Source organism: Sphingomonas sp. TF3 (assembly GCF_003985085.1).
Lineage (GTDB): Bacteria > Pseudomonadota > Alphaproteobacteria > Sphingomonadales > Sphingomonadaceae > Sphingomonas.
Map to the genome: position 1 here is coordinate 112,247 of NZ_RWKS01000006.1, position 55,719 is coordinate 167,965.

Here is a 55,719-nt window from a genome sequence, read left to right on the forward strand (position 1 = left end):
CCGAGCCGAAGGGTCGGATCAAGGCGTGGCTCGAGGGTGCGCTGGGCTGAGACTGCCGGGTTGTGCCGCGTGGGGTGGGTGAGGGAACTATACCTTGCGCGGCATGACGCGGGGGGCGCTTCGGACGGGTAGAAATGGTGGGAAGCGGTCGTTCAAACACCGAACGACGCAGCGGCATGTTGAGCCTTTAGCAAGTTGCTGCCTGTAACAAACACTCGCAGCTCACCCTCGTAAGGCACATCATTCCGCTCAAATGGAATATCAGCCGCTTCGAGCACAGCTTCGAACTTTGCGATCCTTTCGGCGTCTTTGAACGTTTTTAGGTGGTAAATCCGCGTTGACGCGATCTGAAGGAAAGCCCGCGATGCCTCGCCTTGGTCCAACGTCTTGGCATATGTTGCGACCTCTTGGCCCCGCTCGGTTTCGAAAACCCGCCAATCACTTCCAGATTTTTCCAAACGTAGATCATATACACCAACACAAGTTGGTTTGTCGCAGGTTAGAAACTGCGAGTATCCGTTATTTCTGAGATAATGCCTTAGCTGATCGATGGTTTCCATAGCTCGTGATACCGTTGGCGCGGATGTCTGCAAATGGGCGATTGCAGTCCCTCACATACAAGTAGTTCACGGCCTGCTTTCCCTCTCCCAGCGGGAGAGGGAAGGGGCCCGCCGCGTAAGCGGTGGGAAGGGTGAGGGTGATGGGCATCATCCGTGGGATCGCCCTCACCCTTCCGCGGCTTTGCCGCTCCCTCCCTCTCCCGCTGGGAGAGGGATTTTCGTTTGGCGTGGGCGTGCCGTTTCACGATACGGAGAGCGACCCACCCCCAGTCCCTCCCTTTCAGGGGTGGGAGCACGCGATGTGTTGCTGGCGGCGACCTTCAGTGTGAATTGGAAGACATAGCCGTCAACGCCCGGCCAAGGTGGCTTCCTCCACCTGCCTGTCCATGAGGTGCGCGATGCTTTGGCGGAATGCGTCCAGATCGGGATAGTTGGTCATGAAGCAGCCGCGTGCCCGGTGACGAGGCTCAGCATAATCGGCCACTTCAAACCGGACGGCGAGATCGCCGCGCGTATTGGCGGGTGCAATCTCAAGGCGCAGGATCAGATCATCGCCTTCCTGCATATCAAAGCCCCATTGCACCACGATCGGATGATCTGTCGTAATGGGAAAGGCGCTTAGAGCTTTTCCAAACTCTTTCACGTCCTGCCATTGAACCCAACAACCGCCGTCGCCCGAGAAGCGATCCGTCTCCACCTTGACCTCAAGCCAGCCAAAATCATCGGTTTGCTGGTCGGGATCGAAGACGCTGGAATCGTATTGATAGCGAAGGGTGAGCTTGCTCATTGCTTGGTGTTCGCATCTGAAAGCAGTGTCTGCAATCGAGAAGCGGGGCGGCGAGGCTAAAGGGCGCAGCTTGCGCGCCCGCGCCCTTTGGGCGGGTCGTTGCTTTCTTCTGGCGGTCGTCCAGGCTGCCGTTTTACGATACGGAGAACGACCCACCCCCGGCCCCTCCCTTTCAGGGAGGGGCGGTTGGCGGTTAGCGCCCTTTCTCCCCTCCCTGAAAGGGAGGGGTTGGGGTGGGTTGGCCTGCTGCGGTGCGGGACTGTGATTTTCCGAGGTGTACAGCGTCCCCGTACCCGATCAGGTCAGCGGAATCATCACCTGCGCGGCAAAAGCCGGGCGTTCGGTCAGCCGGGCATACCATGCCTCGACATGCGGGACCGATGGGCGCGCGATATCGAGGGTGAACCAGCTATGGGCGTAGGTGCCCATCGGGATATCGGCCATGCCGAACTCCGCACCCGACAGCCATGGCGTCTGCGCCAGTGCATGGTCGAGGATCTGCATCTTGGCGGCACAGGCTGCCGCTGACGCCGCGATCACGGCGGGATCGCGCTCGGCCAGCGGGCGGCGGATGAGGTGGAGGAAGGCCCCGCGCTGGGCGTCGGCATAGTCGAATTGCCAGTCCATCCAGCGATCGGCCTGCGCGCGCTGCACCGGGTCTTCGGGCCACCAGCTTTTGCCGCCGTGACGCGCCGCCAGATAGCGCAGGATCGCATTTGATTCCCACAGGATGAAGCCGTCGTCTTCGATCGTCGGGACCAGCGCGTTGGGGTTGAGCGCGAGATAGGCGTCGCTCATGCCGAACTGGCCGCCGACATCGTGGCGGACATAGGGGAGCGCCAGTTCTTCCGCGAACCACGCGACCTTTTTCACATTGTGCGAATTGAGGCGACCCCAGATGGTGAGCATTGGCGTTCAGCTCCGATAATCGGCGTTGATCGAGATGTAGCCATGCGTGAGGTCGCAGGTCCAAACTGTCGCCGTGCCCTCGCCCAGGCCGAGATCGACGCCGATCTCGATCTCCTGCCCCTTCAAATGCGCGGCGACCGGGGCTTCGTCATAGCCGGTGACCGCAAGGCCGCCGGTCGCCACCTGCGTGTCGCCGAAGCGGATGCTGAGGAGGTCGCGCTCGGCGGGTTCGCCGGCCTTGCCGACCGCCATCACCACGCGGCCCCAATTGGCGTCCTCGCCTGCGATTGCGGTTTTCACCAGCGGCGAGTTGGCGATGCTGAGCGCGACTTTGTGGGCGCTGGCGTCGCTATCGGCACCGGTGACGGCGATTTCGATGAACTTGGAGGCACCTTCGCCGTCACGCACCACCAGATGCGCGAGTTGCAGGCAGAGGTCGGCGAGGGCGGCGCGGAAGGCGTCGGCACCGGCGTCTTCATCGCTGGTCAGCGGTGCGTTGCCCGCTTTGCCGGTGGCGAAGGCGAGCACGCTGTCGCTGGTCGAGGTGTCGCTGTCGACGGTGATGCAGGAGAAGCTCGCGCGGTTGGCGTCGCTGAGCGCGCGTTGCAGGAAGGCGGGGGAGACGGCGGCATCGGTGAACAGGAAGCCGAGCATCGTCGCCATGTCGGGCGCGATCATGCCCGAGCCCTTGATGATGCCGACCAAAGTAACGGTGCGGCCATCGACCACCGCCGTGGTCACCGCGCCCTTGGCGAAGGTATCGGTGGTGCCGATCGTATTGGCGGCGTCTTCCCAACCGCACGGCGCAGCGGCGAAGGCGGCGTCGAGCCCGGCCTCGGCCTTGTCGATCGGCAGCGGCACGCCGATCACCCCGGTCGAGGCGACGAAGATGTCGGAGGGCTGGCAACCGAGATGCGCGGCGGCGCGGGCGGCGATCGCTTCTACCGCCGCGCGGCCTCGCTGGCCGGTAAAAGCGTTGGCGTTACCGGCATTGACTACCATCGCGCGGGCGTGCCCAAGCGGGAGCGCGGCGCGGCACCATTCGACCTCGGGGGAGGGGCATTTGCTCTGGGTCAGCACGCCCGCCACCACCGTGCCGGGATCGAGCGTAATGAAGGTCAGGTCGCAGCGATCCCACGTCTTATACTGCGCCCGCGCGACATGCGGGGTGACCCCGGCAATTGACGGCAGAACGGGGAAGGGGCGGGCGAGCGGGGAGCGGGTCATGCCGCCGTCATACCCGGCGATGCGGGTGAGACAAGCTGCTGAATCAGCGCATCAGCCCAGCCGCGCGCAGCGCATCGCTGATCGCCTTTGCCACTCCGCCGGGCGCGATCGGGCGCGCTGTGGCGCGCAGCGGTGGCGGTGGTGTCGAGCGGCGCGAAGGGACCTCGATATCGGCGGCGTCGGCAATGCCCCAGGAGGCGGCAATGTGGCGGGTCGAGCAGATCCCGGCCGGGAGCATGAAGGGCATAACGGTGCCACACGCTGCATCCCCGACGGGATCGATCGGCGTGCCGTGACCAAGTCCGGCAATGCTATAGGCTTCGATCCGCACGGCGCCGCGCGAACTCAGCCAGCGCCGGCGCGCCTGCCCATCGACCTGGTCGCGTTTGGCGGCATCGAGCGGGATGCCCTGAAGCAGCGCCCATTGTGCGACGATCGCTTCCATATTGTCGTTCGCGACGGTCTGGTCGTCCGTGCCGTGCCACACCGACAGGCGCGGCCAGCGTAGCGGGGTTGGTGCCGCCTCGCGCACCAGTTCGGCGAGGGCTGGGCCATCGGGCAGGCCGCTGCCCCGCATCCGTTGCAACGCCGCGCCGACCGAGGTCGCGGTACCATAAGGGAGACCGGCGATCACCGCGCCACCGGCGAACACCTCGGGATAGGTGGCGAGCATGACCATCGTCATCGCGCCACCGGCCGACAGCCCGTTCACGAAAACGCGCGTCGCATCGATATGATAGGCGCCGATCATATGCGCGATCATCTGGCGGATCGACAGGGCCTCGCCCTGGTCGCGCGCGATATCCTCGGCGGCGAACCAGTTGAAGCAGCGGTTGGGATTATTGGCCGGGCGCTGTTCGGGATAGAGCAAGGCAAAGCCATGGCGGTCGGCCAGCCCCGACCAGCCCGACCCGTGATCATATCCCGCCGCGTTTTGGGTACAGCCGTGGAGCACCACTACAAGCGGGGCCCCCGCCGCGAAACCCGCCGGAATATAGTGCCGCGCGCGCAAATTGCCGGGATCGCTGCCGAAATCGGAAATGTCAGCGAGCCGATCGGACTCGGGAATCGGCATTTGCGTGGCGTTTGCGCGCGCAGCGGCAAGGCGAGACAGCGTTTCGGAAAGACCAGGCATGCGACATCTCTATCCGGCCCGTCGTGCGGGGCGTGGATTCTTTCTTTGGGACAGTGTACCGCAATTTATGCTGCGATGCACAATGAAATGGTGCGGCATCGCGCAAATGCAAGCCTTCCGCCTGACATCGCGGTAGGTGCGCGATGCTGGACGCACGGCGGAAATATCCCTAAGTGCGGCGGCTCCACCGACGGGTGACGTGCGACTTTGGAACTGCTGCTTATCCTTTCCGCCTTGCTCAGCGCCCTTACCGGGGCGACGGGGACGCGCGCGCCGGGGGTTGAGTTGCACCGGGCCGCAGCTGTGGTCCGGGCGACCGCGCGAGTCGCCCGATCCTGCTCCAGCGTCTTGCGACCGGCCAATACGGTGGCGGGCCTAGTCGCACTGTCCCGCGCGCCCGAATTTACCGGCTTCGCGCTCGTGCCCGCAAACCCGCTCTATGCAGGACGGCGTCGCGAATAGCGCTTCGCCGTTGTCCGCTCTTGCGCGGATCCTATCTTCCCATCGACTTCGTCGTCGCCGCGCAACGCGCGGCCGATGCCTTATCTTAACAGGAATTCTCCATGCTCGGCGGCATTGCCAAATCGCTTTTCGGGTCGTCCAACGACCGCTACGTCAAATCGCTCGGCGTCATCGTCGCCAAGATCAACGGCTTCGAGCCCGTCATCTCCGCCATGTCCGATGAGCAACTGTCGGGCCAGACCGCCAAGTTCCGTGAACGTCTCGCGGCGGGCGAAAAGCTCGACGATCTGCTGCCCGAAGCCTTCGCCACGGTGCGCGAAGCGGCCAAGCGCGCGCTCGGCCAGCGGCATTACGACGTGCAGATGATCGGCGGCATCGTGCTCCACCGCGGCGAAATTGCCGAGATGCGCACGGGCGAGGGCAAGACGCTGGTCGCGACGCTCGCCACCTATCTCAACGCGCTGCCCGGCAAGGGCGTGCATGTCATTACCGTCAACGACTATCTGGCGGCGCGCGACGCGGGCTGGATGGCGCAGGTCTATAACTTCCTCGGTATGACGGTGGGCGTGATCGTGCCCAATTTGTCCGATGAACAGCGCCGCCAGGCCTATGCCGCCGACATCACTTACGGCACCAATAACGAGTTCGGCTTCGATTATCTGCGCGACAACATGAAGTACGATCGCGAATCGATGGTGCAGCGCCCGTTCGCGATGGCGATCGTCGACGAAGTCGATTCGGTGCTGATCGACGAAGCGCGTACCCCGTTGATCATCTCGGGCCCGACCGACGACAAGTCTGACCTGTACCGCTCGGTCGATCTGGTCGTGAAGCAGCTCGCGCCCGAGGATTATGAGAAAGACGAAAAGCAGAAGTCGATCATCCTGACCGAGGACGGCACCGAGAAGGTCGAGCGGATGCTCGAGGATGCCGGGTTGCTCGAGGGCGCGAACCTCTATGATTTCGAGAACACGCAGGTGGTGCATCACACCAACCAGGCGCTGCGCGCGAACATGATGTTCAAGGCCGACACCGATTATATCGTCAAGGACGGCAAGGTCGTCATCATCGACGAATTCACCGGTCGTATGATGGATGGCCGCCGCTGGTCGGACGGCCTGCATCAGGCGATTGAGGCCAAGGAAGGCGTCGAGATCGAGCCCGAGAACCAGACGATGGCCTCGATCACTTTCCAGAACTATTTCCGCATGTACCCCAAGCTCGCCGGCATGACCGGCACGGCGGCGACCGAGGCGGCGGAATTTTACGACATCTACAAGATGAACGTCGTCACCATCCCGACCAACGTCCCCGTCAAGCGGATCGACGAGGAAGACGAATTCTACAAGGACACCGCCGACAAATTCGCGGCGATCGCCAAGAAGATCAAGCATCACGCCGATCTCGGCCAGCCGGTGCTGGTCGGCACGGTTTCGATCGAAAAGTCGGAACTGCTGAGCGACTTCCTGGTCAAGGAAGGCGTCGCGCACAAGGTGCTTAACGCGCGCTTCCACGAGCAGGAAGCGCACATCGTCGCTCAGGCTGGCCGCAAGAGCGCGGTCACCATCGCCACCAACATGGCCGGGCGCGGCACCGACATTCAGCTGGGCGGCAATCTCGAATTCCGCATCAATGATGAACTGACCGATCTGGAGGAAGGCCCCGAGCGCGATGCCGCGATCGAGCGGATCAAGGCCGAGATCGAGAATGAAAAGGCTAATGTGCTGGCGGCTGGCGGTCTGTTCGTGCTCGGCACCGAGCGGCATGAGAGCCGCCGCATCGACAACCAGCTGCGTGGTCGCTCGGGCCGTCAGGGCGATCCGGGGCTCAGCCGCTTCTATCTGAGCCTTGACGACGATCTGCTGCGCATTTTCGGACCCGACACGCTGTTCGCGCGGATGATGCGCTCCAACATCGGCGATGGCGAGGCGATCGGCAGCAAATGGCTGTCCAAAGCGATCGAGACCGCGCAGAAGAAGGTGGAGGCGCGCAACTACGACATCCGCAAGCAGGTCGTCGAATATGACGACGTGATGAACGACCAGCGCAAGGTCATTTACGAGCAGCGCGCCGACATCATGGATGCTGACACAGTGGGCGACGTGGTCGCCGACATGCGCGCGGAAACGGTCAACACGATCGTCGGCGGAGCCTGCCCTCCGGGCACCTATCCCGAGCAGTGGGATATTGCCGGCATGAAGGCAGCCCTGGCCGAGACGCTCAACCTGGAGCCGCAGATCGAGGCGTGGCTGGAAGAGGAAGCGATCGACCCCGAGATCATCGAAAGCCGCGTGCAAACGATGGCGGACGACGCGATTGCGGAGAAAGCCGCCTCGCTCGATCCGGAAACCTGGGTGCGGGTCGAGAAGTCGATCCTGCTGCAAAATCTCGACCATCACTGGAAGGAGCATTTGTCGACGCTGGATGCGTTGCGGCAGGTCGTCCACTTGCGCGCTTATGCGCAGAAGACGCCGATCAACGAATATAAGCAGGAGGCGTTCTCGCTGTTCGAGCGGATGCTCGCCAACATTCGCGAGGATGTGACGCGCACGATCGCCTTTGCGCAATTCCAGGTCCAGGAGCCGCCGCAGCTTCCGACCCTGCCCGACTTCATCACCTCGCATTTCGACCCGTTCACGGGCGATGACGACACGATGGACCAGGATGGCGGTACCAGCGGTCACATCACCACCCGCCTGGCACCGCTCTCGATCCCACTGCCCGATGGCAGCGATTTTGGGCAGGATCCCTCGGAATGGGAAGGCAAGGTCAGCCGCAACGCCCCGTGCCCGTGCGGTTCGGGCCGCAAGTATAAGCATTGCCACGGTGCGGTGTGATGTGACCGCCGCACGGCGCTGATCCCAGGCACAAAAAAAGGCCCCCTTCCGCAACCGGAAGGGGGCCTTTTCGTGGGTGCTTATTTGGGGGTGACGATGCTCGGCCCGAGGTTGTGGATCACGTCGCGGGCATCGAACGCCTTGATGTTGTCGCGCGGCTTGGGGCCCTTGCCTACGATGATTTCGGCATTGGCCTCATATTTGTCGATCGTATCGATATCGACGCCACGATCGAAGAAGGGGTCACCAAAGAACGGGTCCCAGGTGCGCCAGCCAAAGCCGCGACCCCGGTAGCGCCAGCTCGGCCCCCAATAGCCGCCAAAGCCATAACCGCCGCCGACGCTGGGCGTGGAATAGACGCGCGAGCGATGATCGACATCGCGGTCGGCAAAGATGAAATAGTCATAGCCGCGCTGCAGCGTCAGCTCGGCGGCGCGGTACAGCAGGTACTTCTCGACGGTGTCACGCGAGGTGTAGCTGTTGCCGGAGAAGCTCACCTGGAAGCGGTTATCCTCGATCTGACGATCGCTATAGCCCGAGCGTTCAAAGCCATGGCCGGTCGCGGGGCGATAGGTCGATTCGGTCGCGCACGCCGACGTCAACAGGGTAACGGCACCGAGCGCTACCGTGAGGGTTTTGCGTAGGGCAGAAGAAGGTAGCGGCATGTCGATCTCCAAAAACGCGACGGCGAACGGCTGATATGCCGACCATGCCGCGAAGCCAAGGCCATGAAGCGCAGAACGATCCACCCGTGGCAAGGCTCCGGACAATCGCACTGGTCGCGAATCGCATAAACCGTTGTAGCTGAACGGAGACTGACGCGCGACGAAAGGAGCGCGTTTCCGTTCGACCTCATAACGGAACGCTCTGTCGCACTTGCCAAGGCTGCTGAGGTGGTTTCCGCCGGTGGACGGCGTCGTTCGAATGATACGACCGTTTTAACCATGCTGCACACGGCACGATTCGCCGCAGGTCGTAGGTTCGGTGGTGTCGTTTCGTAACGGGCCCGAGTGGCCGAGCGATTTCAGGACCGATCATGAAAGTGATGTTCTCGGCATTCTCTCTAACGCTGGTCGCGCTGGCAGCGTGCCCCGGCGCGGCTCTTGCAGGCGGCGTAATGGGGGCGGACGCAAGCCACTGCGCTTCGGGACGCGGACCAGCCATTCAAGTCAACGTTTCGGACTTGAAGGACCGCACTGGCTTGCTCCGGTTGGAGCTCTATCCCGCCAACGACAAGGACTTCATGCGCCCCGACATGGATCTGCTGGCCGAGGGCAAGACTTTCCGGCGCGTGACGATTGATGCGCCCGGTGCAGGGCCAGTGTCGCTGTGTATCCGCGTGCCGCACCCTGGCCGCTACGCAGTGCTGTTCCTGCATTCGCGCCGCGCGCAGGACAAATTCGATTTCTGGAAAGACGGCGTGGGGCTGCGCAGCAACGCCCGGATCGGCCGCGCGCGCCCGCGGGTGGAGGATGCCGCGATCGATGTCGGCAGCGGTGTCGCGGTGGTCGATATCAAGACCCAATATCTCCGTGGCCTCGGTGGTTTTGGCCCATCGCGATAAAAGCTGAAAACGGGCCTTGCGCGTCTGCGAATCTCGCTGCTATAGGCCCGCCTCCGCAGTGTTCCCTGATAGCTCAGCGGTAGAGCTCTCGACTGTTAATCGAGCGGCCGTAGGTTCGAATCCTACTCAGGGAGCCATTTTTGCGGTATCCGGTGGCATACGCACCAAGCGCCACTGAGCCGATAAAACTGCGCTTGGTTACGCCGCCCGCAGATCAGGCCAGAATTTCAGGTTGCACTAACAACACCCCTCACCGGCAACATATGCGAGCCTGCTATCGCGGCCTCGATCGCCAGGATTGCGAAGTCTGCAAGGGAGCCAAGCTGTCGGTGGTCGGCCGCGCGAAGGAGCGCGACCCGGGCGGCGTTGGTCAGAATATCGCCAAACTGACCGGGCACTAATCCGCCGCTTCTTAGATACGCAACCACAGCGTCGGCGTTAGCCATCACATCGACGATCGCCGGCCAGCCGAAGCGAGCTAATGGAGGACTTGGTCGGCCATAGTCTTCGCCGCCAACCGTAGCTGCGGATTTTCCGAACCAAGTCGAAAGGCTTCGATCGTCGGCGACGAGCTTTCCTTGGACAGCCATCCAGTCGATGAAACCTGGCTTGTCTCCCTTTCGGAGGAGCGCTGCTGCGACAGAATCGCCAAAGACATAGGTGCGCCCGGCAGACGACGTTACGGGAACGACATCCGGCGCTTGGTGTGGGAGCCCCTGAGCAATCCGTTCCGCCAGCGCAACTTGCTGCATGGCATGCCCGGCAATCACGGACACGCAATATAGCGCCAAGGGCATCGATTCCGGCGATCCAAGATCGCCCACGGCGGTGCGAAAGATTCCGGCCATGACCGTTTGAGTATGTCGGTCCTCTTCTCGTTGACGATGACTGCCAAAAAATCTTGAGAGCACCATAAATTACTCATCGACCACGATACTTGTAAGTCCGCCGCTAAACCAATCGCCTTAATAAAGGGCTGCTTACGGAAAACAAAAAAGGAGCTTACGGGGTGTCACCGTCAAACATGCTGCCCTGGACGTTTTGATGCGCTTGGTGCCTTGGCTACCAAACACGGCATTTCTCGACGCTGTTTGTCGAACGCAATGCTGCTGCCGCCCGACGTCAGGAGAGAAACTGTTCCATCGTGATGCGATCGTCGAGGGCGTGTTCGGGATCGAACAGCAATGTCAGTTCGCGCGTGCGATCGATCATGATCTCCACCACCGCGACATCGCGAATCTCGCGCTGGTCGGCGACCGCGCTGACCGGGCGCTTGGCGGGTTCGAGCACGCGCAAGGTGATTCGCGTCTTGTCGGGCAGGATCGCGCCGCGCCAACGCCGCGGCCGGAACGGGCTGATCGGGGTCAGCGCGAGCATGTTGGAGCCCAGCGGCAGGATCGGCCCCTGTGCCGACAGGTTATAGGCAGTCGATCCGGCCGGGGTGGCGACGAGAATGCCGTCACACGCCAGTTCGGGCATCACGACACGGTCGTTGACCGTCACTTCCAGTTTCGCGGTCTGGCGCGTCTCGCGCAGCAGCGACACTTCGTTGATTGCGGGCAGCGCGTGGGTTTCGCCATCGATGGTGGTCGCGTTCATGGCGAGCGGCACGACCTTGAACGCCTTGGTTCGCTCCAATCGCGTGTCCAGCCCGTGCGGACGCCATTCGTTCATCAAGAAACCGACCGTGCCGAGGTTCATGCCGAACACCGGCACAACCGGTTTGCGCCGTTCGAGCATCGCATGGAGCGTTTGCAGCATGAAGCCATCGCCGCCGAGCGCCACAATCAGTTCGGCCTCCTCGGGCGGCACCCAATCGTGCGCGTCCGCAAGTACGGCCGCCGCCTCTTGCGCCTGTGGAGTAGGCGAGGCGACCAGCGCGCGGCGCTGCGGCGACGTCATCCGCCGGTAACGCTCATATGACGGGCGACCGCAGGGGCGGCCGCTGCGATATCGAATTCATGGCGTGCAGGCTTGGTCTGCATCGCCGCGTCCAGCGCAACATCCAGCCCGCCGACGCCCTCGCTGCGCAGGATCGTTTTGAGATCGACCTGATCGTCGTGCCCGAGGCAGGTATACAGCACACCTTCCGTGGTCAGCCGAACGCGATTGCAGGTGTCGCAGAAATTGGCGGTCAGCGGGGAAATCAGTCCGAGCTTGGTCTGCGTGCCGTCCACCCGCCAGTAACGCGCGGGGCCGCCGCTGCGATGCGTGTCGCGTACCAGCGAAAAGCGCCCGGCCAGCTCGTCGAACACTGCGGTCAGCGGCACGAAGCGATCGGCCCTATCCTCGTCGATCTGACCGAGCGGCATCGTCTCGATCAGCGTCAGATCCAGCCGTTCGGCGATGCACCACTCCAGCATCGGCGCGATCTCGTGTTCGTTCAGGCCTTTCAGCGCGACCAGGTTGATCTTGACCGATAACCCGGCGTCGCGCGCGGCCAGAATGCCTTCGATGACCCGCGCCACATCGCCGTGGCGGGTGATGTAGCGGAAGGTTTCGGGATCGCGGCTGTCGAGGCTCACATTGATCCGCCGGATCCCGGCGGCAACCATTGCCGGAGCGTGCTGCGCCAGGGCATTGCCGTTCGTCGTCATGGTCAATTCGTCGAGACCGGCACCGATATGGTGACCGAGCCGCTTTACCAGTTCGGCGATATCGCGTCGCACCAGCGGTTCTCCCCCGGTCAGGCGGATCTTGGTAATGCCGCGGGCGATAAAGCGCTCGGCGATGACCGCGATCTCCTCAAGGCTCAGAATCGCCGATTTGGGCAGGAACGTCATATGTTCCGCCATGCAATAGCGGCATCGTAGGTCGCAGCGATCGGTCACCGAAATGCGCAAATAGCTGATCGTGCGACCGTGGCGGTCGACAAGGCCGGGAGCAGGGGCGGTTGCTGCGATCATCTGCTGTGGAGCTAAGCCTTCATGGAGGTGCGAACAAGGGCATTGCGCCGTGCAAAGCTCACTCTTCTTTATTCGGCGGCGCTTCACTAGGATCAAAGTATGATTGCTGCGTATCAAGCTCCGCTGTTCGTCCTGTCGTTTCGCCAGCGCGATGAGCTTGCATCGCTGGCTGCGGGAGCGGGATGGCAAGTCGTCGCAGCGCGGCGGGCCGGTGGTGCGGAGCGGCGTTTCCTTTCAAGCGGAGCCGCAGTCGCGGTGATCGACGCGCGGGGCGCGGCCGAGGACGGTGTCAGCGCAGTCGCCATGCTCAGCGGCGCGATCGAAGCCAATGGCGGTGCATTGCTGGCGCTGGTTTCGCGCGGCGAGGTCGGGACCATTGCAGCGCTGTTCGAGGCGGGCGCGACGCATTTTCTGGCGAGCCCGTTCAGCGAAGCGGAGTTCCTCCAGGCGCTCCGCTTCGCCGCCCGCCATGCAGAGCGGATGGCACATGAATGGGCTGCGGCTCCCGTCTTCGCTCCGCTGGGTTGGCGCTATGATCTACCGCAAAAAACGCTGGTTTTGACGCCTGGCTTGATGGCGCTTCTTGGGTTGGAGCGGGAGGTTGGCGTCCGCGCGCTGTTGCGCCGCCTCGACAGGGGGGACCGGGCTGCGGCGATCGCCGCGCTGCGGCGCATGTCGCATGGTCGTCCTGCAACAGCCTTCGCCCATGATGCCGAAGGGATCGGCCGCATTGTGCAGCATCTGCAATGGGACGAAGCGACGCAGCGCATCGAGGCGGTGATCGAGCCGCTTGGCAGCGCACCCGAGCCGGCGGCGGAGATGCGGGAGGCATTGGCCGGCAGTCGCGATGCCAGCAGCGCGCGGCGCTGGTTGACACGGCAGTTGGAGAGCGGCGGCGACGCGCCGCTGCATATGATGCTCGTCGCGCTCAACCGCTTCGACATGGTCAACACGGCCTATGGCCGCGCAGCCGGTGACGCGCTGTTGCGGAGCGCGCAAAAGCGGATCGACGATGCCGCGCGCGAAATGCTGGGACGCGAGGCGCTGATTTCCCGGATGGGCGGTTCGACCTTCATCGTCGCCGCGCGGGCTCCGCGCTTGCGGATCGATCTGGCGGTCGCGCGCGTCGCTACGGAATTGGCGCGCCCCTTTGTGACGGGTGAGTCGATTGCGGTGCTGGGCTGCAGGATCGGCCTTGCCGAGGCGCGTGACGACGATTCCGCCGCCACCCTCCTGCGCCGCGCAAGTGAGGCATTGGCCGAAGCGCGCGAATCCGACAGCGCGACGATGCGGGTGGCCGATTCCGATAGCGAAGGCGAGCCGATCGACCGGCTTGCGGTCGAACTGAATCATGCGATGGACCGTGGCGAGATCGGCGTGTTGTTCCAGCCGCAGGTTTCGGTCTCCAGCGGGGCGATCGTCGGGGTCGAGGCGCTCGCGCGGTGGGAGCATGGCGTGCTGGGGACGATCGGTGCCGAGACGTTGTTCGCTGCGGCCGCGCGTGCCGATCTCGACATCGGGCTTTCCGATCATATCCAAAAGCTTGTGCTGGCCCAGGCGGCCGCCTGGCCGGCCTCGCTTGGCGACTTGCGGTTGTCGCTCAATCTGACGGCGGGGGACATTGCCCGCCCAGGCTTCGCCGATCTGTTTCTTGACCGCGTCGACAGCAGCGGCTTCCCGCGCTCCCGGCTGACCCTGGAGATTACCGAGAGTGGCTTGATCGAGGATCTGGGGATCGCCTCGAACCTGTTGTCGCTGTTGCGCGGGGCGGGATGCCGTATCGCGATTGATGATTTCGGAACCGGCTATTCGAGCCTCGCTTATTTGAAGGCGCTGCCGCTCGATTATCTCAAGATCGACAAGAAGCTGGCGCAGGACATTACCGGGTCCCCGCGCGACCGGATCGTGGTGCGCGGGGTGATCGATATGGCGCGCTCGCTGGGGCTTACGGTGATTGCCGAAGGGGTGGAGAATGAGGCGCAGTTGGAGGCGCTCGCGAAAGAAGGCTGCCAGATCTACCAGGGCTTCCTGTGTTCGGAGCCGATTACACTGGCAGCGCTCGTCGCGCTGGTTGCAACCAGATGACCGACCCGCGCGACGTAACCGGCGTTTGGTATGGCCGTTGGACCGCGACCGACCGACGCATCATGCCGAACAGCTTCATCGCGACGCTGCAGGAATCTGCGTCGCTTGTTTCGGGTACGATCACCGAGCCTGATCGGCAGCAGGCGGGCCTTTTGCGCGCCATTGTTGACGGCACACGGAATGGCGGACAAATCGAGTTCACCAAGACGTATGACGGCAGCGGGCGGCTGGCACATTCGGTGGAGTATTCGGGGACTGTGAACGCTCCGGGCACAGAGATCGCAGGCTTGTGGCGGCTGGCCGGCTATTCCGGCCGCTTCTCCATGACTCGCAAGCAGTTCGATGCCGATGCGTTGATGGATGACGCATCGGCAAAGCTGGACGAACCTGTGACCGTCTGACCGGCGGTATGGCCGTTACCCCGCCGCTTTGGCCAGCCCCTTGGACAGTTGCAGCGCGCCGTGAAGCCGCGCCTTTGGATCGCCCCACACGCGCGACACCACCAATTTGCTGTCGGGCCTGAGCCGCGCCACGCCGTCGAGCTTGCCGACCCAGGCGAGCAACCCGGGGACATTTGGCGGGGTATCGTCGAAGAAGGTGACCAGCGCCCCCTTCGGCCCCACGTCCATCTTGGCGACGGCGGCCTTCTTGGCGTTGAGCTTGATCTCGATGATGCGGATCAGGTTTTCGGTCGGATCGGGCAATTTGCCGAAACGGTCGATCAGTTCGGCGGCGAACGCCTCGACCTGGTTCTGGTCTTCGAGATCGTTGAGGCGGCGGTAGAGGCCCATGCGCAGATCGAGATCGGGCACATACTCCTCGGGAATGAGGATCGGGGCGTCGATGGTGATTTGCGGGCTGAAGTCCTTGGGGCGCAGGCGTTGGCCGCCAGCCTTGGCGTCCATGATCGCCTCTTCCAGCATCGACTGGTAGAGTTCGTAGCCGACCTCTTTGATATGCCCGGACTGTTCGTCACCGAGCAGATTGCCGGCACCACGCTGATCGAGGTCGTGGCTGGCGAGCTGGAAACCCGCGCCCAGCGTGTCGAGGTCGCTCAACACCTTGAGCCGCTTTTCGGCGGTTTCGCTCAAGATGCGGTTCTCGGGCGTGGTCAGATAGGCATAAGCGCGCGTTTTGGCGCGACCGACGCGACCGCGCAGCTGATAGAGCTGGGCGAGGCCGAAGCGGTCTGCACGGTGGATGATCATCGTGTTGGCGCTTGGGATATCGAGCCCGCTTTCGACAATAGTGGTCGAAATCAGCACCTCGAATTTCTTGTCGTAGAAAGCGGACATGCGCTCTTCGACCTCGGTCGGCGACATTTGGCCGTGCGCGACGACGTAGCGGACCTCCGGCACGTGATCCCGCATGAACGCCTCGATATCGGGCAGATCGGCGATGCGGGGGGTGACGAAGAAGCTTTGGCCGCCACGATAATGTTCGCGCAGCAACGCCTCGCGCAGCACGACCGGGTCCCACGGCATGACATAGGTGCGCACCGCCAGACGGTCGACCGGCGGGGTCTGGATCACCGACAGTTCGCGCAGGCCCGACATCGCCATTTGCAGCGTGCGCGGGATCGGCGTGGCGGTGAGGGTGAGGACGTGGACGTCGTTCTTGAGCGCCTTCAGCCGTTCCTTGTGGGTGACGCCGAAGCGTTGCTCCTCATCGACCACGACGAGGCCGAGGCGCTTGAACTCGATGCCCTTGGCGAGGATTGCGTGGGTGCCGACCACCACGTCGATCGTGCCGTCGGCAAGGCCTTCCTTGGTCGCCTTGGCCTCGGCACCGGGCACGAGGCGGCTGAGGCGCCCGACGTTGAGTGGGAAGCCCTCGAAACGCGCGGTGAAGTTGTTGAAATGCTGGCGAGCGAGCAGGGTGGTGGGGCACACCACCGCGACCTGCAGCCCCGCCATCGCGGCGGCGAAGGCCCCGCGCAGCGCGACCTCGGTCTTGCCGAAACCGACATCGCCGACGACCAGCCGGTCCATCGGCGTGCCCTTGCCGAGATCGCCCATCACATCCTCGATCGCGCGATCCTGATCGTCGGTTTCCTCATAGGGGAAGCGGTCGACAAAGGCGGCGTAGCTGCTGTCGCGATCGATCGTTTCGGCCGGGCGCAGCGCGCGTTCGGCGGCTGTGGCGATGAGTTCGCCCGCGATTTCGCGGATGCGCTCCTTCATCCGGGATTTGCGGCGCTGCCATGCCTCCCCGCCGAGTTTGTCGAGGCTCGCGCCTTCGCTGTCCGAGCCGTAGCGGCTCAGCACTTCGAGATTTTCGACGGGTACGAACAGTTTGTCGCCGCCGGCATAAGTCAGCGCGACGCAATCGTGCGGGGCCTGGCCGACGGGGATCGAGGTCAGCCCCTCATAACGGCCGATGCCGTGATCGGCATGGACGACGAGATCGCCCGGTGTGAGCATCGCCAGCTCGGCGAGGAAAGCATCGGCCGATTTCTTGCGCTTGTTGCGGCGCACGAGGCGGTCGCCGAGCATGTCCTGCTCGGTGAGGAGCGCGACTTGGGGACTCGAGAAGCCGTGGTCGAGCGGAAGGATGATAAGGGCGACTGAAACTCCCCTCCCGCTGGCGGGAGGGGTTGGGGGAGGGACGTCTGCAGCTTTCCTGGCCGGTGGGGTGGTGGCAGGCCCTCCCCCAGCCCCTCCCGCAAGCGGGAGGGGAGAAGAAGCGCCCAGCGCCTCCTGCCACGTATCGACCAGCTTGAGGTTGGTCGCGCCATGATCGCGCAGCAGCCCCGCTAACCGCTCGCGCGCGCCGGTGGAGTAGCTCGCCAGCACGGCCTTGCGCCCGTCGCGCTGCAGGTTGCGGAGATGGTGGACGACGGCTTCATAGACATTCGCGCCATTGGCGCGTTCGGCACCGAAATCGCGCGGCCCGTCGACGCCGAAATCGATTACGCTCGCGCTTTCGGGTTCGTGGAAGGCGGTGATTCGGTGCGCGGGCGCTTCCTCCAACCGCTCGGCAAAGTCCTTGGCGGTCAGATACAGGCTGTCGACGGGGAGCGGGCGATAGCTGCCGGGATCGCTCGACTGCGCCTTCACGCGGTTGGCGTGATAGTCGGTGATCGCTTCGAAGCGTTGTTCTGCGGCTGCGACCGATCCGGCATCGCGCAGGATCACCGCGCCGTCGCCCAAATGATCGAACAGCGTGGCGAGCTTTTCCTCGAACAGCGGGAGCCAATGCTCCATCCCCGCCAAGCGCCGCCCGTCGCTGATCGCCTGATAGAGCGGGTCGCCGGTCGCGGTCGCGCCGAAGCGTTCGCGGTAGCGCGCGCGGAAGCGCTTGACGCTGTCCTCGTCGATCAGCGTTTCGGAGGCGGGGAGCAGCACAAAGCCCTCGACGCGCCCGGTGGTGCGCTGATCGGCGGGGTCGAAGGTGCGGACGCTTTCGATCTCGTCGCCGAAGAAATCGAGCCGCAGCGCCTGTTCCTCGCCGCTGGGGAACAGATCGACCAGGCCGCCGCGCACGGCAAATTCGCCCGCATCGGCAACGGTTTCGACGCGGACATAGCCATTGGCTTGCAAGAGCGCGGCGAGCCGGTCGCGCCCAATCCGTTCCTTGGGCGCAAGCCGCGCGACCAATTGGCGGATGCGGAACGGCGTGAGCGTGCGCTGCGCCACCGCATTGACGGTGGTGAGCAGCAATTGCGGGCCCTTGGGCGGCTGTTGCAGGCGGTAGAGCGTCGCCATGCGCTCGGCCATGACGCGCAAGGTCGGCGAGGCGCGGTCATAGGGCAGGCAGTCCCAGGCCGGGAAGGTGAGCACCTCAAGGTCGGGGGCGAAGGTGGGGGCGGTCGCCGCGATGGCGCGCATCGCCGCTTCGTCCGGCGCGACGAACACCGCGCGCGTCTTGGCGGCGCGGGCGAGATCGGCGAGCAGCCATGGCTCGAACCCGGTGGGCACGCCTGCCAGCGTGAGGGGGGTCTTGGCGGTAAGGATGTGCGAAAGGTTGGGCATTCTTGTTTCCCTCTCCCCGCTTGCGGGGAGAGGGCAAGCGAGCGAAGCGAAGCGCGGGAGAGGGGCAGTCATGGAAGGGCGTGCGCGTTACTGCCCCTCTCCCCGACCCTCTCACCCGCGAGCGGGGAGAGGGAGGCTTTTTTATTCTGCGATCGGCACGTAGTTCAGCGCTTTGAGCGCATCGACGATCGAACCCTGATAGCGCGGCGGGCACGCTTCGGTTCCGATTGCCCAGGCCATGATGTCGACATCCTGTTCCTCCAGCAATTCCTCGAACAGCGTGATTTCGGCGTCGTTCCATCCGTCCGAGCGCGCGTCGAAAAAGCCGCCGATCAGCAGATCGGCTTCCTTGGTGCCACGGTGCCAACTGCGGAAGCGCAGGCGTTTGAGGCGGGTTTCGCGGTCCATGGGCGTCCAACGCAGATTGCCCGACGACCCCCGACAGCATGTGCTGGCGGTGGTGGCCGGGTGGGGGTAAGAGCACCCCAGATAGTCATGCGGCCCGATATCCTCAATCCATTGTTCGCCGAAGTCACGGCGCTGAAGGGCATTGGCCCCGGCCTGGCCAAGCCGCTCGACCGGCTCGGCCTGTCGCGCGTGGTGGATGTCGCCTTTCATTTGCCGACCGGTTGGGTCGATCGGCTGGCGCGCGACGAGCTCGACATGGCCGATGCCGGGCGCACGATCGCGATCACGCTGACCGCGCAATCCTACCGCTCCAGTGCCGGGCGCGGGCCAACGCGCGTGCAGGCGACCGATGCGCGCGGCAATTATGTGAGCCTGGTGTATTTCGGTGGGCATTCGGGCTGGGCGAAGAAGCTCGCGCCGATTGGCGAGCCGCGCCGCGTGTCGGGGCGACTGGAGCAATACGGCCAGGAATTGCAGATCGTGCATCCCGACTATGTGCTGCCGCTGGAAGAAGCCGAGGATACGCCCGAGCGCGAGGCGATCTATCCGCTGTCGGAAGGGATCACGTCCAAGCGGATGGGGCATTTGGCGGCGCAGGCGATCGAGCGGGCGCCCGATTTGCCCGAATGGATCGAGCCGGGCTTGCTGGCGAAGCACGATTGGCCCGGCTGGCGCGCGGCGTTGGCGCGCATTCATGCCGACCCGTCCGACCCGGACGCGCGGACACGGCTGGCCTATGACGAAATCTTCGCCAACCAGCTGGCGCTGATGCTGGTGCGGCAATCGTCGCGGGCGCGGCGGGGGCGGGCGCTGGTCGGGACCGGACGACTGCGCGAGGCGCTGCGCTTGCCCTATGCGCTGACCGGCGCACAGGCGCGCACGGTGCGCGAGATTGAGGGGGATCTGGCGCAGGCGCAACCGATGCTGCGGCTGCTGCAAGGCGATGTCGGCGCGGGCAAGACGCTGGTGGCGACGCTGGCGATGCTAACGGCGGTGGAAGCGGGGGCGCAGGCGGCATTGCTCGCGCCGACCGAGATCCTCGCGCGGCAGCACTACGAGTCGCTGCGGCGGATGCTGGCAGGCTTGCCGGTCGAGGTTGCGGTGCTGACCGGGCGCGACAAGGGCCGCGTGCGCGAAGCGACGCTGATGGGGCTGGCGGCGGGCACGATCGACATTCTGATCGGCACGCACGCGATCTTCCAGGAGGCGGTGTCCTATAAGGACCTCGGGCTGGTGGTGGTCGATGAGCAGCACCGCTTTGGTGTCGCGCAGCGGATGATGTTGCAGGCCAAGGCGAAGGCAGCGCCGCATTTGCTGGCGATGACCGCGACGCCGATCCCGCGCACGCTCACGCTCGCCAATTACGGCGAAATGGACGTCAGCCAGATCGACGAGATGCCGCCTGGGCGCCAGCCGATCGAAACGCGCGTGATTTCGGAGGACCGGCTGAGCGACGTGGTCGATGCGCTGGGGCGGCACCTGTCCGATGAAGGGCAAGCCTATTGGGTGTGCCCCTTGGTCGAGGAAAGCGAGAAGAGCGATCTCGCGGCAGCCGAAGCGCGGGCCGAGACGTTGCGCGCGCGCTTTGGCGACCGCGTCGGGCTGGTTCACGGCAAGATGAAACCCGCCGAAAAGGACGCGGTGATGGCCGCCTTCGCCAGCGGGCACTTGGGCGTGCTGGTGGCGACGACGGTGATCGAGGTCGGGGTCGACGTGCCCAATGCGACGCTGATCGTGATCGAACATGCCGACCGCTTCGGCCTCGCGCAATTGCACCAGTTGCGCGGGCGCGTCGGGCGCGGGTCGGGCAAGTCGAACTGCCTGTTGATTCGTGGCGGGGCGCTGAGCGAAACCTCGCGCGCGCGTCTCGCCTTGATGCGTGAGACCAATGACGGCTTCCGCATTGCCGAGGAGGATTTGCGGTTGCGCGGTGCGGGAGAGTTGCTCGGCACCAAGCAATCGGGCGAGGCGGGTTTCCGCCTGGCGACGCCCGAGATGCTGACCACTTTGCTGCCGATCGCGACCGACGACGCACGCCTGCTGATCGACCGCGACGGTGGCCTGCAAGGCGCGCGCGGACAAGCGGCGCGAACGGCGCTCTATCTGTTCGAGCGCGAGGCGGGCGTTGCCTTGCTGCGATCGGGGTGAGGCGCGCCTAGACTCGATTTTGCTTAAACCGGATCACCCAAAGTCCGTTCGGGCTGAGCCTGTCGAAGCCCCCTCGCCAAACGCGAGCAGATTTCTTGGGCACGGCCCTTCGACAGGCTCAGGGCGAACGGGTTGAGCTATTTACCCCGCACCATCACCGCCAGCACCTCATAATAGTCCGCAAGGTCGATCGGTTGATCCAGCTCGCATCCGATTCTGCCGCCAAGTGCCCAGCGGATTTCCGCTACCACGACACCGACCACCGGCAACGTGACGCGTAACCGGTCCCCCTCGCCATAGGGAACCTCGGCGCGCGCCATGAGGCCGAGCGCCGACAGGTTCACGATCAGCAACGACACCTGTTGTGCGTCCGGGCCATAAGCCCGAGCGCGATAATGTACTTCGTCGCGGGCCAGGGCGCGCTTGTCCGCGACCTGTCCTGCCAGTGCCTTCGCCATTGCCAAACCCCTCTAATGGGCCGGGCAAAAATACGACAAAGGATGTAAAACAGGTCGCAACGAAGCCGCTTAACGTCCGCTAACCGTTATATTTTTTTGAGGTTCTGTCGAGATTTACGCGCGGACCAACAGGCCGTGATGCTTCTTGCCTGCGGCGATACGGACCGGCTCGTCGCCAACTTCGATCATCAATGCCTCATCGCTGACCTTGTCCGCGCCGACGCGTGCGCCGCCGCCCTTGATCAGCCGCTTGGCCTCGCCCTTCGATGCCGCGAAGCCGAGGCCAATCAGGGCATCGACAATGCCGATCGGGCCGGAGACCGCGAAGGTCGGCAGCGCGCCGCCCGCACCGCCTTCCTCAAAGGTGCGCCGCGCGGTTTCGGCGGCTTCGGCAGCGGCGGCTTCGCCCCGGCACATCGCGGTCGCGGCATTGGCGAGCACGATCTTTGCGGCATTGATCTCGGCACCTTCCAATGCTTCTAGGCGCGCAATCTCCTCGAGCGGCAGATCGGTGAACAGCCGCAGGAAGCGGCCGACATCGCGGTCATCGGTATTCCGCCAGAATTGCCAGTAATCGTAATGCGGCAACTGGTCCTCGTGCAGCCACACCGCGCCCGACATCGTCTTGCCCATCTTTCCGCCATCGGCGGTGGTGATGAGCGGCGTGGTGATGCCGTAAACCTCGGTCCCGTCCATGCGGCGCGACAGTTCGATGCCGTTGACGATATTGCCCCATTGGTCCGACCCGCCCATTTGCAGGCGGCACCCGGCGCGGCGCGACAGTTCCAGGAAATCATAGGCCTGGAGGATCATGTAGTTGAATTCGAGGAAGGACAGCGATTGCTCGCGGTCGAGCCGCAGCTTGACCGAATCGAAGCTGAGCATCCGGTTGACCGAGAAATGCTGCCCGACATCGCGCAGGAAGGGGATGTACTCGAGCTTGTCGAGCCACTCGGCATTGTCGAGCATGATTGCATCGGTCGGGCCGTCGCCGAACACGAGGAAGCGTTCGAAGATACGCCGGATCGAGGCGACATTGGTGGCGATGCCATCATGGTCGAGCAGCTTGCGTGCTTCGTCCTTGAAGCTCGGATCGCCGATCTTGCCGGTACCGCCGCCCATCAGCACGATCGGCTTGTGCCCGCTTTGCTGAAGGCGGCGCAGCAGCATGATCTGGACGAGGCTGCCGACATGCAGCGACGGTGCGGTCGGATCGAAGCCGATATAACCGGGCACGGTCTGCTTGTTCGCCAACGCATCGAGCGCGGCGGCGTCGGTCGTCTGGTGGATGTAGCCACGCTCGGACAGCAGGCGGAGGAGGGCGGAGGTGTGCTCGGTCATTCCGGGCGAATAGCCGATTTTTCCCCGAATTAAATCCCCGGCAATTGCCGCTGCGGATCGACCGGGGTGCGGCCCTTGCGCATCTCGAAATGGAGTTCGGGTCGGTCGGCCAGCCCCGAATCGCCCGACAATGCGATCGTCTGCCCGCGCCGGACCGATTGGCCGCGCTGGACCAGCAACTGGCTGGCATGGCCATAGACCGTCGTCCAGCTATCGCCGTGCTTGACGATGACGAGGCCGCCCAGCGTCGGGATGCCACTGCCGGCATACGCGACCACGCCATCTGCGGCGGCGAGAATGGGCGTCCCGATCGGCACGGCGATCTTGATGCCGTTATATTTTTCGCCCGACGCGCCGGGGCCGAAATGGGCGACGATGCGCCCCCGCACTGGCCAGGCGAAACCGCCGCTAAAACGGGTCGGCTCGGCAATCGCCTGGGTGGGAGAGAGCACGCGCCGCGATGAGGGCGATGGCCGCACCGGGCGGTCGTTCGCGGCCAGTGCCGGTTCACTACCGGTGACGATATCGTCGATGTCGAGCCGGAACGCCGCGGCGCGCTCGGCGGCTGTGCTCCCATTGGCGGTGCCGGGTATGACAATGCGCATGCCGACACGCAGCGTGTACGGCTCGTTCAACTCATTCGCGGAAACGATGCGTGACCAATCCACGCCGTAAGCGCGCGCGATCGCGATCCCGGTCTGTCCGGCGCGGACAAGGTGATAGCGCCCGCCGGGAATGTCGAGCCGCTGCCCGGGCCGGATCACGAACGGTGGGGTCAGGCCATTCGCACGCGCGATCGCCTCCGACCCCGCGCCCGTACGATCCCCCACGGCGCGCAACGTGTCGCCGGGTCGGACGATATAGCTGGTCGCGGAAATGGTCTCGGCATCGGGGGTTACCGGCCGCGCCTGCCAGGCTGGTGGCGGAGCGGGAAGGGCGGAAACGCCCGCATCGATGCGTTGCGGTTCGTAGCGCTCCTGCTCGCGCTCGGCGCGATCCCCGCCTTGCGGTTCATAGGGCCGTTGGTCGTCGCGCGGCTGATAGGGGGGCGGGGTGTCGTAACCGCGTTGTGGCCGGTCGGGGTTCGGAATGCAGGCGGTGAGTGTAGAAAGGACCAAGATCGCGATACCAAACGTCTTGCCGCGATGCCCCATACTCTACCCCCCTAACCGTACAATGCCCCAAGCATAGCAAGCGAGGGGCGGTGTGTCAGGTCGAGATGCAGCGGCGTCACGGCAATGTACCCATCTTGCACAGCTTCCAGATCGGTGGCGTGGGCCGGTGTTTCCTCCGTCGGGCCGAGCGCGAACCAGTGATAGTCATACCCGCGCGGATCGCGGTTGGTGACGATCTGCAGGCGGCCATAGTCGCGAAGGCCCTGCTGCACGATCTTGATCCCCTTCACCGCGTCGGCAGGTCCGGTCGGGAAGTTGATGTTGACCAGGCTGCGCGGCTCCAGCGGGGCGTCGATCAACGGGCGCAACACGCGTTCGCCCCACGCAGCGGCGGCTTCGAACGGCACCGCGTCCCCCAGTCCCTCGCGATCATAGACCTGGCTCAGCGCGATCGAACGTACCCCCGCCAGCGCGCCCTCCATCGCGGCGGAAACCGTGCCGGAATAGGTCACGTCCTCGGCCAGATTGGCCCCGCGATTGACCCCGGACAGGATCAGGTCGGGCTTGGCCTCCCGCATGATCCGGGCCAGCGCCATCATCACGGCATCGGTCGGCGTGCCGGCCACGGCAAAGCGCTTTTCGCCATGCTGGCGCACCCGGATCGGGCGCGTCAGCGTCAGCGAATGGCCAGCGCCGGACTGTTCGTCGGCGGGGGCAACGATCCAGACATCGTCGGAGAATTTCGCGGCAATCGCCTCCAGGATTTTTAGCCCGGGCGCGTGATAGCCATCGTCATTGGTCAGCAGAATCCGCATCGTGTCGTCCTTTATGCATGACGCGCTTTTCCGTTCGTGCTGAGCTTGTCGAAGCATCGCTCTCCCTTGCATGCCAGGCGCGGGAAGAGGGCCGCCCTTCGACAGGCTCAGAGCGAACGGGAAAGGTCAGCGTGCCGGTTCCAGGCGGTTGAGGCCCTTGAGATAGGGCTGGAGCACGTCGGGAATTGCCACCGCGCCATCTTCCTGCTGATAGTTTTCCAGAACCGCGACCAACGTCCGTCCGACCGCGAGGCCCGAGCCATTGAGCGTGTGGACGAAGCGCGTCGCTTTCTCGCCCTCGGGCCGATAGCGCGCGTTCATGCGCCGCGCCTGGAAATCGGTGCAGGTCGAGCAACTCGAAATCTCGCGATACTGGCCTTGTCCCGGGAGCCACACTTCGAGATCGTAGGTGCGCGCGGCGGTGAAGCCCATGTCGCCGGTGCACAATTTCATGCGGCGGAACGGCAAGCCAAGCGCGTTGAGCAAACCTTCGGCACACGCCGTCATCCGCTCATGCTCGGCCTCGGAGGCATCGGGCGTGACGATCGAGACCATCTCGACCTTTTCGAACTGATGCTGGCGGATGAAGCCGCGCGTGTCGCGCCCCGCAGCGCCCGCTTCCGAACGGAAGCAGGGGGTGAGGGCGGTGAAGCGCAGCGGCAGCTCCGCCTCGCTCAAAATCTGTTCGCGCACGATATTGGTCAGGCTGACTTCGGCGGTCGGGATCAACCAGCGGCCATCGGTGGTCTTGAACAGATCCTCGGCGAATTTGGGGAGCTGCCCGGTGCCGAACACCGCTTCGTCGCGGACCAGCAGCGGGGGCACGACTTGCTCATAACCATGTTCGCCCGACAGCGTATCGAGCATGAATTGCCCAAGCGCGCGGTGCAGCCGCGCCGCCGCGCCGCGCAGCAGCGTAAAGCGCGCGCCAGACATCGCCGCGCCGGTTTCGAAATCGAGTCCCAGTGCAGGGCCGATCGCGTCGTGCTCGCGCGGGGTGAAGGCGAAGGTGCCGGGGGTGCCGTGGCTGGCGACCAGCACATTCCCGGCTTCGTCGGCACCCTCGGGCACGTCGGCGAGCGGCAGGTTGGGGATCGCCGCGAGTTGGGCGCTCAACGAGTCGCCGAGCGCTTTTTCTTCGGCTTCGATCGCGGGCAGCCGTTCCTTCAGCGTCGCAACTTCGGCCATCAACGTGGCGGCGGTCGCCTCGTCCTTGGCCGCTTTCGCGGCACCAATCGCTTTCGAGGCTTCGTTGCGCCGCGCCTGCGCGACCTGCGCCTCGGTCATCAGCGCGCGACGCCGTTCGTCGAGCGCGACCAGTTCAGAAGCAACGGGGGCAAAGCCGCGCCGGGCGAGGCTTGCGTCGAAAGCGGCGGGATCGTCCCGGATCAGGCGGATATCATGCATGACCGGGCTATGGCGTCGCCCCGTACCCTGCGCAACCCGTTCCGGTATCGATGCCGCCCTGCGGCCGCTTTTCGCGGGCTCAGGCCAGGTTTGCGGTCGGTTTGGCGAAGCGCTTGCGCGCGACCAGCGCCGCGGCTGCGGCTCCGAACAGCAGGACCATTGGCGGCGCAGGAACCGGTGCCGGTGGGCCCCCGCTCGACCCCGTGCTTCCGCTGCTGGCGCTGCTCGACGCGCTGCTCCCGCTGCCCGATGATCCCCACCCACCATTGGAGCTCCAACCGTGGCTGCTCGAGCCATAGCTGCTCGAGCTCGCCGAGGAACTGCTGCTGCTCGACCCGTTGGAAGAACTCGCGGACGACACGTTGCCGCTCGACGAAGACGAGACGTTGCCGCTCGACGCCGAGGACACATTGCCGCTCGAGGAGGAGGAAACGTTTCCGCTCGATGCCGAGGAAGAGGAAACGTTCCCGCTCGAAGATGACGAGGACGAGGACGACACGTTCCCGCTCGACCCGCCTGATGCGGAGGATACGTTGCCGCTGGAACCGCCCGAGCCGCCAGACGCCGACGACACGTTGCCGCTCGACGAAGATCCACCGGTGGACGAGGTGCTCGACACCGTCGCACCGCCCGTGCTGGTGGAGGATCCGCCCGAACCGCCCGACGAAGATGTGCTGCTCACTGCGCCGCTGGAGGACGTGCTCGAAACGCTGCCGCTCGACGTCGACGATCCGCCCGTCGACGTGGAACCTCCGCTGGTGGACGAACTGGTGGAAGATCCACCGCTCGATGTCGAGCCGCCGGACGAGGTCGAAGAAATCACGATGCTGCCACCGCCGCTGCTGCCACCGCCGCCAAAGAACCCGCCGGCGAAGAAGCCGCCGCCGCCGAAACCGCCACTGCCGCCGATCACGGTCGTGCCGCCACCACCGCCACCGGAGCCGGAATAGGGTGGCGCGACCGGCACGGGATCGCCCTGCGCGGTCATATAGACGACCTGCGGCTGGGTCGTCGTGGTGGTTTGGGTAACGACCTTGCGAACGCGCGCCCCGACTCGCCCGACACGCGCACCACCTGCGGCGACGGTCGTGGTGCGTCGCACGATTCGCTTGGTTACCTTGTGGGTATAAGCGCCGCGCGCCCGTGCGCTGTCGGCCACGTGAACGGCTCCCCCGCCGACAATCGCACCTCCACAGGCACATGCACAGAGTTTCGCCAAAGCCATCCGGACGGACATGATGCTATTCTCTCATTAACGGCGCAGGTGTCGCGTAGACGACACATTCCACTCAGACATACATTCGGTATTCCGCAAAGTGCCCAACAAAGCGTTAAGTGCAATTGCATTAACCAACTTTTTCGTGATCATTCTGCAACAAATGCTGACTAAGCAGTGTGGAGCATGGTTAATGTTTCATTATGGAACGACCTCGATGTTAACATTTTTTAAGCGCGCAGAGGTGAAAGCCCGTTCCTGATCCTGCGTCCGCGGTCGTTTAAAGCCCGAAAGGCGCGGGCGAGAGTCGGGCATCGCCAATTTCGGCCAATCCGATATTCGCGCACCGCACGGCATCAGGATTGCTTGTGGTGCTTCAATGGCATGGCTATAGGCCCGCATCAGGTGGGTTGACCTTGGCTCGGTCCGGAGGTGCGCAAAGCATCGGGTGACCGTGAGGGGAGAGAGTGGGATGGCGACTGTCTTGAATAGATTGGACGATTCCGAAAAGTTCGCGGTACCGCAGGTCGGTAGTGACGACGGCTACCGGCCAAGCGCCGACGAGGAGTTCATGAACCCCCGTCAGCAGGCGTATTTTCGCGCAAAGTTGCAAGGCTGGAAGGATTCGATCCTGCGCGAGGCAGCGGGTACGCTCTCGCAGCTTCAGGTCGATACCCTGCGGGAGGCAGATCTTACCGACCGGGCGTCCAGCGAGACCGATTGGTCGATCGAACTGCGCACCCGGGACCGGCAGCGTAAGCTAATCTCCAAGATCGAGGCCGCAGTGCGTCGAATCGATGAAGGGGAATATGGCTATTGCGAAGTGACCGGCGAGCCGATCTCGCTGGCTCGCCTGGAAGCGCGGCCGATCGCGACGATGACGGTCGAGGCCCAGGAGCGTCACGAACGGCACGAAAAGATTTCGCGCGAGGATTGAGCGAACGGTCGCTGCCTTAAGATGTTGGATACCATTGCGCGAGTAGTCTTGCCGCGAACCAAGATCGGCAATTTGCACGCAATGGACCAATATTCGCAAGATCCGCTCAGTCCCTCATTCGATGAAGGGGCGCATAACCGTCAGGACACGCGCGACAGCTTGTTTCTGATGGCGGATTTTCGCGTGGCTGGGCAAAGCGCTACTCACTCGGTGCGGGTTCGCAACCTTTCTGCCGGGGGGTTGATGGCAGAGTTTCCAGACGGCTTGGCGCAAGGCCTGCGAGTCGAGTTCGACGTAAGGGGTGTTGGTTGGGTGCCCGGGCAAATCGCTTGGTCGGCAGCCGGACGCATCGGAGTCGCGTTCGATCGTCAGATCGATCCGCTGCTCGCGCGAAAGCCGGTCGGTCAGGGCGGGCAGACACCCGTTTTCGTGAAACCGATTTTCCCGCGCGCGCTTCGCTAATCGAGAGGTCGGTTGGTGACCCGGACGCGCCTGCGTCCGGGCCCGTCTCACGCTAGATTTGCGCAAGTTCCTGCTTGATTCGAAGCTTTTGTTTCTTTAGCGCGGCCAGTGTCGCGGTGTCCGGCAACGGTCGCTGCGTTTCGGCGGCGATCTGGCGATCGAGGACTGCATGCTTGGCCGAAAGGGCCGAGTGATGCGCGGTCTGCATGGGATGCGTACCTCCTTCATGTGCTGTTTGGGGTAGCCAATAGAACATGCGGAGCGCCGCTTGTCTCTCCCCAATTATAACGAAGTACGATGTGCGCACCGATTCGCGCGACAGGTCGATTTTATCCGTGCTGCGCGTCTGTGATTTGCTAAGGCGAGGCATCGAAGGGGGCACGATGGACGAAAGCCTGATCGCAAAACGGCTGGAGGTGTTACGCGTCGAACATCGCGATCTCGATTCTGCGATCGGGGCCTTGATCGGTTCGGGTGCGCTCGATCAGCTTCAATTGGCACGCTTCAAGAAACGCAAGCTGCGTCTGCGCGATGAAATCGCGATGCTCGAAGATCAACTCGTCCCGGACATTATCGCGTAAGGCGATGGCGTTCCCGAAGTGGGACAAGCGACAAATGGGGCGCGCGCCACAAGGCGCTACCGTTAAGGTTTTGTATATGTATGGTGGTGGCATGGGGTCCCCAGCCTATGATTCGCGCATGCAGCGCCGCGTTATCGACACGCTGTACATCGATGCCATGGTCCTGGCGGATGAGGCGCGCAGCTATTTCGACGAAGGCGGCCGCTCGGATCGCGAAGCCCTTGATCCGCTCGCGCGTGTATCGTTCAGCTGCGAATCGTTGAAGGTCACCACGCGGTTGATGCACGTCATCGCCTGGTTGTTGACCCAGCGCGCGGTTGACGCGGGCGAGATGGCACCGCGCGAGGCGCTGGATGAGTCGCGTAGATTGGGGGCTGCCCCGATGTCCGAGAGCGCGGTCGTCCAATCGATGCCTGCGACCGCTCAAACGCTGATCCTTGCGAGCATCGATCTTCACCGGCGTGTCGCGCGGCTGGACCAAATCCAGGCGGCCGAGATCGAGAGCTTTGAGAGCCCCGCCCGCACGATGCAGGATCGTCTCGCGCTCGCCTTCTGAGTCGCGGTCGCCCGGTCGCGCGCCCTAATAGAGCTACAGCAGAGCTACAGCTTCAGGCGTTCGCGTGCGGCACGATATTGGCGCTCCAGCCGGTCGACCATGTCGGCAACGGGCTCGACTCGGTCGATGACCCCAATGCCTTGGCCAGAGCCCCAAATTTCCTTCCACGCCTTGGGCTTCGCTCCGTTGCCGGTGCCGAAATCCATGGTTTTGAGGTCCCCCTCCGGCAGATTGTCGGGGTCCATCCCGGCCGCGACGATCGACGCGCGCAGGTAATTGCCATGCACGCCTGTGAACAGGTTTGAATAGACGATGTCGGCGGCCTTGCCCTCGACGATCCCCTGCTTGTACGCGGCTTCCGCATTCGCCTCGACACTCGCGATGAAGGGCGAACCGATATAGGCGAAGTCGGCACCCATCGCTTGCGCCGCCAGAATGGCGTCTCCCGTCGCGATCGATCCCGAAAGGGCGAGCGGGCCATCGAACCATTGGCGGATTTCCTGGATGATCGCGAAGGGCGACAAGCGACCGGCATGGCCGCCCGCACCCGCTGCCACCGCGATCAGGCCGTCCGCGCCCTTTTCGATCGCCTTGCGCGCGAAGCGGTCGTCGATCACGTCGTGCAGCGTGATGCCGCCCCAACTGTGGACGGCGGTGTTCAAATCCTCGCGCGCGCCAAGCGAAGTGATGACGATCGGCACTTGCCACTTGGCGCAGGTCGCCAGATCGGCCTCCAGCCGCTCATTCGAGCGATGGACAATCTGGTTGACCGCGAACGGCGCGGCCGGGCGTTCGGGATGTGCGCGATTATGGGCGGCGAGCTCTTCGGTGATGCGGTGCAGCCACTCGTCGAGCAATCCCTGCGGACGCGCATTAAGCGCCGGGAAGGACCCGACGATCCCCGCCTTGCATTGCGCGATGACCAGTTCCGGCCCGGAGATGATGAACAGCGGCGAACCGATGACCGGGAGCCGCAACGATGCGAACAAGGGGGGAATGCTCATGTCCGTTTCATAGCGCAACCGAAACGCCTGTCCAGCGGCGTTGATTTGCCACGGCGCACGAAAGGGTTATGGGGCGGAATTCTGCGTTTGTTTCCGGAGCACCCTAGTGAAGCTGACCCTTGCCGCCGCCTTGTTGATTGGAGTCGCGTCGCCCGCCTTTGCGGTCGGTCAGTTGCCGGAAGGCGTAGCACCCGTCTCGTATGACATCGCCATCCGCCCAGATGCCAAAGCGATGACGTTCTCGGGCGAAGAAACCGTTACGATCTCTGTCGCGCGAGCAACCAAGACGATTGTGCTGAACGCGGCGGACCTCAAAATTACCGGGGCGACCCTCGACGGAACAGCGGTTCCGTTCACGCTCGACACCGGTAAGCAGCAATTGACGCTGACGCTGCCGACGCTCGCGCCGACCGGCCAACACCGCCTGCATTTCGCCTGGACGGGCACGATCAATACCTCGGCGTCGGGCCTGTTCGCGATCGACTATACCAATCCGGACGGATCGACCGCGCGGATGCTGGCCACGCAGTTCGAGGCCCCCGATGCCCGTCGCTTCGCGCCGATGTGGGACGAGCCACAGTATAAGGCGACCTTCACGCTCTCGACCGTGGCACCCGCCGCGCAGACCGCCTTTTCCAACATGCCCGCCACGAGCATGACCCAACAGCAGGACGGGACCACGCTCTATCGGTTCGCGGAAACGCCCAAAATGTCGAGCTACCTCCTGTTCCTCGGAATGGGGGACGTCGAGCGCAAGACGGTGATGGCGGGAAAGACCGAAATTGGCATCATCACCCGGCGCGGGGTGGCGGATCAGGGCGATTACGCGCTTGCCCAGGCCAAGCGCCTGCTGACCTATTATAACGATTATTTCGGTCAGCCTTATCCCTTGCCCAAGCTCGACATGATTGCCGGCCCGGGTTCGAGCCAGTTCTTCGGCGCGATGGAAAACTGGGGAGCGATTTTCTATTTCGAGCCCGAGTTGCTGTACGACCAGAAGCGCGCGACGCAGAGCGGCAAGCAGCGCATCTTCACCGTGGTTGCGCACGAAATGGCGCACCAATGGTTTGGCGATCTCGTCACCATGAAATGGTGGGACGACCTGTGGCTCAACGAGGGCTTCGCCTCTTGGATGGAAAACAAATCGAGCATCGATCTCAACCCCGATTGGAATGCGGCGGCGACGGCGGTGGCGCAGGACCGTGAAGCCGCGTTGCAGGCGGATTCGACCTCGGGCACGCATCCGATCATCCGCCATGTCGAAACCGTCGACCAGATTGGCGAGGGGTTTGACGGGATCACTTATGCCAAGGGCCAGGCCGTCATCGGCATGATGGAGTCGACGCTGGGGGCAGACACCTTCCGCGACGGCATCCGCCGTTACATGGCGAAGTACAAATATTCGAACACCGTGACCGACCAGCTTTGGACTGAATTGTCGGCGGCTGCGGGCAAGCCGGTGGCGGATATCGCGCATGATTTCACGCTGCAGCCGGGCGTGCCGCTCGTCACCATGACCAGCGCCCGTTGCGTCGGCGGAGAAACCAAGGTCACTATGACGCAGGGACGTTTCGCTTATGACGGCAGCGCCAAGCAAGTGCTGACATGGCATGTTCCGCTGACGCTTGGTGTGGTTGGGAAACCAGTGGCGCGCGCGATCGTGCGCGGTGCCAAGCCGACCACGGTCACCGTGCAGGGATGCGGCACCGTGGTGCTCAATCGCGACGAGGGCAGCTATGCGCGCGTGGCCTATGATGCGTCGGCGCACGCGGCGATCGTCCGCGATTTCGCCAGCCTTGCGCTGACCGACCAGCTCGGCACGCTGGGGGATGATTTCGCTCTGGCGAAGGGCGGCAATCAGCGGCTCGACCGTTATTTCGCCGATGTCGGAGCGATCGAACCCGGTGCCAATCCCCTCTTGTGGCAGACGCTCGCCGGGCAGCTATCCGACCTGGGCGGGCGCTTGCCCAAGGGGGCGGCCAAAACCGCGATGCGCGCGCGCATCGTCACGACGCTGGCACCGGCGCTGGAACGCGTCGGGTTCCAGGCCAAGCAGGACGAATCGCCGCTGATCTCCACGCTGCGCGAAACGCTGATCGCGGTGCTGGGCGACAATGGGGACCCCGTCGTCGCCGAGAAGGCACGGCGCTATGTCGCCGCGCTGGCGACCGACACCAACGCGATCCCGGCGGCGATCCGGCAACCGATCCTCGGCACCTATGCCACGAACGCGACCCCTGCCGAATGGGACGCGCTGCTGAAGCTGACGCTGGCCGAAAAGAACCCGGTGGTGAAAAACGGCTATATACGCTTGCTGGGCTATAGCGATGACGATGCGCTGGCCCGTCGCGCGCTCGGCCTGCTGTCGACCGGCGACCTGACCACACCACAAAAGGCCAGCTTGTTGCGCTCGGTCGCGAGCAGCCATCCCGACATGGCGTTCGACTTTGCCGTCAGCAATCTCGCGCTGGTCAATACGCTGGTGGAAACCAGCAACCGGGCGGGCTTCGTGTCCAGCCTGGGGGCCGGTTCGGACGATCCGGCGATGCCCGCCAAGATCACCGCCTTCGCTGCCGCCAATCTGCCGCTCGCCGCACGCGGGGCCGCCAAGGCCACGGTTGCGACGATGGCGGCGCGCCGCCTCGTGAATGCGCGCATTCGCGGCGACATCGCCGCCTGGGCGACGCGTGGCGGCGGCAAAAGCGGGTCTTAATCGACTCGCTTCAACCCGGCGGCATATTTGCGGCCGTTGGCGACATAATGTTCGGCGGAGACGCGCAGCATCGCCTGCGCGTTTTCGTCGAGTTCGCGCACCGCACGGGCGGGGCTGCCGACGATCAGGCTGCCCGGCGGGAACACCTTGCCTTCGGTGACCAGCGCGCCTGCGCCGACAATCGAGCCTGCGCAGATCTCCGCCCGATTGAGCACCACCGCGCCCATTCCGATCAGCACGCTGTCGCCGACGGTACAGCCGTGCAGGATCGCGTGATGGCCGATCGTGCAATCCTCGCCGATCGTCAGCGGCGCGCCGGGATCGGAATGGCACATCGCGCCTTCCTGGATATTGCTGCGCGCGCCCACCACGATCGGCGTATTATCGCCGCGGATCACCGCGCCGAACCAGATGCTGACATCGGGGCCGAGCTGTACATCGCCGATCAGTTCGGCGCTGGGTGCGACCCAGGCATTGTAGCCTAGCGTGGGCCGCAGCCCGTCGATTTCATAGAGCGGCATCTCTCGGTCTCCTGGGCGCGGTTTCTCCCCCCGATGCCAGCACGACGGGTTCCTGTCGATCCGGCGCGGCTTTTCGCCTAGGCGCACAGCATGAGCCTGCACATCTATGTCGACGCCGATGCCTGTCCGGTGAAGGACGAAATCTACAAGGTCGCGCTGCGGCGGTCGGTGGCGGTGACCATCGTCAGCAACAGCCCGATCCGCATTCCCGCCCATCCGTTGCTGTCGCGCATCGTGGTCGGCGACCGCTTCGATGAGGCGGATGACTGGATCGCTGAACGTGCCGATCGCGCGAGTGTGGTCATCACCAACGACATCCTGCTCGCCGATCGCTGCCTGAAAGCAGGGGCCAGCGTGCTTGCGCCCAACGGCAAGCCGTTCACCACGGCGTCGATCGGCAATGCGATCGCGGTGCGCGCGATCATGGCCGATTTGCGCGCGGGCGGCGATGTCGTCGGTGGGCCCGCGCCCTTCGCCAAGGCCGACCGTTCGCGCTTCCTCTCGGCGCTCGACGAAATGCTGGTGCGGCTCGCGCGCTAGGCATCGCTCGGCGGAAAGCGCCGCAGCGCGCCTTCGAGCGAGGCCGTCGCGCTGCCGCGGCGCGCCGGTTGCGGTTGCGTCGGGGCCGGGGACCAGCCGGTCAGATAGAGAATGTCGAATCGCTCAGGCGTCTTGCCGTCGGGATCGGCCCGCTCAGTAAAAAGTTCGGCCGCGCGCGCGAGCGTATCGCGGCGCAGCGGTGTGCGGTCGCGCAGGATATTGGAGGCACCCATGCCGCGCAAATCGCGCAGCAGCCCGCCGATCCCGCGATAGCGGACGGTCAGCGGCTCGATATCCGCCACGGGCAGCGTGAAGCCTGCGCGCATCAGTAAATCGCCCGCCGAGCGCACATCGACTTGCGGATGGATGCGCGCCGCCGGGCGATCCCGCTCCGCCTCGCGCAGAACGCTGCGCAAGGTGGATAGCGTACCCGCGCCACAGAAGGCGGCGAGGAACAGGCCGTCGGGTCGAAGTGCACGCCGGGCGAGCGTGAGCGCGCCGGGCAAATCGTTGACGCTGTCGAGCACGCCTGCCGAAACCACCAGGTCGAACGATTCGGCGGGGAAGGGGAGGCGATCCTCGTCCGCCTGCACCCCGCCGGATTGGACAGCAAACAGCGCGCCCGCGTCGCACCGCGTGACCTTTGCCCCCGCTGGAACGGGCAAGGCCCCGTCGAAGCAGCCGAGATCGAGCATGTCGGTGAAACGATGGGTCACGCTCGCCAGCCGTTCCGCAATCCCGTCGAGCATCGCCGCGCGCAGGAAATCAAACTCGGCGAAGGTCGGCGCGGCGCGGTCGCGGTGGAGGCGGCGCGCGGCGCGGTCGAAGATGTCGGGGACGCTCATCGCGCGGCTTGTGCCGCTCTAGAGGGCGGGCGACAAGGGGGCGTGTCGCCTTGGCTCGCCCCGTTGCGCTTGATCGCCGATTTCGCGCTGCCGCCGCGCTGCCCCGGGTGCGGTGCGGTGACGGGGGAGGATCATCGCTTCTGCGCCACCTGTTGGGGGGCGCTGCGCTTTCTCGCGCCGCCGTGGTGCGCAACCTGTCACACCCCATTCGCTTATGATCGCGGGGCAGAGGCGCAGTGCGCGGCCTGCATCGCCGATCCGCCACGTCATGCCGGGGTGCGCGCCGCGGTGGCCTATGGCGATGTCGCGCGCACGGTGGCGCTTCGGCTGAAATATGGCGGGCGCACCGCCTTTGCCGAGACCGTCGGGCGGCAAATGGCGCGGCTGCTGCCGGAGGATGCCGATGTGCTGGTGCCGGTGCCGCTCCACCGCTGGCGTTTGTGGTCGCGCGGTTTCAACCAGGCCGCGCTGATCGCCACCGCCTTAACGCGCGTGAGTGGCATCGCCCACGATCCGCTGCTGTTGCGCCGCGCGAAGGCCACGCCACCACTGCGCGCGATGGGGGCAAAGGCGCGCGCGCGGGCCGTCGCCGGGGTGTTCCGCGTGATCGACCCCAAGGCGCGGCTGCCCGGCAAGGCGGTGGTGTTGATCGACGACATCTACACCAGCGGTGCGACCACCGACGGCTGCGCCGCCGCCTTGCTGCGCGCGGGCGCGGCGAAGGTCACGATCCTGTGCTGGGCACGGGTCATCGATTCGACCGATTGATGCGCCCGACATTGACAACCACCCACGCACCCCACATTTCTTCCGGATGCCTAAGATTGAAATCTACACCAAAGCCTTCTGCCCATATTGCTCGCGCGCGCTGAAGCTGCTCGCCTCCAAGGGCGTCACGCCCGAGGAATATGACATCACCATGGGCGGCCCCAAGCGCGCCGAGATGCTCGAACGCGCCAACGGTGGCACCACCGTTCCGCAGATCTTTATCGACGGTCGCCATGTCGGCGGGTCGGATGATCTGGCCGCGCTGGAGCGTGCCGGGGAATTGGACGCTTTGCTCGCAGTATGAAGATCGCGCTCGCCCAGGTCACCAGCGGGATCGATCCCGTTGCCAATGCCGAAACGCTCGTCGCGGCGGTGGCGGAGGCGGCGCGGGGCGGCGCGACGATGCTGTTCACCCCCGAAATGTCGGGCTTGCTGGATCGGGACCGCGCGCGCGCCGCACAGGTCTTGCGCAGCGAAGCGGACGATGTCGTGCTGGCCGCGGTGCGTACCGCAGCGGCGGAACACGGCATCTGGGTTCATATCGGGTCGCTGGCGGTATTGGGGGAAAGCGGGCGGCTCGCCAATCGGGCGTTCGTGATCGACGACCATGGCGAAATCCGCGCGCGGTACGACAAATTGCATTTGTTCGACGTGGATTTGCCGACCGGTGAAAGCTGGCGCGAATCCGCAAGCTACGCACCCGGTGAGGGCGCGGTGGTGGTGCAGACCCCGGTCGGCTCGCTGGGCCTGTCGATTTGTTACGATCTGCGCTTTGCCGATCTGTACCGTGCGCTGAGCAACGCAGGCGCGACCGTGCTGGGTGTGCCCGCTGCCTTTACCCGTCCGACCGGCGCGGCGCATTGGCACGTGCTGCTGCGCGCCCGCGCGATCGAGGCCGGGGCCTATGTTATCGCGGCCGCGCAGACCGGCGTCCATGCCGATGGTCGGGCAACCTATGGCCATTCGCTGGTGATCGACCCGTGGGGAGAGGTTATCCTCGATATGGGCGAGACGGCTGCTTTGGGCTTTGCCGAGATCGATCCGGCGCGTGTCGCCGATGTTCGCGCGCGCATTCCGGTGCTCGCGCATCGGCGCGCGATCCCGGAGGTCGAATCGGCGTGATCGTGTTCGATCTGCGCTGTCGTCAGGCGCATGTGTTCGAAGCCTGGTTTGGCTCAACTACTGCGTTCGAGGATCAGCAGGCGCGAGGCCTGCTCGCGTGCCCGATCTGCGGTGATGATGAGATCGTCAAGGCCGTGATGGCCCCGAATGTGGGCACAAAGGGCAACAGCCGCAGCGTTCCGGCGCCAAACGTCCAGGCGGCGGCTCCTCCAGCCCTCACCCCGGAGACGATGAAGGCCGCACTCCACGCGCTCGCGCAGGCGCAGGCGCAGGTGCTTGAAAAGTCGGAATGGGTCGGGCGCGCCTTTGCCGATCGCGCGCGCGCAATGCATGTCGGGGAAACCGCCGCGACGCCGATCCACGGCGAAACGACCCTGGCCGAGGCGAAGGCGCTGGTCGAGGAAGGCGTACCGGTCGCGGCCTTGCCGTTCCCGGTAATTCCACCCGATACGGTCAATTGATTTCGTCAGCGCCGCACAGTACCACCGCGCGCGGCGCCCCCGTAGCTCAGTCGGATAGAGCGACGGTTTCCTAAACCGCAGGCCGGTGGTTCGAATCCACTCGGGGGCACCAGCCTAAATCGGTCACGTACCCCGGCTTTGCGCCAGCACCTCATAGGCCATCACTGCGGTCGCGACCGCCGCATTCAGGCTGTCGGCTTTGCCCAGCATCGGGATCTTCACTAACAGATCGCACTGCGCCGCATAAGCATCGGGCATGCCTTGCGCTTCGTTGCCGGTCAGCAGGAAGGTCGGGGCGGTGTAGCTGGCGGCGCGATAGTCGCTGTCGGCGTCGAGGCTCAACCCCACCAATTGCCCCGGTCCACTGCGCAACCACTGCGTGAACTCCGCCCATTCGCACTGCACGACGGGCACGGTGAACAAAGCGCCCATGCTTGCGCGCACGGCTTCGACCGAGAAGGGATCGACGCATTCGCCGATCAGAATCAGGCCGCCTGCACCGACCGCATCGCCGGTGCGCAGGATCGTGCCGAGGTTACCGGGATCGCGCAGTCGCTCGGCCACCAGCCAGATCGCCGCGCTCGAGCGATCGAGGCTGGCCAGATCGCGCGTAAATTCGGGGAAGACACCGACCACAGCTTGCGGATTGTCCTTGCCCGATAGTTTGGAGAGGATGTCGGGCACGGTCTCGATCGCTTCGCCGCCCGCCGCCTCGACATCGACGACCAAAGCCTGCACCAGCGGATGCGCCGCGCTGTCGCGGGCGAAGAACAAATATTGGGGAATACGCCCGGCTTCGCGCGCCTCGGTCAGGATGCGCAAGCCCTCCGCCAGGAACAGCCCTTCCTCGCGGCGATGCCGCTTCTCGCGCAGCAAGCGCACGCGCTTGATCAGCGGGTTGGAATAAGCCGTGATTTCACGCGGCATTACAGGCGCTCCGGTGCGGCGGCGGGAGCAAGGCAGGGGATGTCGACGTCCATTCCCGCCACATGCCCTCCGCCAGCGCTGCCCGCAAGCGGGGGCTGTGCGGGTCGGTCAATCCTCGCCGAACTTGGCTTCGACCAGGTCGCACAGCGCGCTGACGGCCGTCTCGGCATCTTCGCCGTCGGCGGAGATCATGATCGTGTCGCCCATCGCTGCGCCGAGCATCATCAGGCCCATGATCGACGTGCCCGTGACAGAGCCCGCACCGTCTTTTTCGACCAGCACTTCGCACGGTTGCGCCGCCGCCAGCGTCACGAACTTAGCGCTCGCTCGGGCATGGAGCCCGCGCTTGTTGGTGATCAGGACGCTGCGGCTGACGGCCATCAGGCCGCCGCCTCGCCCAACACCTCGGATGCGACCGAAATATATTTGCGACCCGCCTCGCGCGCGGCAGCAACGGCATCGACGACCTTCATCGACTTGCGCGCCGATTCGAGCCGGATCAGCATCGGCAGGTTGATCCCCGCAATCACCTCGATCCGCCCGCGTTCGAGCAGCGAAATAGCGAGATTGGAGGGCGTGCCGCCGAACAGATCGGTAAGCAGGATGACGCCGCGCCCGGCATCGACACGGGCGATCGCGGCGGCAATGTCGTTGCGCCGCGCCTCCATATCGTCGTCCGGACCGATCGCGACGGTGGCAACACGCTCCTGCTTGCCCACGACATGTTCCATCGCGGTCACAAATTCGTCGGCCAATCGGCCATGAGTCACGAGAACAAGCCCGATCATCGCTCCGCCCAGCTCATGCAACACGCGCCCCATTATTTTGCGTCTCGTCCGGCGCGCCTTCCAGCGAGTCCTGGGGAGCAGCGTCAAGATCTCGATGCGAGACCGTGGGCGAAAATCCCTCCGCGCGCAACCTGGCACCTACCCGCTCTGTCACATGCACCGAGCGATGCCGCCCGCCGGTGCAGCCGAACGCGACGGTGACATAGGATTTTCCTTCGGCTCTGTAGCGCGGAAGCAACAGCAGCAGCAGCGACTCGATCTGCCCGACTGCGGATTCATAAGCAGGGTCTGCTGCGACATAGGCGGCGACATCGGCGTCCAGCCCGGTACCGGGGCGCAGCTGCGGCACCCAGTGCGGGTTGCGCAGGAAGCGCATATCGAAAACGAGGTCAGCGTTGCGGGGCAGGCCGCGGGCGAAGCCGAACGAGGTTACGGAAAGCGTCGGTTGCCCCAGCCGTTCACCGGAAAACGTGGTGCGGACCTGCTGTGCCAGTTCATTGGCGGACAGCGTGGTCGTGTCGATCAATCGGTTGGCCCATTGGCGAATCGGAGCCAGCAATTCGCGCTCGCGCGCGATGCCGTCCGCCGCTGGGCGGTCCAGCGCCAAGGGGTGGCGGCGGCGGGTTTCCGAATAGCGCCGCTCCAGTTCGCTACCGGCGCAGTCCAGGAACAAGGTGCCGATGTCGTGGCCGTGAAGTTTCCGCAGCCGCTTGATCCGTTGGACGATCCGTTCGGGATCGAAGTCCCGTGTGCGCGCTCCGATGCCAAGCGCAAGCGGCTGGCCTGATTGGCCGGCTCCGTTCGGGAGCGGCGTGTCCAGCAACCGATCCAGCAACAGGAGCGGGAAATTGTCGACGACCTCCCACCCGAGATCCTCGAGCGTTCGGAGCACCGTCGACTTGCCGGCACCCGACATGCCAGTGACGAGCAAAATGTCCTTCGGGTCACGCATTATAGTTCCTTTGTAGCGCGGTGCAGCGCTAATTCCACCTTGATCGGGGCAGATTGTTCGAAGGCTTCAAGCTTGGTTTCGGGCAGATCGACCCCCGCGATGGTCATTACGGTCTGGCGCAGCGGCATCCGTTCGACGGCACCGCCCAGATGCACCACGAGCGCGGCGGCGACATTGTCGATATGCGGAATCGCGACGATGCCGATCCCGCGAACTTCGATCTTTCCGACAATCGTTTCTGGAGCCGAGGCAAACAGCGCACCGTCGCGAACCTCAAGGATCGTGTAATCGTCGCTGATCAGATTTGCCCCACGATCAATCAGGCGCAAGGCGAGGTCGGACTTGCCCGAGCCGGACGGCCCCATCAGCAGCACCGCGTGACTGCCGATCGCAACAGCGGTTGCATAAAGCCGAATCTGCTTCACGTCGCGTTCCTCGCCGGAAGGCGGACGACCAGACGGGCACCCTCCGCGCCGTCGCTACGACTCTCGACATTGATCGTCCCTTGGTGGGCCTCGACGATCGTGCGCGCGATAGCAAGGCCCAAGCCGGAATGCTTTCCGAACGCTTCGCCCGCTGGGCGCAAGGACTGGAATCGACGAAACACCTGCTCGCGCGCGCTTTCCGGAACGCCGGGCCCCTGATCCTCCACCGAAACCGTCAAAATGTCGTGATCGCGCGACGCCGTAATCGTGATGACACCGCCTTCGGGTGAGAAGGAAACTGCATTTTCGATAAGGTTTTCCAGCACACGTTCCAGGCGCCCGCCTTCTCCGAGCACGATCAGGGGTTCGGCAAGCTTGTTGTCGAACCAGATCCGAATGCCGCGCTCGATCCCGCGCGCGTCGCGGCTGGCGATCAGTGCCATGATCATCATGCCCAGATCGACAGGCTCGAACTTCGCGCGGCTCAATTGCGCGTCCAGGCGTGAGGCCTCCGCGATGTCGGTGATCAGCCGATCGAGCCGCTGGACATCATCACGAACGATCGCCAGCAGACGATCCTGCAGCGCGGGATCCTTGACCATCGCCATGCCCTCGACGGCGGAGCGCAATGAGGCGAGGGGGTTTTTCATCTCGTGCGTGACGTCGGCGGCAAAGGCCTCGATCGCGTCGATCCGCGCGCGCAGCGCGAGGCTCATGTCGGAGAGCGCACGCGCCAACATGCCGATCTCGTCGCGGCGCTCGGGCAGGCGCGGAACCACCACTTCGCGCGCGCGCCCAAGCCGCACCCGCACCGCCGCGCGTGCGAGCCGCCGCAACGGTCGCACGATCGTGCGTGCGAGAAACAGGGAGAGCAACACCGACACGATCGCGACGATCAGCAAGACCACGCCAAGGCGAAAGCGCTCGACCCGCACGGTTTGCGTGATGTCACGGGCGTTGATCGTGCTCATCACCACGCCGCCGCCCGGAAAGGCCGAGGCGGCGGTGATGACGGGCGTGCGATCGGGCGCGCGCCATACCGTCGCGGCGACCTTCGGCTCGGCACGCGCGGTGCGCACGTCGGGCCACGCCATTCCACTGGTTCGCTCGCGATAGAGTGGTGCGCGCGGTGCCCCGACCACGGTGTCGATGACCGCGTCCAGAAAGCGCGCTGCAGCCTGCTGCCAATCCTGTTTGTCGGGGTCTTGCAGCACGAAATTGCGCAGTCCCATCGCGCGCGTGTCGATGATGAGCTTCGCGTCCTTGTCATAAATCCGCAAGCGTGCGCCCATGTCCTGTGCCAGCTTCAGCGCGAGGTCGGGACGCTGCTTCTGCGGCACCGCGACGATCGCCTCGGCGACCAGGCGGGCCTCGCGGATCGATTGGGTGACGCGGCCGTCGACGATGCGGCTGCGGTAGGAATCGAGATAGAAGAACCCGCCAGCGAGCATCGCGAGCGCGAAGACGTTCACGAACAAAATGCGGGGTGTAAGTGAAACGCGCGCCGACCAGCGCAGCGACAGCGCGCGCGCATCCTCCTCGTCACGGGCCAGATCGATACCGACGGCGCTATTCCTCGGAGAATCGATATCCGGCTCCATAAAGCGTCTCTATCGCATCGAAGTCGGCATCGACCTGGCGGAACTTGCGCCGCACGCGCTTGATGTGGCTGTCGATGGTACGATCGTCGACATAAATGTCGTCATGATAAGCCGCGTCCATCAACTGGTTGCGGGTTTTGACGATGCCGGGGCGCTGCGCCAGCGTTTCCAGGATCAGGAACTCGGTGACGGTCAGCGTGACGGTATCGCCATTCCAGGTCACGCGGTGCCGCGCGGTGTCCATCGCCAGTCGGCCGCGCACCAGCGATGTCTCCGGGGTTGCCTCACCGTCGCCCGCGCCGCCCTGCGCAACTTCGGTGCGCCGCAAGATCGCCCGAATCCGCGCGATCAACAACCGCTGCGAGAACGGCTTGGCGATATAATCGTCCGCCCCCATTGCCAGGCCAAGCGCCTCGTCGAGCTCGTCATCCTTCGAGGTCAGGAAGATCACCGGTAACATGCTCTTCTCGCGCAGGCGGCGGAGCAGTTCCAACCCGTCCATGCGCGGCATCTTGATATCGAGGATCGCGATGTCGGGCGGGTTGTCGATCAGCGCCTTCAGCGCCGTCTCGCCATCCGAATAGACCCGCGTGACAAAGCCCTCGGCCTGAAGCGCGATCGAGACCGAGGTCAGGATATTGCGGTCGTCATCGACCAAAGCAATCGTTGCCGTCATCGGGCGGGATAGATCCTTGTCATTCGTGAGTCGACGTAATCGATTACACCCGTAGCCTCAATGCACGCTGAACAGAGCGCGTTTGACCGCGGGCAAGGCCAACGATATGCGCCACGGTGCAAAAGCATAAAATGCGAGGTCAATTGGCCCGCATGGGACATTGAGGAGACCCCACGCAATGAGCGACCGTACCCCGACCGCAGGGCTGGAGGCCCAGGGCATCGAGACCCGCGCCAACCTGCACTGGAACCTTGTCACCGCCCGCCTGATCCAGTCCGCCATCGCGCGCGGGGAGGGAAAACTGTCGGCCGATGGGCCGCTCGTCGTGGAAACCGGCGCGCATACCGGGCGCTCCGCACAGGACAAGTTCATCGTCCGTGATGCCGAAACCGAGAGCACCGTATGGTGGGGCAAAAGCAACAAGGCGATGTCGCCGGAGCATTTCGCTGTCCTGAAGGCCGATTTTCTGTCCGCCTTGCGGGACAAGGAGGATCTGTTCGTTCAGGATCTGTTTGGCGGTTCGCAGCCCGAGCACCGCGTCAACGTGCGCGTGATCAACGAGCTGGCCTGGCATAACAGCTTCATCCGCACGATGCTGGTGCGCCCGGAGGAATCGGAACTGCGCGGTTTCGTGCCCGATTACACGATCATCGATTTGCCCAGCTTCCGTGCCGACCCCGCGCGGCATGGCTGCCGCAGCGAAACCATCATCGCGGTAAACTTCACCGACAAATTGATCCTGATCGGCGGCACCAAATATGCCGGCGAGATGAAGAAATCGGTGTTCAGCCTGCTCAACTATCTGCTGCCGCCGACGGGCGTGATGCCGATGCATTGCTCGGCGAATATCGGCAAGGATGGTGACACCGCCGTATTCTTCGGCCTGTCGGGCACCGGCAAGACCACGCTCAGCGCCGATGCCAGCCGCACGCTGATCGGTGATGACGAGCATGGCTGGTCCGACACCGCCGTCTTCAATTTCGAGGGCGGCTGCTACGCCAAGATGATCCGCCTGTCGGCCGATGCAGAGCCCGAGATCTTCGCCACCACCAAACGCTTTGGCACCATCCTCGAAAACGTGGTGATGGACCCGGTGACGCGCGTGCTCGATCTCGACGATGCGAGCCTCGCGGAAAACAGTCGCGGGGCCTATCCGATCGACTTCATCCCCAACGCGTCCGAACACAATATGGGGCCGGTGCCGCGCAATGTCGTGATGCTGACGGCGGACGCCTATGGCATCTTGCCGCCGATCGCCAAGCTGACCCCGGAACAGGCGATGTACCACTTCCTGTCCGGCTACACCGCGCGCGTGGCCGGGACGGAAATTGGCGTGACCGAGCCCGACGCGACGTTCTCGACTTGCTTTGGCGCACCGTTCATGGCGCGGCATCCCTCGGTCTACGGCAATTTGCTCAAGGAGCGGATCGCCAAGGGCGGGGTCGATTGCTGGCTGGTCAATACCGGCTGGACCGGCGGGAAATACGGCGTCGGCAGCCGTATGCCGATCAAGGCGACGCGGGCGCTGCTCAACGCGGCGCTCGACGGCAGCCTGAACGGCGTGGAATTCCGCACCGATCCGAATTTCGGCTTCAAGGTGCCGGTGGCGGTGCCAGGGGTGGACAGCGCGATCCTCGATCCGCGGGCAACCTGGGCCGACAAGGCGGCCTACGACGCCACGGCGGCAAAATTGGTCGATCTGTTCGTGGAAAACTTCGCGCAATTCGCCGATCATGTCGATGAAGGGGTGCGACAATCGGCCCCGAAGGTTCACGTTCCCGCCTGATGGCCCGGTCTTCGGATCGGGCGCGCCCAACCGGAAAGCCCGATCCGATGACCCAATTGCCTTTTCGCCCATTCCCCGACGATGACGCCATTCGCCGCGTCGGGGAGGGGCTGCTCGACCACAGCCTGCCGCGTGCCGAGTGGACGCATGAGGCGCATCTCGCCGCGACCACGTGGCTGGTGCGCGATCGTCCGGACATCGCCATCGATGTCGAAATTGCCGCTATCATAAGTAGCTACAACGTCGCGGTCGGCGGGGTGAACGACGACACCCAAGGATATCATGAGACGATTACCCGCGCCTACCTCAGTGGTGTGTGCGCCCATGTTGCAGCGCGACCGTCCGGGGAGACGCTGGTCGCGTGCGTTAACGCCCTGCTTGGATCACCGGCAGGACAGCGCGATTGGCCACTACGCTTTTATTCGCGCGATCGATTGTTTTCGGTGGCCGCGCGACGCGGTTTCATCACGCCCGATCTCGCGTCGCTGCCGGGCGCATGCTAATCTTGCTATGCTCGGATCAGCTCGAAAGGATGCACATATGGGATTGCTCGACGGACTGCTCGCCCAAGTCACTGAAAATGTCGACGTAAAGAACCTTGCCGCGAAGGTCGGGCTGACGCCGGAGCAAGTCGAATCGGCAATCACCGCGCTGGGCCAGGCCCATGCCGCGCCGACCGATACGGCCACGACTGCGGCCGAGACGACTGGCCTCCCCGTAGACGTGCTGCAGCAGATCATCGGCCACATCGGCGGTGAAGGGGCGCTCGCCCAATTCGCGACGCTTTTGGACGGTCCGCTTGGGAGCGCTGGCAAGGGCGCGCTTGGCGAACTCGAAGGGCTCGCCGCCAATTTCTTCGGCAAGAAATAACGCGACGGGCAGCGTCAGGCGGGCTCGACCCGCAGGACGCTGCCATCCGCGCCGACGATCCGCACCGTCGCGCCTGCGGCGGTATCCGGCCCGGTTGCGCTCCACGCGCCATCGCCAACCGTCACCCGGCCCTCGCCATCGACGATCGCTTCGCAAACCACGACACGCTTGCCGATCAGTCGGGCCGCGCGATCATTGAGGAGCGGGTCGGCCGAGGACCGGTCCGACTGGCGATACCAACGCCACCCAAGCGCCACCAGCGCCCCGGTCACCACCGCAAATATCAACGCCTGGACGATCACCGGCAAGCCCGGCGCGATCAGCGCGACCACGCCGACACTGGCGGCACCGGCTCCCAGAAAAATCAGGAAAAAGCCAGGTGCCAGCATCTCGGCAATGACCAGCGCGAGCGCCGCCGCAAACCACAGTGCACCATCGCTCCATGCCACGCCGAACAGCATCATTGCGGCTTGTCCTCAAACGGTCCGCGCGGCCGCGGCGTAGCGGGAGCCGGCGGCGTCGGACTGCCCGAAATCGCCTCGCGCGCCAGCTCGCCAATCCCGCCCAGCGTCCCCATCAGCTGAGTCGCTTCGACCGGGAACAGGATCGTCTTGGCATTCGGAGACGTGGCGAACTTGCCGATCGCCTCGACATATTTCTGCGCGATGAAATAATTGATCGCCTGAACGCTGCCGCTCTCGATCGCGTCGGACACCGCCTTGGTCGCGCTCGCCTCGGCCTGGGCGGCGCGCTCGCGCGCTTCGGCATCCCGGAAGGCGGATTCGCGACGACCCTCGGCCTCGAGGATCTGCGACTGTTTGGCCCCTTCGGCGCGGTTGATCGCATTCTGCCGCGCCGCTTCGGACTCGAGGATCGTCGCGCGCTTTTCGCGCTCGGCCTTCATCTGGCGCGTCATCGCGTTGACGATGTCGGCAGGCGGGCGGATATCCTTCAATTCGACGCGGGTGATCTTCACACCCCAGCTTTCGGTGGCATGATCGACCACCATCAGCAGCCGCGTGTTGATCTCATCGCGCTTCGACAGCGTCTCGTCGAGATCCATCGATCCCATCACGGTACGCAAATTGGTCGTCGCGAGCTGCATGATTGCGAGGTAGAGGTCGCTCACCTCATAGGCGGCCTTGGCGGCGTCGAGCACCTGGAAGAACACCACGCCGTCGACCGCGACCATCGCATTGTCCTTGGTGATGATCTCCTGTCCCGGAATATCGAGCACCTGCTCCATCATGTTCACTTTGCGACCGATCTGGTCGAACAGCGGCACGATGAAGGTGAGCCCGGGTTGCGCCACAGCGGTGAACTTGCCGAAGCGCTCGATCGTATATTGATAGCCCTGGCGCACCACCTTCATGCCGAGCATGAGATAGAGCAGGACAACGACGACCAGCAGCCCTGCAATGACGAGTGCCATGAAATACCCCCGGAGCGGCGACCGCACGGGCGCGGACGCGACGTGGCACCGTTCTAGCAGATCGGGCGCGGTGGGGTAGGGGAATATAACGGTGGCACCGACACCCTATCGCCCGATCTCGCTTCGATGCAGCGGGTGTTATCAAACGCGGCCATACACCGTATGCGACTTGGCTGTTTCGATACCGTGGGAAACCCTGAACAATGAGCGATGTGCCGTCCGATATCCCCGAAGTGCTGACGATGCGCTCCTGGTTGTTCGCGCCAGGCGATAGCGAACGTAAGCTGGCCAAAGCGATTGCGAGTCCGGCCGACATCGTCCTGCTGGATCTGGAAGACGCGGTGACGCCCGAAAACAAGCCGCTCGCGCGGCAGGTTGTTCACGATGCCTTGCAGGCGAACGCGGCGGGCCGATCGCGCTTGTGGGTGCGGATCAATCCGCTCGACGGCACTGCTGCGCTTACCGATCTGGCCGCGATCATGCCTGCCCGTCCCGGCGGCATCATGGTACCCAAGGTCAACGGGCGGGAGGATGTCGAGCGGCTCGATCATTATCTCAGCGCGTTCGAGGCGGCGCACGGCATCCCGGCGGGGTCCACCCCGGTCATCGCGCTGGTCACCGAAACCGCCGCCGCCATGTTCCGCACCGGCGACTATAAGGGTGCGCCGCGCGTCGTGGCGTTGACCTGGGGAGCGGAAGATTTGGCGGATTCGATCGGGGCCAGCGACAATCGCAACGCCGATGGCAGTTATGGCTTCACCTATGAATTGGCGCGCTCGCTGTGCCTGCTCGGTGCGGTGGCGGCGGAGGTCGCGGCGATCGAAACGATCCAGGGCGATTTTCGCGATCTCGACTTGCTCAAAGCGCGGGCGGAAAAGATGCGGCGCGATGGTTTTCGCGGGATGCTCGCCATCCACCCCGCCCAAGTCGACGTGATCAACGCCGCCTTCACGCCGACTGCGGAGGAAATCGCCGAGGCGCAGGCGATCGTCGATCTCTTCGCCGCCAATCCGGGCGTCGGCGCGATCGGGTATAAGGGCGGAATGCTCGATCGCCCGCATTTGTCGCGCGCAAAGCAGCTTTTGCGGCAAACCTGACCGCCTATCATCAGGCCGACGCCGGGCCCCCGCGCCCTTGCGTCGGCCTTGCCGATGCGCGGCTTACGGGTGGATCAGCTCAACCGCGATTGCGGTCGCCTCGCCGCCGCCGATGCACAAGGCGGCAACGCCCTTTTCGAGTCCCCGCCGCTTCAACGCCGCGACCAGCGTGGCGATGATCCGCGCGCCGCTGGCACCAATCGGATGGCCGAGCGCGGTCGCGCCGCCATTGACGTTCAGCTTCTCGCGCGGAATGGCCAGTTCGCGCATCGCGATCATCGCCACGGTGGCGAATGCCTCATTGACCTCGAACAGATCGACGTCGTCGACCGACCAACCGGCGCGCTCCAGCACTTTGCGGATCGCCGCGACCGGCGCGGTGGTGAACAAAGCCGGGGCATGGGCGTGTGCCGCGGTCGCGACGATTCGCGCCTCCTGCGACAGGCCGTGCTGTTCGGCCACGCTCGCCCGCGTCAGCACCAGGGCGGCCGCCCCATCGGAAATGGAAGCGGAGGTAGCAGCGGTGATCGTGCCGTCCTTGGCGAAAGCGGGGCGCAGGCTGGGGATTTTCTCGGGCTTCGCCTTACCGGGTTGTTCGTCTTCGCTGACGACGACATCGCCGCCGCGGGTCTTGACCGTGACCGGAACGACTTCGTCGGCAAAGCCGCCGCTAGTGATCGCCGCGTTGGCGCGAGTCAGGCTTTCGATCGCGAAACTGTCCTGCTCGGCGCGGGTAAATTGATAGGCGGTGGCGGTATCCTCGGCAAAGGCCCCCATCGGTTTGCCCCTGTCATAGGCATCTTCCAGACCGTCCATCATCATCGAATCGATGACGACGTCATGGCCAATCCGCGCGCCCGAGCGGTGTTTTGCCAGCAGGAACGGCGCATTGGTCATGCTCTCCATACCGCCGGCCACTACTACGTCGACGGTGCCCGCCATCAGCGCTTCGGTCGCCATGATGGTCGCCTGCATGCCAGAGCCGCACATCTTGTTGATCGTGGTTGCTTCTACAGAATCGGGCAGCCCCGCGCCGAGCGCCGCCTGGCGGGCGGGGGCCTGGCCCAGGCCCGCAGGGAGCACGCACCCCATATAAATCCGATCGATGCTGTTCGGGTCGACCTGCGCCCGCTCGACTGCCGCACGCACCGCCGTCACGCCGAGTTCAACCGCGGTGACGCCGGAAAGCGCCCCCTGAAAGCCACCCATTGGCGTACGGGCGTAGCTGGCGATGATGACGGGGTCGTTAGGCATGGATCTTCCTTTTAAACATCAGAAGGCGCGGGCGAGGGGCATTCTCTCGATAGCGGACATGGGCTCATAGCGGCAGCGTTGCCAGACATCGCGGCAAATTTCGCGAGCTTCCGAGCTTTCTTCGCCGATTTAATGGCAGGCTTGCGCCCAGCCCGACGACGAGATTGTGGTGCAGCCGCACGACTTCCTGATCGCGAAGCGGCGTCCCTTGCGCCGTTTCTCCGACGGGGCTGATGGAAGAAAATGGTCGTAACATTCTGAATATTAACAAATATTTTAGGTCATATGTAAGTATGGGTTCGCGCGGGGCAAGAGTTGGGTAAAATCCTGTCTTGAACCGCGACAGGATGTGAATGATGACTGATATTCAGAGGGCCAGCCGTACCCCGGAGGAGCGGATCGCCGATGCTGAATCGACCAGCGCGCCGAGCCTCCCGTTAACGCGCGGTGCCACCTTTGCGATGGCGGCCGCAGCCGGGATCGGGGTTGCCAATATCTATTACAACCAGCCGATGCTGGGCATCATCGAACGCGAGTTTCCGGGCGCTGCGGCCGGCATGATCCCGACGGCGACCCAGCTCGGTTATGCGGTCGGCCTGTTCCTGCTCGTGCCGCTGGGTGACCTTGTCGAGCGCAAGCGCCTGATCCTGTTGCAATTCGGTGTGCTGGCGCTGGCTTTGGTCGCCGCTGCGATTGCCCCGACGGTTATCCTGGTGATCCTCGCCTCCTTGCTGGTCGGTGCTGCCGCGACGGTTGCGCAGCAGATCGTTCCGTTTGCCGCCCATCTGGCTGCGCCCGAACGCCGCGGCGCGACCGTCGGCACCGTTATGTCGGGGCTGTTATGTGGCATCCTGCTCAGCCGCACGTTGGCCGGGTTCGTCGCGACGCACGCGGGGTGGCGTGCGATGTTCTGGCTCGGTCTGCCGATGGCGCTGTCCGCTGGTGCGATGATGGCGTTCTCGCTGCCGCGCAGCAAGCCCGACTCGACCCTGCGCTATGGAGCATTGATGCGCTCGCTCGTCCATTTGTGGCGCGAGTTCGGCGCGCTGCGGCTGGCGGCGGTAACGCAATCGCTGCTGTTCGCCGCGTTTACGGCGTTTTGGACCATCCTCGCGCTGCGGCTGCAGGAACCGCGCTTTGGCCTTGGGGCCGAAATCGCCGGACTCTTTGGCGTCGTTGGTGCGGTCGGCATCCTTGCGGCACCGATTGCAGGGCGGATCGCCGATCGCCACGGGCCGCACCAGGTGATCGCGATTGGCGCGCTGCTGACGCTGCTTTCCTGGTTGATCTTCGGCGTGTGGACCTCGCTGGCCGGCTTGATCGTCGGCGTCATTCTGCTCGACTTCGCCGTGCAGAGCGCGCTCGTCTCCAATCAGCATATTGTCTACGCCTTGCGGCCGGAAGCGCGCTCGCGGTTGAACACCATCTTCATGGGGGCGATGTTCCTTGGCGGCGCGGTCGGCTCGGCCGCCGCGATGACCGCGTGGAAGGCGGGGGGCTGGGACGCCGTCGCTGCCCTTGGCGGCGCGTTCGCACTGGTTGCGGTCGCGCTGCAGATCGCCAGCCTGCGCAGAAAGCACTGATGATGCGGATCGTGATCGTAGGCGGGTCGCTCGCAGGTCTGTTCGCTGCAGGGCTGCTGCGAAAGGCCGGGCACGATGTCCAGGTCTATGAGCGTTCGCGCGCCGGGCTTGCCGGGCGCGGTGCTGGACTGGTTCCGCAGGAAGAGGTGTTCGTCGCGCTTCGCGCGCTTGGGCTTGATGATCTGGCAACCATCGGTGTGATGGCGCGCGAGCGCATTTTCCTGGATCTTGATGGCACCATCACCGGGCGCGTCGCCGCGCCCCAGATGCAAATCTCCTGGGACCATCTTTATACCGGATTGCGCGACGTGCTTTCGACATCGGACTATCATGTCGGTCGCGATGCGGTGCAGGCAGGAACCGACGACAGCACGGCATGGGTGCAGTTTGAAGACGGAACGCGCGTAACCGCCGATCTGGTCATCGGTGCCGACGGGATCGGGTCGACGGTCCGCGCGGCCGTGATCGGAACCGCGCAACAGGCGACCTATACCGGCTATGTCGCCTGGCGCGGGTTGGTCCCCGAAAGCGCGCTTCCCGACAGTGCCGCGCAAACGCTGCTCGACCGGTTCGCCTTTTACACGGGCAATCGATCGCAGGCGCTCGGTTATGTCGTCCCCGGGCCGAACGGTGAATTGGAGCCGGGGATGCGGCGGTACAATTGGGTCTGGTATCGGCGCGCGGACGATCTCCAGCGCACGCTCGCAGACCGCACTGGCCAGGTTCATGCGTTCTCCCTTGCTCCAGGACAGCTTTCCGAGCCGGCAAAGTCTGATCTGCGGTCTGCCGGTTCGGCGCAGCTTCCGCCGCAGTTTCACGATGCGCTGCTGGCCGAGCCAAACCCGTTCGTTCAGGCGATCTTCGATTATGAAACCCCGCAAATGGCGCGCGGACGGCTGGTACTCATCGGTGACAGCGCCTTTGTGGCGCGCCCGCACACGGCGATGGGCGTGGCAAAGGCAGCGGGCGATGCGCTGGCGCTGACAAGCGCATTGGCCGAAGCCCCCATCGAAGCGGCGTTGCAGCGCTATCAACGGGCGCGCCTGCGGATCGGCCACGCGATCGTCGACTTCGGGCGGCGGCTCGGCACGTTCATGGAGTGAGGGGCCGCCGTGACATTCCCCGGGGGAGCAGACCTGCCCTGGCAAGGTGCCGCGCTCTTCAAAACAATTTGCGAAGACCTAGGCGGACGGACCGACCGAGCGGATCAAGATAAGCGGCTTGAAAGCGATTGGGCGTTGCCCCCGTCCGATCGCGCACCTGGATTCGGTCGTTCAGCATATTTTCCACCGTGAACTGGAGCGACATCTGTTTGCTCCAGGGGCGGTGGGCGATCTTGGCGATATCGAGCGACCCGTAGAGCGTGAGCCAGGTTTTCGCGGAGAAACGAAGATCGGAAACTGCCGACGCACTGCGAATGCGGGTTGGTGCTTGCAGTCTGGCATACACCCCGACGTTGAACGGGCCGTAATTTCCGCCGACGGTGCCATCAACATCCCACTCGGGCCGTCCGCTGGTCCCGTCGATTGTCGCTCCATTGAGGAGATCGAGCGATGGTAATCCGTTCCGCAAGACCAGACGATCCTGCAACCGATAGTTGGTCGTCAGGTTTATATATAGGAACGGGCGCGGTTTGGCCGGTTTCGCCGGAGGCCCGTCCTTGTTCGGCGCAGGCGGCGGTGGTGGGGCGCGGCCAATCGGGGTCTGGAGGTTCAGCGTCATCCGCAACTTCTTCTCGTTCTCGCGCGCCAGATTGACCGGACGCAGATCGACGCTGATCAGGGTTCCCGCCAAATCCCGGAGGAATAGCCCTGAAAACGCGACCTGAAAGTCCGGTGTCAGGCTTCCCAACGTGGCGGACTGGTTATCGATGGTGGTGTCGAGAAAATCGATCCCGAAGCGGAACTCCCGGTCTTTGAAGGGTTGTAGCGCAAGCCCCAGCGTCGTCGTTCGCCGTCGCTCGGGCATCAGTGACGGGTTGCCCCCCACAAGCGTGGAAACCAGCACACTGGCACCGGCGGTAAAATCAAAAAACGGGGTGTTCGGCGTCGTAAAGGTGGGGCTGACGAGCAGGCCGATCGCAGGCGGCGTTCGCGTTTCGGTGATGGAACCAGTCAACTGCACGGGCCGCACCGGGGTCCAGGTGAATCCATAGTTCGAACTGGTCAGCCGCCCGTAGCGGGAGACATCTGACACACCCACCATGCCGTTTACCGTCAACTGGCCAAGAATGGGCAGCACACCGTTCTGCGCCGAGGCGATGGGTATCACGGTGTTAAAACTGGCTCCGCCGATCGATCGACTGACGGCCCCAAGGTCGATGGCTCCGCCGATCGATCGACTGACGGCCCCAAGGTCGATGGCTTCGCCATTGCCATGGGTCCCGCTGACCGAACGACTATAATCCGCAGAAACCGTGACTTGCGCATCACCGGCAGGCAGATGGGCGAGCGAGCCATTCACAACGGCTTTGCTCGCAACCGTACTGGTCGAGGTACGGCTGTGGTTGACGGTGCGTTGCGCCGCGCTCGCAACGTCGAGCGCTGCCATGGGATCTCCGCCGCCCGTGACCGCGTCCTGAAGCGCATCAAGTGGAACACCCGTTTCTGAGTCCGCCCGGGAGAATACGCGGTCATAGCTAGTGGTCACGTTCCACGACCACCGTCGGATACTGCCCTGAAGGGTCAGGCCGCCATGCGCGGTCAGCATGGAGCTGTTCTGGTGCAGCACCGCCCCGGGAAAGGCGCGATAGACCAGTACTGGCCCGGAAAAGGGCAGCGCCGTTGAACCTCCGGGCACCTGAATGATGCCCGAGGCGAGCCCGCTCAACCCGCTGTTGCGGTCTGCCTGAACGGAAAGGTTGAGCGAACCGTCCACGCTCTTGCCAAGCGGTGCCCCGAAGGCTCCTTCGGCGTGAAGCGTATCTGTGCGCTGCTGCAACGTGCGGTAGGCACCGGAATCGGTCATCGCCCGGCCGGAATTGACATAATTGTCGAGCGATTGACGGGCCGCGACGCTTTGAGGAACGGCGGCGATGGTAACGGGATGGCCTGCAAGGCGATCCAGCGAAGGGTCGATGCTGCCACCGCCGACGCCGGTGACGTTGCCGCCAACGGCGAAAAGGGAGTCGGGATCTGGCGCGATCGCTCGCTGGCTTTGTAGCAGGGGATCGAGATGGAGATAGTAGAGGCTGAGCGAGGCCCGCTTCGGCCCCTCGATACGCGCGCCATTCACTTCGACATAGTTGGTCGCACCGCCGCCCTCGGTGGTCGAGCCGCCCAGTTCCTGCAAAGTCACCGACCGAAAATGCTTTTTGGTGATGAAGTTCATCACCCGCATCGTTGGCGGAAAGCCGAAGCGAGCGGCCTCCTGCTCGGGCAGGACCTCGACACGTTCGATCGATTCCGGAGGCAGGCTCATCAAATCGCCGAATCCTGAAACGCGTCGACCGTTAAGCAGGATGGCGGGTTCACCGCCACTGGCGGAGGTTGCCACGCCCTTAAGGCGTTTCATCAGGTCCGCCATGCTTGTCGGCCCCAGCGCCAGCAGCGCGGCGCTGTCGAACACGGCAAGCGGTTTCACCGTCTCGATGGCAGTGCCTGCGGTTCGATGCCCGGTGACGACGATGTCACCTGTATCGCGGTCCGTCATGGAACCTGGCGTCAGCGGGTCGGCGGGTGCGGCAGAGGCTGGCTGGGTTTGTGCAGCCTGGGAAACGTCGGCGAGGCCGACGGAAACGAGCGCGAAAGATGGCCATGCCCAGCTTGAGGCCTTCACGCTGTTCCCCCACGGCCGCGTACCCGCAATGGCGGCGTACCACTTGGTAAAACGAGCTTATATCAAGCACCTTGGCGGAATTGTGGCGGTCGCGGAAACCGTTCGGGCGGAACCCGCGCGCTGGTCTGATTTCACATGGAGCAGCGCTCGTGCGGGGGGACGATCGGTCGCAGCCAAAACGCCCGTCAGGCGGCGATCGATCGCCGTTCGACGCTGAATCCACAAGACGCCATCGCGACGCCGTCAAGCGCCTTCATGGCGTGGTTGATGATTGCCACAAGGCCGCCCTCGCGGTCGGACGCATCGACAATCAGCCGCGCGCTCAGGCATAGCCGCAGCGCGGCGACCTTCTCGCCATGGCGTAGGCCACACGCGACCGGCTGGCCCAGCCGGATCGCGGGAACGTTCGGACCGCCTCGCGCAACTCTCTCAAAGACATGCCGCGTTTCGACCGCGTTGAGGGTGCCGATGCCGTTCCGCCGATTGAGCAGGAACGGGAAGATGGTCGGTATGGCATCATAAGACAGATCAGATCCGCTTGGCAGCAGCGGATGCCGGTCAAGCGAGCGGGTTGCCAGCGGTATGAAGGCACCATCGTGCCGCAGGCGATCCTCCACCGCCTTCCCAAACGTCCTGACGGTGCGCTCGATCTCGGATGATGGAATGGCCAGCAGCGCCTGCCACTCA

55 protein-coding genes and 2 tRNA genes (2 of these 57 only partly in view) are annotated in these 55,719 nt (G+C 64.3%); 25 read left to right on the forward strand and 32 right to left on the reverse strand.

Annotation, left to right across the window (positions count from 1 at the left end; all coding sequences use genetic code 11):
• On the forward strand, positions 1-50 hold the end of the coding sequence (trxA, locus tag EJC47_RS07025; RefSeq protein WP_126846342.1) for a thioredoxin. Its footprint begins 274 nt before the window's first position; the window shows 50 of its 324 coding nt (coding positions 275-324); its start codon lies beyond the left edge, outside the window; it ends in the stop codon at positions 48-50.
• A 102-nt stretch (positions 51-152) separates the two neighbouring features.
• Here trxA and EJC47_RS07030 read toward each other — a convergent pair whose 3' ends face one another.
• From EJC47_RS07030 to EJC47_RS07050, 5 genes are all read right to left on the reverse strand, one after another.
• Positions 153-560, reverse strand: a complete 408-nt coding sequence (locus EJC47_RS07030) for a hypothetical protein (RefSeq protein WP_126846344.1) — start codon at positions 558-560, stop codon at positions 153-155.
• Between the two features lie 346 nt (positions 561-906).
• A complete protein-coding gene (locus tag EJC47_RS07035; RefSeq protein ID WP_033963337.1) occupies positions 907-1,347 on the reverse strand; it encodes a hypothetical protein in 441 nt (146 codons plus the stop codon).
• Positions 1,348-1,644: 297 nt separating this feature from the next.
• Positions 1,645-2,256 carry a glutathione S-transferase family protein gene (locus tag EJC47_RS07040; protein WP_033963339.1) on the reverse strand — a complete coding sequence of 204 codons (612 nt, stop codon included), beginning with the start codon at positions 2,254-2,256 and terminating at the stop codon, positions 1,645-1,647.
• A gap of 6 nt (positions 2,257-2,262) precedes the next feature.
• Positions 2,263-3,483: a bifunctional glutamate N-acetyltransferase/amino-acid acetyltransferase ArgJ gene (gene argJ, locus EJC47_RS07045; protein WP_126846346.1), complete on the reverse strand. Its 1,221-nt coding sequence runs from the start codon at positions 3,481-3,483 to the stop codon at positions 2,263-2,265.
• A 43-nt stretch (positions 3,484-3,526) separates the two neighbouring features.
• Positions 3,527-4,618 carry an extracellular catalytic domain type 1 short-chain-length polyhydroxyalkanoate depolymerase gene (locus EJC47_RS07050; protein ID WP_126846348.1) on the reverse strand — a complete coding sequence of 364 codons (1,092 nt, stop codon included), beginning with the start codon at positions 4,616-4,618 and terminating at the stop codon, positions 3,527-3,529.
• A gap of 563 nt (positions 4,619-5,181) precedes the next feature.
• Here EJC47_RS07050 and secA point away from each other — a divergent pair.
• Positions 5,182-7,917, forward strand: coding sequence for a preprotein translocase subunit SecA (gene secA, locus EJC47_RS07055; protein WP_126846350.1), 2,736 nt, complete (start codon positions 5,182-5,184; stop codon positions 7,915-7,917).
• Positions 7,918-7,997: 80 nt separating this feature from the next.
• On the opposite strand, the gene EJC47_RS07060 is transcribed toward secA, so the two are convergent.
• Positions 7,998-8,582, reverse strand: coding sequence for a CC0125/CC1285 family lipoprotein (locus EJC47_RS07060; RefSeq protein WP_126846520.1), 585 nt, complete (start codon positions 8,580-8,582; stop codon positions 7,998-8,000).
• Between the two features lie 371 nt (positions 8,583-8,953).
• Between EJC47_RS07060 and EJC47_RS07065 the strand changes: the two genes are divergently transcribed.
• Together EJC47_RS07065 and EJC47_RS07070 are read left to right on the forward strand one after the other, a co-directional pair.
• On the forward strand, positions 8,954-9,481 hold the full coding sequence (locus tag EJC47_RS07065; protein WP_126846353.1) for a DUF2141 domain-containing protein: 528 nt from the start codon (positions 8,954-8,956) through the stop codon (positions 9,479-9,481).
• Between the two features lie 62 nt (positions 9,482-9,543).
• Positions 9,544-9,618: transfer RNA gene (locus tag EJC47_RS07070), tRNA-Asn, on the forward strand.
• Between the two features lie 90 nt (positions 9,619-9,708).
• Here the strand turns inward: EJC47_RS07070 and EJC47_RS07075 are convergent.
• The 3 genes from EJC47_RS07075 to moaA all read right to left on the reverse strand — a co-directional run bounded on the left by EJC47_RS07075 (position 9,709) and on the right by moaA (position 12,387).
• A complete protein-coding gene (locus tag EJC47_RS07075) occupies positions 9,709-10,329 on the reverse strand; it encodes a hypothetical protein (protein ID WP_126846355.1) in 621 nt (206 codons plus the stop codon).
• 274 nt (positions 10,330-10,603) lie between these two features.
• The gene (locus EJC47_RS07080; protein ID WP_126846356.1) at positions 10,604-11,383 is read right to left on the reverse strand and encodes an NAD kinase; all 780 of its coding nucleotides are present in this window, start codon (positions 11,381-11,383) and stop codon (positions 10,604-10,606) included.
• Positions 11,380-12,387: a GTP 3',8-cyclase MoaA gene (moaA, locus tag EJC47_RS07085; RefSeq protein WP_126846357.1), complete on the reverse strand. Its 1,008-nt coding sequence runs from the start codon at positions 12,385-12,387 to the stop codon at positions 11,380-11,382. The genes EJC47_RS07080 and moaA overlap by 4 nt, the downstream gene beginning before the upstream one ends.
• A gap of 99 nt (positions 12,388-12,486) precedes the next feature.
• On the opposite strand from moaA, the gene EJC47_RS07090 reads away from it, so the two are divergent.
• Entirely contained in the window at positions 12,487-14,472 is a 1,986-nt protein-coding gene (locus EJC47_RS07090; RefSeq protein WP_185867581.1) for a putative bifunctional diguanylate cyclase/phosphodiesterase, read from the forward strand.
• Complete coding sequence (locus tag EJC47_RS07095; protein WP_052191997.1) at positions 14,469-14,873, forward strand: hypothetical protein; 405 nt, start codon at positions 14,469-14,471, stop codon at positions 14,871-14,873. The genes EJC47_RS07090 and EJC47_RS07095 overlap by 4 nt, the downstream gene beginning before the upstream one ends.
• Positions 14,874-14,888: 15 nt before the next feature.
• On the opposite strand, the gene mfd is transcribed toward EJC47_RS07095, so the two are convergent.
• Both mfd and EJC47_RS07105 read right to left on the reverse strand, forming a co-directional pair.
• Positions 14,889-18,446 carry a transcription-repair coupling factor gene (mfd, locus tag EJC47_RS07100; protein ID WP_126846358.1) on the reverse strand — a complete coding sequence of 1,186 codons (3,558 nt, stop codon included), beginning with the start codon at positions 18,444-18,446 and terminating at the stop codon, positions 14,889-14,891.
• A gap of 141 nt (positions 18,447-18,587) precedes the next feature.
• A complete protein-coding gene (locus EJC47_RS07105; protein WP_010402831.1) occupies positions 18,588-18,854 on the reverse strand; it encodes an FAD assembly factor SdhE in 267 nt (88 codons plus the stop codon).
• A gap of 87 nt (positions 18,855-18,941) precedes the next feature.
• Between EJC47_RS07105 and recG the strand changes: the two genes are divergently transcribed.
• Positions 18,942-21,002, forward strand: coding sequence for an ATP-dependent DNA helicase RecG (gene recG / locus EJC47_RS07110; protein WP_126846359.1), 2,061 nt, complete (start codon positions 18,942-18,944; stop codon positions 21,000-21,002).
• A 137-nt stretch (positions 21,003-21,139) separates the two neighbouring features.
• Here recG and EJC47_RS07115 read toward each other — a convergent pair whose 3' ends face one another.
• From EJC47_RS07115 to serS, 5 genes are all read right to left on the reverse strand, one after another.
• Positions 21,140-21,460, reverse strand: coding sequence for a PilZ domain-containing protein (locus tag EJC47_RS07115; protein WP_126846360.1), 321 nt, complete (start codon positions 21,458-21,460; stop codon positions 21,140-21,142).
• A 114-nt stretch (positions 21,461-21,574) separates the two neighbouring features.
• Complete coding sequence (gene tyrS, locus EJC47_RS07120) at positions 21,575-22,801, reverse strand: tyrosine--tRNA ligase (RefSeq protein WP_126846361.1); 1,227 nt, start codon at positions 22,799-22,801, stop codon at positions 21,575-21,577.
• A 29-nt stretch (positions 22,802-22,830) separates the two neighbouring features.
• Positions 22,831-23,955, reverse strand: a complete 1,125-nt coding sequence (locus tag EJC47_RS07125) for a M23 family metallopeptidase (RefSeq protein ID WP_126846362.1) — start codon at positions 23,953-23,955, stop codon at positions 22,831-22,833.
• A gap of 11 nt (positions 23,956-23,966) precedes the next feature.
• Positions 23,967-24,731, reverse strand: coding sequence for a 5'/3'-nucleotidase SurE (surE, locus tag EJC47_RS07130; RefSeq protein ID WP_126846363.1), 765 nt, complete (start codon positions 24,729-24,731; stop codon positions 23,967-23,969).
• A 126-nt stretch (positions 24,732-24,857) separates the two neighbouring features.
• Positions 24,858-26,138: a serine--tRNA ligase gene (gene serS / locus EJC47_RS07135; protein ID WP_126846364.1), complete on the reverse strand. Its 1,281-nt coding sequence runs from the start codon at positions 26,136-26,138 to the stop codon at positions 24,858-24,860.
• A gap of 362 nt (positions 26,139-26,500) precedes the next feature.
• On the opposite strand from serS, the gene EJC47_RS07140 reads away from it, so the two are divergent.
• From EJC47_RS07140 to EJC47_RS07150, 3 genes are all read left to right on the forward strand, one after another.
• A complete protein-coding gene (locus EJC47_RS07140) occupies positions 26,501-27,088 on the forward strand; it encodes a hypothetical protein (RefSeq protein WP_185867582.1) in 588 nt (195 codons plus the stop codon).
• Positions 27,089-27,826: 738 nt separating this feature from the next.
• Positions 27,827-28,291, forward strand: coding sequence for an RNA polymerase-binding protein DksA (dksA, locus tag EJC47_RS07145; RefSeq protein WP_126846366.1), 465 nt, complete (start codon positions 27,827-27,829; stop codon positions 28,289-28,291).
• A gap of 81 nt (positions 28,292-28,372) precedes the next feature.
• Positions 28,373-28,753: a PilZ domain-containing protein gene (locus EJC47_RS07150; RefSeq protein WP_033965977.1), complete on the forward strand. Its 381-nt coding sequence runs from the start codon at positions 28,373-28,375 to the stop codon at positions 28,751-28,753.
• 52 nt (positions 28,754-28,805) lie between these two features.
• Here EJC47_RS07150 and EJC47_RS07155 read toward each other — a convergent pair whose 3' ends face one another.
• Positions 28,806-28,961 (reverse strand): YdcH family protein, encoded by a 156-nt coding sequence (locus EJC47_RS07155; RefSeq protein WP_081988780.1) that lies wholly within the window; start codon positions 28,959-28,961, stop codon positions 28,806-28,808.
• A 175-nt stretch (positions 28,962-29,136) separates the two neighbouring features.
• Here EJC47_RS07155 and EJC47_RS07160 point away from each other — a divergent pair, with 175 nt between their 5' ends.
• Together EJC47_RS07160 and EJC47_RS07165 are read left to right on the forward strand one after the other, a co-directional pair.
• Positions 29,137-29,334, forward strand: coding sequence for a YdcH family protein (locus EJC47_RS07160; protein WP_033965978.1), 198 nt, complete (start codon positions 29,137-29,139; stop codon positions 29,332-29,334).
• Positions 29,335-29,452: 118 nt separating this feature from the next.
• A complete protein-coding gene (locus tag EJC47_RS07165; RefSeq protein ID WP_231565226.1) occupies positions 29,453-29,890 on the forward strand; it encodes a DUF1465 family protein in 438 nt (145 codons plus the stop codon).
• A 44-nt stretch (positions 29,891-29,934) separates the two neighbouring features.
• Here EJC47_RS07165 and EJC47_RS07170 read toward each other — a convergent pair whose 3' ends face one another.
• Positions 29,935-30,894 (reverse strand): NAD(P)H-dependent flavin oxidoreductase, encoded by a 960-nt coding sequence (locus EJC47_RS07170; protein WP_033965979.1) that lies wholly within the window; start codon positions 30,892-30,894, stop codon positions 29,935-29,937.
• Between the two features lie 106 nt (positions 30,895-31,000).
• Between EJC47_RS07170 and EJC47_RS07175 the strand changes: the two genes are divergently transcribed.
• Positions 31,001-33,607: a M1 family metallopeptidase gene (locus EJC47_RS07175; RefSeq protein ID WP_126846367.1), complete on the forward strand. Its 2,607-nt coding sequence runs from the start codon at positions 31,001-31,003 to the stop codon at positions 33,605-33,607.
• On the opposite strand, the gene EJC47_RS07180 is transcribed toward EJC47_RS07175, so the two are convergent.
• Entirely contained in the window at positions 33,604-34,128 is a 525-nt protein-coding gene (locus EJC47_RS07180) for a gamma carbonic anhydrase family protein (RefSeq protein ID WP_126846368.1), read from the reverse strand. The genes EJC47_RS07175 and EJC47_RS07180 overlap by 4 nt on opposite strands.
• A gap of 90 nt (positions 34,129-34,218) precedes the next feature.
• Here EJC47_RS07180 and EJC47_RS07185 point away from each other — a divergent pair, with 90 nt between their 5' ends.
• On the forward strand, positions 34,219-34,668 hold the full coding sequence (locus EJC47_RS07185; RefSeq protein ID WP_185867583.1) for a YaiI/YqxD family protein: 450 nt from the start codon (positions 34,219-34,221) through the stop codon (positions 34,666-34,668).
• Here EJC47_RS07185 and EJC47_RS07190 read toward each other — a convergent pair.
• Positions 34,665-35,513, reverse strand: coding sequence for a class I SAM-dependent methyltransferase (locus EJC47_RS07190; protein ID WP_126846369.1), 849 nt, complete (start codon positions 35,511-35,513; stop codon positions 34,665-34,667). The genes EJC47_RS07185 and EJC47_RS07190 overlap by 4 nt on opposite strands.
• A gap of 42 nt (positions 35,514-35,555) precedes the next feature.
• Between EJC47_RS07190 and EJC47_RS07195 the strand changes: the two genes are divergently transcribed.
• The 5 genes from EJC47_RS07195 (at position 35,556) to EJC47_RS07215 (ending at position 37,976) form a co-directional block, all read left to right on the forward strand.
• Positions 35,556-36,281, forward strand: coding sequence for a ComF family protein (locus EJC47_RS07195; RefSeq protein WP_126846370.1), 726 nt, complete (start codon positions 35,556-35,558; stop codon positions 36,279-36,281).
• Between the two features lie 46 nt (positions 36,282-36,327).
• Positions 36,328-36,585: a glutaredoxin 3 gene (grxC, locus tag EJC47_RS07200; protein ID WP_126846371.1), complete on the forward strand. Its 258-nt coding sequence runs from the start codon at positions 36,328-36,330 to the stop codon at positions 36,583-36,585.
• Positions 36,582-37,403 carry a carbon-nitrogen hydrolase family protein gene (locus EJC47_RS07205; RefSeq protein ID WP_126846373.1) on the forward strand — a complete coding sequence of 274 codons (822 nt, stop codon included), beginning with the start codon at positions 36,582-36,584 and terminating at the stop codon, positions 37,401-37,403. The genes grxC and EJC47_RS07205 overlap by 4 nt, the downstream gene beginning before the upstream one ends.
• Positions 37,400-37,864 carry a DUF1178 family protein gene (locus EJC47_RS07210; RefSeq protein ID WP_126846374.1) on the forward strand — a complete coding sequence of 155 codons (465 nt, stop codon included), beginning with the start codon at positions 37,400-37,402 and terminating at the stop codon, positions 37,862-37,864. Before EJC47_RS07205 ends, EJC47_RS07210 begins: the two co-directional genes overlap by 4 nt.
• A gap of 35 nt (positions 37,865-37,899) precedes the next feature.
• A tRNA-Arg gene (locus tag EJC47_RS07215) sits at positions 37,900-37,976 on the forward strand.
• 11 nt (positions 37,977-37,987) lie between these two features.
• Here the strand turns inward: EJC47_RS07215 and EJC47_RS07220 are convergent.
• The 7 genes from EJC47_RS07220 to EJC47_RS07250 all read right to left on the reverse strand — a co-directional run bounded on the left by EJC47_RS07220 (position 37,988) and on the right by EJC47_RS07250 (position 43,233).
• Positions 37,988-38,791: a TrmH family RNA methyltransferase gene (locus EJC47_RS07220; RefSeq protein ID WP_126846375.1), complete on the reverse strand. Its 804-nt coding sequence runs from the start codon at positions 38,789-38,791 to the stop codon at positions 37,988-37,990.
• Positions 38,792-38,899: 108 nt separating this feature from the next.
• Positions 38,900-39,172 (reverse strand): HPr family phosphocarrier protein, encoded by a 273-nt coding sequence (locus EJC47_RS07225; RefSeq protein WP_126846376.1) that lies wholly within the window; start codon positions 39,170-39,172, stop codon positions 38,900-38,902.
• Positions 39,172-39,579, reverse strand: coding sequence for a PTS sugar transporter subunit IIA (locus tag EJC47_RS07230; protein ID WP_033965982.1), 408 nt, complete (start codon positions 39,577-39,579; stop codon positions 39,172-39,174). Before EJC47_RS07230 ends, EJC47_RS07225 begins: the two co-directional genes overlap by 1 nt.
• A 13-nt stretch (positions 39,580-39,592) precedes the next feature.
• On the reverse strand, positions 39,593-40,531 hold the full coding sequence (gene rapZ / locus EJC47_RS07235; RefSeq protein ID WP_185867584.1) for an RNase adapter RapZ: 939 nt from the start codon (positions 40,529-40,531) through the stop codon (positions 39,593-39,595).
• Entirely contained in the window at positions 40,531-40,956 is a 426-nt protein-coding gene (locus EJC47_RS07240) for an HPr kinase/phosphorylase (protein WP_033965963.1), read from the reverse strand. The genes rapZ and EJC47_RS07240 overlap by 1 nt, the downstream gene beginning before the upstream one ends.
• The gene (locus tag EJC47_RS07245) at positions 40,953-42,557 is read right to left on the reverse strand and encodes a sensor histidine kinase (protein WP_126846378.1); all 1,605 of its coding nucleotides are present in this window, start codon (positions 42,555-42,557) and stop codon (positions 40,953-40,955) included. The genes EJC47_RS07240 and EJC47_RS07245 overlap by 4 nt, the downstream gene beginning before the upstream one ends.
• Positions 42,526-43,233, reverse strand: a complete 708-nt coding sequence (locus tag EJC47_RS07250) for a response regulator transcription factor (RefSeq protein WP_010402796.1) — start codon at positions 43,231-43,233, stop codon at positions 42,526-42,528. The genes EJC47_RS07245 and EJC47_RS07250 overlap by 32 nt, the downstream gene beginning before the upstream one ends.
• A 178-nt stretch (positions 43,234-43,411) precedes the next feature.
• Between EJC47_RS07250 and EJC47_RS07255 the strand changes: the two genes are divergently transcribed.
• Genes EJC47_RS07255 through EJC47_RS07265 form a run of 3 tightly spaced genes read left to right on the forward strand, consistent with a single transcriptional unit; the run spans position 43,412 to position 45,889 of the window.
• Positions 43,412-45,019 (forward strand): phosphoenolpyruvate carboxykinase, encoded by a 1,608-nt coding sequence (locus tag EJC47_RS07255; protein WP_126846379.1) that lies wholly within the window; start codon positions 43,412-43,414, stop codon positions 45,017-45,019.
• A 47-nt stretch (positions 45,020-45,066) separates the two neighbouring features.
• On the forward strand, positions 45,067-45,522 hold the full coding sequence (locus EJC47_RS07260; protein WP_126846380.1) for a hypothetical protein: 456 nt from the start codon (positions 45,067-45,069) through the stop codon (positions 45,520-45,522).
• A gap of 37 nt (positions 45,523-45,559) precedes the next feature.
• Complete coding sequence (locus tag EJC47_RS07265) at positions 45,560-45,889, forward strand: hypothetical protein (RefSeq protein WP_033965966.1); 330 nt, start codon at positions 45,560-45,562, stop codon at positions 45,887-45,889.
• Positions 45,890-45,903: 14 nt separating this feature from the next.
• Here EJC47_RS07265 and EJC47_RS07270 read toward each other — a convergent pair whose 3' ends face one another.
• Positions 45,904-46,353, reverse strand: a complete 450-nt coding sequence (locus EJC47_RS07270) for an NfeD family protein (protein WP_126846381.1) — start codon at positions 46,351-46,353, stop codon at positions 45,904-45,906.
• Positions 46,350-47,321 carry an SPFH domain-containing protein gene (locus EJC47_RS07275; protein WP_033965968.1) on the reverse strand — a complete coding sequence of 324 codons (972 nt, stop codon included), beginning with the start codon at positions 47,319-47,321 and terminating at the stop codon, positions 46,350-46,352. Before EJC47_RS07275 ends, EJC47_RS07270 begins: the two co-directional genes overlap by 4 nt.
• Positions 47,322-47,524: 203 nt before the next feature.
• Between EJC47_RS07275 and EJC47_RS07280 the strand changes: the two genes are divergently transcribed.
• On the forward strand, positions 47,525-48,418 hold the full coding sequence (locus EJC47_RS07280; protein ID WP_185867585.1) for an HpcH/HpaI aldolase/citrate lyase family protein: 894 nt from the start codon (positions 47,525-47,527) through the stop codon (positions 48,416-48,418).
• A 63-nt stretch (positions 48,419-48,481) separates the two neighbouring features.
• Here the strand turns inward: EJC47_RS07280 and EJC47_RS07285 are convergent, their stop codons facing one another.
• Complete coding sequence (locus EJC47_RS07285) at positions 48,482-49,672, reverse strand: acetyl-CoA C-acyltransferase (protein ID WP_126846382.1); 1,191 nt, start codon at positions 49,670-49,672, stop codon at positions 48,482-48,484.
• Between the two features lie 461 nt (positions 49,673-50,133).
• Between EJC47_RS07285 and EJC47_RS07290 the strand changes: the two genes are divergently transcribed.
• Positions 50,134-51,255, forward strand: a complete 1,122-nt coding sequence (locus EJC47_RS07290; protein WP_221885163.1) for an MFS transporter — start codon at positions 50,134-50,136, stop codon at positions 51,253-51,255.
• Positions 51,255-52,358, forward strand: coding sequence for an FAD binding domain-containing protein (locus EJC47_RS07295; protein WP_249340782.1), 1,104 nt, complete (start codon positions 51,255-51,257; stop codon positions 52,356-52,358). The genes EJC47_RS07290 and EJC47_RS07295 overlap by 1 nt, the downstream gene beginning before the upstream one ends.
• A 58-nt stretch (positions 52,359-52,416) precedes the next feature.
• On the opposite strand, the gene EJC47_RS07300 is transcribed toward EJC47_RS07295, so the two are convergent.
• Together EJC47_RS07300 and EJC47_RS07305 are read right to left on the reverse strand one after the other, a co-directional pair.
• A complete protein-coding gene (locus tag EJC47_RS07300; protein ID WP_260591499.1) occupies positions 52,417-55,032 on the reverse strand; it encodes a TonB-dependent receptor in 2,616 nt (871 codons plus the stop codon).
• Positions 55,033-55,217: 185 nt separating this feature from the next.
• Positions 55,218-55,719: the 3' end of a hypothetical protein gene (locus EJC47_RS07305; protein WP_126846384.1), read on the reverse strand. Its footprint extends 1,010 nt past the window's final position; the window shows 502 of its 1,512 coding nt (coding positions 1,011-1,512); the start codon falls outside the window, past its right edge; it ends in the stop codon at positions 55,218-55,220.

Excerpts from the sequence above, each read along its gene's own strand:
- EJC47_RS07030 (WP_126846344.1), bottom strand. The coding sequence starts at position 560 with ATGGAAACCATCGATCAGCTAAGGCATTATCTCAGAAATAACGGATAC.
- EJC47_RS07035 (WP_033963337.1), bottom strand. The coding sequence starts at position 1,347 with ATGAGCAAGCTCACCCTTCGCTATCAATACGATTCCAGCGTCTTCGAT.
- EJC47_RS07040 (WP_033963339.1), bottom strand. The coding sequence starts at position 2,256 with ATGCTCACCATCTGGGGTCGCCTCAATTCGCACAATGTGAAAAAGGTC.
- argJ (WP_126846346.1), bottom strand. The coding sequence starts at position 3,483 with ATGACCCGCTCCCCGCTCGCCCGCCCCTTCCCCGTTCTGCCGTCAATT.
- EJC47_RS07050 (WP_126846348.1), bottom strand. The coding sequence starts at position 4,618 with ATGCCTGGTCTTTCCGAAACGCTGTCTCGCCTTGCCGCTGCGCGCGCA.
- secA (WP_126846350.1), top strand. The coding sequence starts at position 5,182 with ATGCTCGGCGGCATTGCCAAATCGCTTTTCGGGTCGTCCAACGACCGC.
- EJC47_RS07060 (WP_126846520.1), bottom strand. The coding sequence starts at position 8,582 with ATGCCGCTACCTTCTTCTGCCCTACGCAAAACCCTCACGGTAGCGCTC.
- EJC47_RS07065 (WP_126846353.1), top strand. The coding sequence starts at position 8,954 with ATGAAAGTGATGTTCTCGGCATTCTCTCTAACGCTGGTCGCGCTGGCA.
- EJC47_RS07075 (WP_126846355.1), bottom strand. The coding sequence starts at position 10,329 with ATGGCCGGAATCTTTCGCACCGCCGTGGGCGATCTTGGATCGCCGGAA.
- EJC47_RS07080 (WP_126846356.1), bottom strand. The coding sequence starts at position 11,383 with ATGACGTCGCCGCAGCGCCGCGCGCTGGTCGCCTCGCCTACTCCACAG.
- moaA (WP_126846357.1), bottom strand. The coding sequence starts at position 12,387 with ATGATCGCAGCAACCGCCCCTGCTCCCGGCCTTGTCGACCGCCACGGT.
- EJC47_RS07090 (WP_185867581.1), top strand. The coding sequence starts at position 12,487 with ATGATTGCTGCGTATCAAGCTCCGCTGTTCGTCCTGTCGTTTCGCCAG.
- EJC47_RS07095 (WP_052191997.1), top strand. The coding sequence starts at position 14,469 with ATGACCGACCCGCGCGACGTAACCGGCGTTTGGTATGGCCGTTGGACC.
- mfd (WP_126846358.1), bottom strand. The coding sequence starts at position 18,446 with ATGCCCAACCTTTCGCACATCCTTACCGCCAAGACCCCCCTCACGCTG.
- EJC47_RS07105 (WP_010402831.1), bottom strand. The coding sequence starts at position 18,854 with ATGGACCGCGAAACCCGCCTCAAACGCCTGCGCTTCCGCAGTTGGCAC.
- recG (WP_126846359.1), top strand. The coding sequence starts at position 18,942 with ATGCGGCCCGATATCCTCAATCCATTGTTCGCCGAAGTCACGGCGCTG.
- EJC47_RS07115 (WP_126846360.1), bottom strand. The coding sequence starts at position 21,460 with ATGGCGAAGGCACTGGCAGGACAGGTCGCGGACAAGCGCGCCCTGGCC.
- tyrS (WP_126846361.1), bottom strand. The coding sequence starts at position 22,801 with ATGACCGAGCACACCTCCGCCCTCCTCCGCCTGCTGTCCGAGCGTGGC.
- EJC47_RS07125 (WP_126846362.1), bottom strand. The coding sequence starts at position 23,955 with ATGGGGCATCGCGGCAAGACGTTTGGTATCGCGATCTTGGTCCTTTCT.
- surE (WP_126846363.1), bottom strand. The coding sequence starts at position 24,731 with ATGCGGATTCTGCTGACCAATGACGATGGCTATCACGCGCCCGGGCTA.
- serS (WP_126846364.1), bottom strand. The coding sequence starts at position 26,138 with ATGCATGATATCCGCCTGATCCGGGACGATCCCGCCGCTTTCGACGCA.
- dksA (WP_126846366.1), top strand. The coding sequence starts at position 27,827 with ATGGCGACTGTCTTGAATAGATTGGACGATTCCGAAAAGTTCGCGGTA.
- EJC47_RS07150 (WP_033965977.1), top strand. The coding sequence starts at position 28,373 with ATGGACCAATATTCGCAAGATCCGCTCAGTCCCTCATTCGATGAAGGG.
- EJC47_RS07155 (WP_081988780.1), bottom strand. The coding sequence starts at position 28,961 with ATGCAGACCGCGCATCACTCGGCCCTTTCGGCCAAGCATGCAGTCCTC.
- EJC47_RS07160 (WP_033965978.1), top strand. The coding sequence starts at position 29,137 with ATGGACGAAAGCCTGATCGCAAAACGGCTGGAGGTGTTACGCGTCGAA.
- EJC47_RS07165 (WP_231565226.1), top strand. The coding sequence starts at position 29,453 with ATGCAGCGCCGCGTTATCGACACGCTGTACATCGATGCCATGGTCCTG.
- EJC47_RS07170 (WP_033965979.1), bottom strand. The coding sequence starts at position 30,894 with ATGAGCATTCCCCCCTTGTTCGCATCGTTGCGGCTCCCGGTCATCGGT.
- EJC47_RS07180 (WP_126846368.1), bottom strand. The coding sequence starts at position 34,128 with ATGCCGCTCTATGAAATCGACGGGCTGCGGCCCACGCTAGGCTACAAT.
- EJC47_RS07185 (WP_185867583.1), top strand. The coding sequence starts at position 34,219 with ATGAGCCTGCACATCTATGTCGACGCCGATGCCTGTCCGGTGAAGGAC.
- EJC47_RS07190 (WP_126846369.1), bottom strand. The coding sequence starts at position 35,513 with ATGAGCGTCCCCGACATCTTCGACCGCGCCGCGCGCCGCCTCCACCGC.
- grxC (WP_126846371.1), top strand. The coding sequence starts at position 36,328 with ATGCCTAAGATTGAAATCTACACCAAAGCCTTCTGCCCATATTGCTCG.
- EJC47_RS07205 (WP_126846373.1), top strand. The coding sequence starts at position 36,582 with ATGAAGATCGCGCTCGCCCAGGTCACCAGCGGGATCGATCCCGTTGCC.
- EJC47_RS07220 (WP_126846375.1), bottom strand. The coding sequence starts at position 38,791 with ATGCCGCGTGAAATCACGGCTTATTCCAACCCGCTGATCAAGCGCGTG.
- EJC47_RS07225 (WP_126846376.1), bottom strand. The coding sequence starts at position 39,172 with ATGGCCGTCAGCCGCAGCGTCCTGATCACCAACAAGCGCGGGCTCCAT.
- EJC47_RS07230 (WP_033965982.1), bottom strand. The coding sequence starts at position 39,579 with ATGATCGGGCTTGTTCTCGTGACTCATGGCCGATTGGCCGACGAATTT.
- rapZ (WP_185867584.1), bottom strand. The coding sequence starts at position 40,531 with ATGCGTGACCCGAAGGACATTTTGCTCGTCACTGGCATGTCGGGTGCC.
- EJC47_RS07245 (WP_126846378.1), bottom strand. The coding sequence starts at position 42,557 with ATGGAGCCGGATATCGATTCTCCGAGGAATAGCGCCGTCGGTATCGAT.
- EJC47_RS07250 (WP_010402796.1), bottom strand. The coding sequence starts at position 43,233 with ATGACGGCAACGATTGCTTTGGTCGATGACGACCGCAATATCCTGACC.
- EJC47_RS07255 (WP_126846379.1), top strand. The coding sequence starts at position 43,412 with ATGAGCGACCGTACCCCGACCGCAGGGCTGGAGGCCCAGGGCATCGAG.
- EJC47_RS07260 (WP_126846380.1), top strand. The coding sequence starts at position 45,067 with ATGACCCAATTGCCTTTTCGCCCATTCCCCGACGATGACGCCATTCGC.
- EJC47_RS07265 (WP_033965966.1), top strand. The coding sequence starts at position 45,560 with ATGGGATTGCTCGACGGACTGCTCGCCCAAGTCACTGAAAATGTCGAC.
- EJC47_RS07270 (WP_126846381.1), bottom strand. The coding sequence starts at position 46,353 with ATGATGCTGTTCGGCGTGGCATGGAGCGATGGTGCACTGTGGTTTGCG.
- EJC47_RS07275 (WP_033965968.1), bottom strand. The coding sequence starts at position 47,321 with ATGGCACTCGTCATTGCAGGGCTGCTGGTCGTCGTTGTCCTGCTCTAT.
- EJC47_RS07280 (WP_185867585.1), top strand. The coding sequence starts at position 47,525 with ATGAGCGATGTGCCGTCCGATATCCCCGAAGTGCTGACGATGCGCTCC.
- EJC47_RS07285 (WP_126846382.1), bottom strand. The coding sequence starts at position 49,672 with ATGCCTAACGACCCCGTCATCATCGCCAGCTACGCCCGTACGCCAATG.
- EJC47_RS07290 (WP_221885163.1), top strand. The coding sequence starts at position 50,134 with ATGGCGGCCGCAGCCGGGATCGGGGTTGCCAATATCTATTACAACCAG.
- EJC47_RS07295 (WP_249340782.1), top strand. The coding sequence starts at position 51,255 with ATGATGCGGATCGTGATCGTAGGCGGGTCGCTCGCAGGTCTGTTCGCT.